General features: G+C 47.3%; 52 protein-coding genes (2 of these 52 only partly in view). 11 read left to right on the top strand and 41 right to left on the bottom strand.

All coding sequences use genetic code 11. From position 1 onward, the window contains the following. From KTO58_RS26695 to purD, 12 genes are all read right to left on the bottom strand, one after another. On the bottom strand, window positions 1-542 hold the 5' portion of the coding sequence (locus tag KTO58_RS26695; protein ID WP_095836480.1) for a hypothetical protein. The gene continues 85 nt to the left of window position 1, outside the view; the window shows 542 of its 627 coding nt (coding positions 1-542); the start codon lies at window positions 540-542; its stop codon lies beyond the left edge, outside the window. Between the two features lie 107 nt (window positions 543-649). Next, entirely contained in the window at window positions 650-1,201 is a 552-nt protein-coding gene (locus tag KTO58_RS26690; RefSeq protein ID WP_095836481.1) for an RNA polymerase sigma factor, read from the bottom strand. Between the two features lie 264 nt (window positions 1,202-1,465). Next, window positions 1,466-1,810 (bottom strand): nuclear transport factor 2 family protein, encoded by a 345-nt coding sequence (locus KTO58_RS26685; protein ID WP_095836482.1) that lies wholly within the window; start codon window positions 1,808-1,810, stop codon window positions 1,466-1,468. Between the two features lie 76 nt (window positions 1,811-1,886). Beyond that, window positions 1,887-2,720 carry an AraC family transcriptional regulator gene (locus KTO58_RS26680; RefSeq protein WP_095836483.1) on the bottom strand — a complete coding sequence of 278 codons (834 nt, stop codon included), beginning with the start codon at window positions 2,718-2,720 and terminating at the stop codon, window positions 1,887-1,889. 26 nt (window positions 2,721-2,746) lie between these two features. Next, a complete protein-coding gene (locus KTO58_RS26675; protein ID WP_225859936.1) occupies window positions 2,747-3,493 on the bottom strand; it encodes an MBL fold metallo-hydrolase in 747 nt (248 codons plus the stop codon). 23 nt (window positions 3,494-3,516) lie between these two features. Continuing rightward, window positions 3,517-5,427, bottom strand: coding sequence for a penicillin-binding protein 2 (gene mrdA / locus KTO58_RS26670; protein WP_095836484.1), 1,911 nt, complete (start codon window positions 5,425-5,427; stop codon window positions 3,517-3,519). Window positions 5,428-5,605: 178 nt separating this feature from the next. Continuing rightward, entirely contained in the window at window positions 5,606-6,892 is a 1,287-nt protein-coding gene (gene rodA / locus KTO58_RS26665) for a rod shape-determining protein RodA (protein WP_095836485.1), read from the bottom strand. Between the two features lie 40 nt (window positions 6,893-6,932). Then, window positions 6,933-8,885, bottom strand: coding sequence for a penicillin-binding protein 2 (gene mrdA, locus KTO58_RS26660; protein ID WP_095836486.1), 1,953 nt, complete (start codon window positions 8,883-8,885; stop codon window positions 6,933-6,935). 193 nt (window positions 8,886-9,078) lie between these two features. Next, on the bottom strand, window positions 9,079-9,588 hold the full coding sequence (gene mreD / locus KTO58_RS26655) for a rod shape-determining protein MreD (RefSeq protein ID WP_095836487.1): 510 nt from the start codon (window positions 9,586-9,588) through the stop codon (window positions 9,079-9,081). Next, the gene (gene mreC, locus KTO58_RS26650) at window positions 9,585-10,472 is read right to left on the bottom strand and encodes a rod shape-determining protein MreC (RefSeq protein WP_095836488.1); all 888 of its coding nucleotides are present in this window, start codon (window positions 10,470-10,472) and stop codon (window positions 9,585-9,587) included. The genes mreD and mreC overlap by 4 nt, the downstream gene beginning before the upstream one ends. A gap of 83 nt (window positions 10,473-10,555) precedes the next feature. Next, window positions 10,556-11,578 carry a rod shape-determining protein gene (locus KTO58_RS26645; RefSeq protein ID WP_095836489.1) on the bottom strand — a complete coding sequence of 341 codons (1,023 nt, stop codon included), beginning with the start codon at window positions 11,576-11,578 and terminating at the stop codon, window positions 10,556-10,558. Between the two features lie 242 nt (window positions 11,579-11,820). Further along, complete coding sequence (purD, locus tag KTO58_RS26640) at window positions 11,821-13,098, bottom strand: phosphoribosylamine--glycine ligase (RefSeq protein WP_095836490.1); 1,278 nt, start codon at window positions 13,096-13,098, stop codon at window positions 11,821-11,823. Between the two features lie 274 nt (window positions 13,099-13,372). Between purD and KTO58_RS26635 the strand changes: the two genes are divergently transcribed. Continuing rightward, window positions 13,373-15,082: a peptide MFS transporter gene (locus KTO58_RS26635; RefSeq protein WP_095836491.1), complete on the top strand. Its 1,710-nt coding sequence runs from the start codon at window positions 13,373-13,375 to the stop codon at window positions 15,080-15,082. Between the two features lie 166 nt (window positions 15,083-15,248). Here the strand turns inward: KTO58_RS26635 and KTO58_RS26630 are convergent, their stop codons facing one another. The 15 genes from KTO58_RS26630 to KTO58_RS26560 all read right to left on the bottom strand — a co-directional run bounded on the left by KTO58_RS26630 (window position 15,249) and on the right by KTO58_RS26560 (window position 22,920). Beyond that, a complete protein-coding gene (locus KTO58_RS26630) occupies window positions 15,249-15,572 on the bottom strand; it encodes a hypothetical protein (RefSeq protein WP_198315098.1) in 324 nt (107 codons plus the stop codon). A 70-nt stretch (window positions 15,573-15,642) separates the two neighbouring features. Continuing rightward, window positions 15,643-16,005, bottom strand: coding sequence for a Rossmann-fold NAD(P)-binding domain-containing protein (locus tag KTO58_RS26625; protein ID WP_198315099.1), 363 nt, complete (start codon window positions 16,003-16,005; stop codon window positions 15,643-15,645). Further along, entirely contained in the window at window positions 15,969-16,241 is a 273-nt protein-coding gene (locus KTO58_RS26620; RefSeq protein WP_095836493.1) for an NAD-dependent epimerase/dehydratase family protein, read from the bottom strand. Before KTO58_RS26620 ends, KTO58_RS26625 begins: the two co-directional genes overlap by 37 nt. A gap of 96 nt (window positions 16,242-16,337) precedes the next feature. Further along, entirely contained in the window at window positions 16,338-16,772 is a 435-nt protein-coding gene (locus KTO58_RS26615; RefSeq protein ID WP_095836494.1) for a hypothetical protein, read from the bottom strand. A gap of 119 nt (window positions 16,773-16,891) precedes the next feature. After that, window positions 16,892-17,230: a hypothetical protein gene (locus tag KTO58_RS26610; protein ID WP_095836495.1), complete on the bottom strand. Its 339-nt coding sequence runs from the start codon at window positions 17,228-17,230 to the stop codon at window positions 16,892-16,894. 250 nt (window positions 17,231-17,480) lie between these two features. After that, window positions 17,481-17,816, bottom strand: coding sequence for an immunity 53 family protein (locus KTO58_RS26605; RefSeq protein WP_198315100.1), 336 nt, complete (start codon window positions 17,814-17,816; stop codon window positions 17,481-17,483). A gap of 387 nt (window positions 17,817-18,203) precedes the next feature. After that, window positions 18,204-18,704 carry a hypothetical protein gene (locus tag KTO58_RS26600; RefSeq protein ID WP_095836497.1) on the bottom strand — a complete coding sequence of 167 codons (501 nt, stop codon included), beginning with the start codon at window positions 18,702-18,704 and terminating at the stop codon, window positions 18,204-18,206. Between the two features lie 183 nt (window positions 18,705-18,887). After that, on the bottom strand, window positions 18,888-19,253 hold the full coding sequence (locus tag KTO58_RS26595) for a hypothetical protein (protein WP_095836498.1): 366 nt from the start codon (window positions 19,251-19,253) through the stop codon (window positions 18,888-18,890). Between the two features lie 18 nt (window positions 19,254-19,271). After that, on the bottom strand, window positions 19,272-19,790 hold the full coding sequence (locus KTO58_RS26590) for a hypothetical protein (RefSeq protein ID WP_095836499.1): 519 nt from the start codon (window positions 19,788-19,790) through the stop codon (window positions 19,272-19,274). 79 nt (window positions 19,791-19,869) lie between these two features. After that, window positions 19,870-20,352 (bottom strand): hypothetical protein, encoded by a 483-nt coding sequence (locus KTO58_RS26585; protein WP_095836500.1) that lies wholly within the window; start codon window positions 20,350-20,352, stop codon window positions 19,870-19,872. 142 nt (window positions 20,353-20,494) lie between these two features. Further along, window positions 20,495-20,755 (bottom strand): hypothetical protein, encoded by a 261-nt coding sequence (locus KTO58_RS26580; RefSeq protein WP_095836501.1) that lies wholly within the window; start codon window positions 20,753-20,755, stop codon window positions 20,495-20,497. A 118-nt stretch (window positions 20,756-20,873) separates the two neighbouring features. Beyond that, on the bottom strand, window positions 20,874-21,239 hold the full coding sequence (locus tag KTO58_RS26575; RefSeq protein ID WP_095836502.1) for a hypothetical protein: 366 nt from the start codon (window positions 21,237-21,239) through the stop codon (window positions 20,874-20,876). 50 nt (window positions 21,240-21,289) lie between these two features. Further along, window positions 21,290-21,733, bottom strand: coding sequence for a hypothetical protein (locus tag KTO58_RS26570; RefSeq protein WP_157752721.1), 444 nt, complete (start codon window positions 21,731-21,733; stop codon window positions 21,290-21,292). A gap of 402 nt (window positions 21,734-22,135) precedes the next feature. Next, entirely contained in the window at window positions 22,136-22,468 is a 333-nt protein-coding gene (locus KTO58_RS26565; protein ID WP_095836505.1) for a hypothetical protein, read from the bottom strand. A 185-nt stretch (window positions 22,469-22,653) separates the two neighbouring features. Continuing rightward, entirely contained in the window at window positions 22,654-22,920 is a 267-nt protein-coding gene (locus KTO58_RS26560; protein WP_095836506.1) for a hypothetical protein, read from the bottom strand. Window positions 22,921-23,108: 188 nt separating this feature from the next. Here KTO58_RS26560 and KTO58_RS26555 point away from each other — a divergent pair, with 188 nt between their 5' ends. Continuing rightward, complete coding sequence (locus tag KTO58_RS26555; protein WP_095836507.1) at window positions 23,109-23,333, top strand: helix-turn-helix domain-containing protein; 225 nt, start codon at window positions 23,109-23,111, stop codon at window positions 23,331-23,333. A 234-nt stretch (window positions 23,334-23,567) separates the two neighbouring features. On the opposite strand, the gene KTO58_RS26550 is transcribed toward KTO58_RS26555, so the two are convergent. Both KTO58_RS26550 and KTO58_RS26545 read right to left on the bottom strand, forming a co-directional pair. Beyond that, window positions 23,568-23,837 carry a hypothetical protein gene (locus KTO58_RS26550; protein ID WP_095836508.1) on the bottom strand — a complete coding sequence of 90 codons (270 nt, stop codon included), beginning with the start codon at window positions 23,835-23,837 and terminating at the stop codon, window positions 23,568-23,570. After that, window positions 23,831-28,180 carry a DUF6443 domain-containing protein gene (locus tag KTO58_RS26545; RefSeq protein WP_095836509.1) on the bottom strand — a complete coding sequence of 1,450 codons (4,350 nt, stop codon included), beginning with the start codon at window positions 28,178-28,180 and terminating at the stop codon, window positions 23,831-23,833. Before KTO58_RS26545 ends, KTO58_RS26550 begins: the two co-directional genes overlap by 7 nt. A gap of 473 nt (window positions 28,181-28,653) precedes the next feature. Here KTO58_RS26545 and KTO58_RS26540 point away from each other — a divergent pair, with 473 nt between their 5' ends. Next, window positions 28,654-30,726 carry an OPT family oligopeptide transporter gene (locus KTO58_RS26540; RefSeq protein WP_095836510.1) on the top strand — a complete coding sequence of 691 codons (2,073 nt, stop codon included), beginning with the start codon at window positions 28,654-28,656 and terminating at the stop codon, window positions 30,724-30,726. Between the two features lie 84 nt (window positions 30,727-30,810). After that, a complete protein-coding gene (locus KTO58_RS26535) occupies window positions 30,811-31,317 on the top strand; it encodes a hypothetical protein (protein WP_095836511.1) in 507 nt (168 codons plus the stop codon). Between the two features lie 9 nt (window positions 31,318-31,326). Here the strand turns inward: KTO58_RS26535 and KTO58_RS26530 are convergent, their stop codons facing one another. After that, on the bottom strand, window positions 31,327-32,529 hold the full coding sequence (locus tag KTO58_RS26530; RefSeq protein WP_095836512.1) for a DUF1501 domain-containing protein: 1,203 nt from the start codon (window positions 32,527-32,529) through the stop codon (window positions 31,327-31,329). Between the two features lie 31 nt (window positions 32,530-32,560). Beyond that, window positions 32,561-34,012: a DUF1800 domain-containing protein gene (locus KTO58_RS26525; RefSeq protein WP_225859935.1), complete on the bottom strand. Its 1,452-nt coding sequence runs from the start codon at window positions 34,010-34,012 to the stop codon at window positions 32,561-32,563. 115 nt (window positions 34,013-34,127) lie between these two features. Here KTO58_RS26525 and KTO58_RS28820 point away from each other — a divergent pair, with 115 nt between their 5' ends. Continuing rightward, complete coding sequence (locus tag KTO58_RS28820) at window positions 34,128-34,256, top strand: hypothetical protein (RefSeq protein ID WP_255408037.1); 129 nt, start codon at window positions 34,128-34,130, stop codon at window positions 34,254-34,256. A gap of 10 nt (window positions 34,257-34,266) precedes the next feature. Here KTO58_RS28820 and KTO58_RS26520 read toward each other — a convergent pair whose 3' ends face one another. The 3 genes from KTO58_RS26520 to glsA form a co-directional block, all read right to left on the bottom strand. Then, the gene (locus KTO58_RS26520; protein WP_095836513.1) at window positions 34,267-34,953 is read right to left on the bottom strand and encodes a TIGR02117 family protein; all 687 of its coding nucleotides are present in this window, start codon (window positions 34,951-34,953) and stop codon (window positions 34,267-34,269) included. Window positions 34,954-35,086: 133 nt separating this feature from the next. Beyond that, window positions 35,087-36,046, bottom strand: a complete 960-nt coding sequence (gene glsB, locus KTO58_RS26515; protein ID WP_095836514.1) for a glycine N(alpha)-acyltransferase GlsB — start codon at window positions 36,044-36,046, stop codon at window positions 35,087-35,089. Window positions 36,047-36,050: 4 nt separating this feature from the next. Further along, window positions 36,051-36,872, bottom strand: coding sequence for a lyso-glycine lipid O-acyltransferase GlsA (gene glsA / locus KTO58_RS26510; protein ID WP_095836515.1), 822 nt, complete (start codon window positions 36,870-36,872; stop codon window positions 36,051-36,053). 274 nt (window positions 36,873-37,146) lie between these two features. Between glsA and KTO58_RS26505 the strand changes: the two genes are divergently transcribed. The 4 genes from KTO58_RS26505 (at window position 37,147) to KTO58_RS26490 (ending at window position 44,815) form a co-directional block, all read left to right on the top strand. After that, window positions 37,147-38,334 (top strand): FecR family protein, encoded by a 1,188-nt coding sequence (locus KTO58_RS26505; RefSeq protein WP_095836516.1) that lies wholly within the window; start codon window positions 37,147-37,149, stop codon window positions 38,332-38,334. Between the two features lie 329 nt (window positions 38,335-38,663). Next, a complete protein-coding gene (locus tag KTO58_RS26500; RefSeq protein WP_198315101.1) occupies window positions 38,664-41,951 on the top strand; it encodes a SusC/RagA family TonB-linked outer membrane protein in 3,288 nt (1,095 codons plus the stop codon). 20 nt (window positions 41,952-41,971) lie between these two features. Then, window positions 41,972-43,552: a RagB/SusD family nutrient uptake outer membrane protein gene (locus KTO58_RS26495; RefSeq protein ID WP_095836518.1), complete on the top strand. Its 1,581-nt coding sequence runs from the start codon at window positions 41,972-41,974 to the stop codon at window positions 43,550-43,552. A 327-nt stretch (window positions 43,553-43,879) separates the two neighbouring features. Beyond that, on the top strand, window positions 43,880-44,815 hold the full coding sequence (locus tag KTO58_RS26490) for a terpene synthase family protein (protein ID WP_095836519.1): 936 nt from the start codon (window positions 43,880-43,882) through the stop codon (window positions 44,813-44,815). 6 nt (window positions 44,816-44,821) lie between these two features. On the opposite strand, the gene KTO58_RS26485 is transcribed toward KTO58_RS26490, so the two are convergent. Further along, window positions 44,822-46,555 carry a hybrid sensor histidine kinase/response regulator gene (locus KTO58_RS26485; RefSeq protein WP_198315102.1) on the bottom strand — a complete coding sequence of 578 codons (1,734 nt, stop codon included), beginning with the start codon at window positions 46,553-46,555 and terminating at the stop codon, window positions 44,822-44,824. 365 nt (window positions 46,556-46,920) lie between these two features. Here KTO58_RS26485 and KTO58_RS26480 point away from each other — a divergent pair, with 365 nt between their 5' ends. Both KTO58_RS26480 and KTO58_RS26475 read left to right on the top strand, forming a co-directional pair. Beyond that, a complete protein-coding gene (locus tag KTO58_RS26480) occupies window positions 46,921-47,124 on the top strand; it encodes a hypothetical protein (protein ID WP_095836521.1) in 204 nt (67 codons plus the stop codon). 134 nt (window positions 47,125-47,258) lie between these two features. Continuing rightward, on the top strand, window positions 47,259-47,465 hold the full coding sequence (locus tag KTO58_RS26475) for a hypothetical protein (RefSeq protein ID WP_157752722.1): 207 nt from the start codon (window positions 47,259-47,261) through the stop codon (window positions 47,463-47,465). Window positions 47,466-47,512: 47 nt separating this feature from the next. Here KTO58_RS26475 and KTO58_RS26470 read toward each other — a convergent pair whose 3' ends face one another. From KTO58_RS26470 to KTO58_RS26445, 6 genes are all read right to left on the bottom strand, one after another. Continuing rightward, window positions 47,513-48,394 (bottom strand): putative zinc-binding metallopeptidase, encoded by an 882-nt coding sequence (locus KTO58_RS26470; protein WP_095836523.1) that lies wholly within the window; start codon window positions 48,392-48,394, stop codon window positions 47,513-47,515. 2 nt (window positions 48,395-48,396) lie between these two features. Further along, the gene (locus KTO58_RS26465; protein ID WP_095836524.1) at window positions 48,397-49,905 is read right to left on the bottom strand and encodes a RagB/SusD family nutrient uptake outer membrane protein; all 1,509 of its coding nucleotides are present in this window, start codon (window positions 49,903-49,905) and stop codon (window positions 48,397-48,399) included. A gap of 37 nt (window positions 49,906-49,942) precedes the next feature. Next, window positions 49,943-53,563, bottom strand: a complete 3,621-nt coding sequence (locus KTO58_RS26460) for a SusC/RagA family TonB-linked outer membrane protein (protein WP_095836525.1) — start codon at window positions 53,561-53,563, stop codon at window positions 49,943-49,945. Window positions 53,564-54,431: 868 nt separating this feature from the next. Then, on the bottom strand, window positions 54,432-55,466 hold the full coding sequence (locus KTO58_RS26455) for a FecR family protein (RefSeq protein ID WP_225859934.1): 1,035 nt from the start codon (window positions 55,464-55,466) through the stop codon (window positions 54,432-54,434). 101 nt (window positions 55,467-55,567) lie between these two features. Then, window positions 55,568-56,155, bottom strand: coding sequence for an RNA polymerase sigma factor (locus KTO58_RS26450; protein ID WP_095836528.1), 588 nt, complete (start codon window positions 56,153-56,155; stop codon window positions 55,568-55,570). A gap of 926 nt (window positions 56,156-57,081) precedes the next feature. Next, window positions 57,082-57,671: the 3' portion of an RNA polymerase sigma factor gene (locus KTO58_RS26445; RefSeq protein WP_095836529.1), read on the bottom strand. 7 nt of this gene lie beyond the right edge of the window; 590 of the gene's 597 nt are visible here — the last part of the coding sequence; its start codon lies beyond the right edge, outside the window; the stop codon is at window positions 57,082-57,084.

Genomic DNA, 57,671 nt, shown 5'->3' with positions numbered 1-57,671 from the left:
TCTAATGGCAGGGCTTCTACCTGAGAGACGGTATTAAAAATAGCGTCTCTGTCGAACACATCGGCATGAGATTGCAGATAGTCAACGATCTCCTGATCGCTGATATTTGCCAAGTGAGCGTCCAGGTTATTCCCGTTGCTTTCGCGCAATACGAACAGGGAGCTCACGGCGATTACAGCGCAAATACTTGCTGCTGCGGTCATCAATTTCAGATAAGGTTTTTTTCGGCGTATAGGTATTACCGTTGCTCCTTTTGCGGCTGGAGCCTGGTTAACGTTGGGTAATACCGGTTGTAATGTCTCAAAGTACCCCTCTGGCAATGAATGCGGTGTATGCCGGGGTAATGCGGCTACTGTGGGAGAGATGGTGCGGAGTTCGTCTCCAACAGAGATATTGTCATCATTATGTATCAACTCCAGCATGCGGCCGGGGAATTGATCAAAATAACCGGGAGGCACCTGATAAGCGGGCTGCCGAGCAGGCCAGTTGGCTCCGGCTGACAGTGCGTTCAATTCGTCTACAATGTCTTTCCCCTTATTCATAAGATATCAATATTGCACTTTAGACAATGATCCCGGATGATGGTTTAAATGACTATAACTGAAAAATACAGTCTATGGGTGGTACTTACCAAGTCCGGTTTAATATTTTAACCATTTTTTATATACTCTTCTATCTTTTTTACAGCGTGGTGGTAGGATGCTTTGAGTGCTCCTTCGGAGGTATCCAGCACCCGGCTCATTTCTTCATAAGGCATTTCGTCGTAATACCTGAGATTGAAAACGACACGCTGTTTTTCGGGCAGGCTGAGAATGGCTTTTTGTAATTTCCATTCCAATTTGTTTGCATCAAATTGTGTATCTGCCTTTAACTTATTACTAAGACCGCTTTCGATATCGGATAAGGAAATGGCGGCTTTCCTTTTCTGTTGTTCCAGGAAGCTGAGGCATTCGTTAGTAGCGATCTTATACAACCAGGTGTATAGCTGGGCATCTTCGCGGAATCCTTCCAGATTTTTCCAGACTTTTATAAATACATTCTGCAACACATCATTCGCATCCTCGTGATCGACCACCAGACGGCGAACGTGCCAGTACAACCGCTCCTGGTATTTCCGGATAATGTTGGTGAATCCTTGTTCCCTGGTGGCTGGTTGCCGGTAAAGTGCCAGTAATTCCTTGTCGTCCTGATTAACGGCCATAGGTTAAATGGTTAAATTCCGGACAAAGGGGAGATCTGTCGAACATCACCAATCTGTACAACGCCTGACAATACTTCCGGTCAAACCAGCGATCCGATGTTTTGCCAAATAATGACATTGTCAGCCCCAAGCGTTTATCATTGAAAGTTAAATAGAAAACAGCTTTCATATATGAGATCGTTTTGGGAGTAAAAGGTTTAAAATCCACTCCAAAAAAGAGAAAAATGGCTTAAAAGGGGGTCTAATGGGGTAATAATAGTCATTCTATAGCTGTTTATAATGTGCCCGTACCTCGATCACTTTACCGGCTGTATTCAATACCATCATTTCTGCGCTAAGGCGGTTGCCTACGCTTTTGTAATACAATACTATGCCATCTATTCCTTCCAATATGTGATACAATTCGAAATGGAGGTCCGGATATACTTCCAGTGCTTTACTAAAATATTTACGTAGCTCCTCCTTTCCGCGGATAGCGCCGCTGGGTTCATTATTCAGTTTGCGGATGAAAGGGGAGTAAAATACTACGGCTTCATCATAATGGGCCATGATAGCTTCCAGGTCATGATTATTCCAGGCGGCTACCCAATCTTGTGCAAAATGTTCCATAATATAACAATTTTGATAAAAGTAGGTGGACGGAGTGGGAGATCGTTGGCTGAAATGTTCAATCTGCTATGGATGGTCAGGCGCGCCATTGTTGCGGGGAGACGCCGTAGGCTGCCCGGAAGGCGTGGTAGAAGTGGCTGATATCCTGAAAACCGGCGCTGAAGGCGATATCGCGTATAGGCCGGGAGGTTGTTCGCAACTGGAAGCCGGTTATTTCAAGTCTTTTCTGCCACAGGTATTGCATGGGGGTGGTATGATAGACCTGGCGGAAATATCGTCTCAGGGTGGCTTTGCTGGTATGGCATTTCAGGGCGATTTCGTCGAGTAACCGTAAATGTGGCAGGTCGTCACAAAAGGTGTTGATGGCGGCTGTCACTGGCGGGCCGACGACCTGCCGCAGCATGTTGAGTATGGCGGGCCATTGCGGGCGGGCGGCCAGCAGGCGGATCGCGGCGGCTGTCGTTTCTGTGCGGGATAGCGCTGGCTCTTCCAGGAAACGGCGCCGTAGTTGTTCTCCCCAGGCGCCTGTGGGGTCGCAACCTGGCAGGTGAATGGTGGTACGTGGTAAGTGCAGCGGGCAATGTTCGGTGATAATACCTGCTAATAAGTCCTCCGTCAGGAGGATATTAATGCTTTCGAAGGCCGCTTCTTCCCATAGGATCTCTGAACATAACAAGGTACCTGCCGGGATGACGAAACAATCGCCTGCCTGTACTGCATATACGGTTGTGCCCTCATACATACGTTTGCGTCCTTTGAGTACCAGGTTGAACATGGCCTGCGGTATGTATAGTTCATGTACTTTGGGGCGGTGGTACCGGGTATAGGCAGCCCAGCACTGTCCCTCGTCATAGTGGCTGTATTGCAGGCAATCGTCTGCAAATCGCAGGTTCTTGTATGTAGTATACATATAAAGGTGACAGGCAGGATAACTATTTAGAACTTGCCGAACGGCAGTTTGGTATCGTGATAATACAGGAAGGTCCAGTCTTCATTTTTGCCTCTTTCCATAAATTCCTGTCTTAGCTCCATGCTACGTTTGCCATCGTAGTCATATTTGGCGACGAAGCGGCTTTTCATTTGTGATATCTGTGGTGCCACATCACCACCGAAGAACACTTTATCTTCTCCGTCATCTACGAGGAATACCTGGTGGTATGGGCAGTGACCGCCGGTGAGTTCGTAATGTATATAGCCATCGATAGTACCGTTGCCGTCGATGAATACGACATTATCCCGCTGGCGGAGCAGGGAGATATCTTCTGCGTGATAGGATTTACCATCCATTTCGATGGCGTAGGCCATCTCCTGTGCATTTACATAGTAGGTGGCCTGCGGAAAGGTCAGTGAGCGTTGTCCGGACACGGGGTCTACGGCAGATACGCCACCGGAGTGGTCTTTATGCAGATGGCTCATCAGCACTTTGGTGATCTCCATTGGGTTTACGCCATGGTCGATCAGGTGTTGATGCAATTGTAAAACGCCGTCCGGGTTACGGAAACCGAGGCCGGTGTCGAAGAGGATATAATCACGGTCTGTGATGACGAGGAAAGGTTGTATTTCTACCAGCAATGAACCATGGTTACGCTGGGTCATGCTATCCTTTTTTTCATCGAAGGGAATGAACTGTTTGGTCGCATCTACTGTAAAAGACCCTTCGGATAATGGAATAATTCGTGCCATAATCCTGCAAGTTAAGCATTCCGCTATATACGGCGGCCGGTACCGACGGAATCCAGTCTGGACCGGGATAACATGGCAGGGGATATGGTGGTGGATTCCATCAGCTTTTTGACCAGCGGCAGGCGTTGGGTGGCGATAGTATCGTTCAGGTATTTTTCCATCATCAGGGAGGCGATGGGGGCCGCGTATGTACCGCCAAAACCGGCGTTCTCCACTACTACCGCGATGGCTATACGCGGATTTTCTGCCGGCGCGAACGCGACGAACAGGGAGTGGTCTTTCTGCTGAAAGCGTACGCCGTTGGCGATGGCATAATTCTCTGCGGTACCGGTCTTACCACCTACATTATATCCTGGCAGGCGGTCCGCTCTTTTGGCGACTACATCGATCATCCCGTTGATCACGGCGCTGTAGGCGCTATCGGAGATGTGGGCCACTACGTGCTTCTCCCGGTATTTGGCCAGGATATCGCTGCTATCGTTGTCGATCCGCTCTACGAAGTGAGGGGTATAATAATGTCCGCGGTTGGCGATGATACACATGGCGTTAGCCAGTTGTAGGGGTGTCAGCAATACTTCCCCCTGGCCGATGCCCAGGAATACGGAGGTGCAGGAGTTATAGCTGCCTTTATATCTTTTATTATAATAAGCGCTGTCGGGAATGAGTCCTCCGGCTTCGCCGGGAATGTCTATGCCGGTGCGGTGCCCGAATCCGAATGTGTGCATATAGTTGGCCCAGGTCTGCAGGCCACCGGCTTTGATACCACCGAATTTGCCGGCATCTACGCTGAGGCGGTAGAGATGGGAGAAGTAGGCATTGCAGGAGTTGGCCAGTGCGAGTCGCAGGTTGCCGGCATGTCCGGCATTATGATGCAGGCATTTCAGCGGGCGGGAGCAGGCCAGGTAGGCGCCGCTGCAGGGGTATCCGAAGGAAGGGGTGATCACACCTTCGTCCAGTGCAACCAATGCTATCATGGGTTTGAAGGTAGACCCTGGCGGGTACATAGCCTGTATGGCACGATTGAATAGTGGTTTCGTTGTATCGGTGTACAGCCGGCTGAAGTTGGCACCCCTGGCTGATCCTGTCAGCAGGTTAGGATCATAGGTAGGGCTGCTTATCATAGCCAGTATGCCGCCGGTTTTGGGATCGATGGCGACGGCGCTGCCGATCTTGTTATGCAGCAGTCGCTCTCCCAGTTCCTGCAACGTAATATCCAGTGCGAGCCGCAGGTTTTTACCTGCTACGGCGGCAGAGTCGAATTCTCCATTTTCGTAAGGCCCTTGTGGGCGGTTCAGGTTGTCTTTGACCAGGTATTGTATGCCCCGTTGTCCCATGAGTACTTTTTCGTACGTTCTTTCCAGGCCGGTCATGCCCAGGTAATCGCCCATCTGGTAGGCGCTGAAGGCTGGTTTCTCCAGCATGGCAGGCGATACTTCGCCAATATATCCGAGGATGTTGGCGCCGGCGACATATGGATAAGAACGCACCTGCCTTAACACCAGTTCGAAACCCGGCTGGAAGAGGTACATACTCTCTTTCAGTTTTCCGAAAGTAGCTTGGGGTAGTAGCGGTGCGAAGACGGAAGGTCTTACTCTTCCATTTTTGACGATAGCGTTGACGATACGTTTTTTGAATTCTTCGTGGTCTATCTGCAGTATACGACAGAGATAGGCAGTGTCTACATTTTTAATGCTGGCGGGGGTGACGACCAGGTCGTACAAGGCATCATTACTCAGTACACTTCTTCCTTTACGGTCGAAGATGATACCCCTGCTGGGGTAAATGACTTTACGAAGTACAGCATTGGCGTCGGCTAGTTTGGCATACTTCTTCTCTACTATCTGTAAGTAGAATAAACGTGCTACTACCAATAAGCTGATGGACAGGATGATGAGCTGGATCACCTTCTTCCTGGGATGATTAAATACGGACATGGGTACAGACGTGATTTCCTGTGTTTGCGGTATGCTGAAAATAAAGTTTGGGAATACTACAAACCTACTGGAAATCTATGTGTGGTACAAGGCCGCGGCACTTAAATTCACCCGGTTACCGTGTCTTTTCCGGGAACGGTACCAAGTGCTTATAAGTGGTAAAATCAGGTGCAGCAGATTATCTTAATACCATCTGTCTGTCGGCATCTAACCGGAGCATGATGAAGATAAGCATGGTGAATGTCATCAGGGAGGAGCCGCCGTAACTGACCAGTGGGAGCGGTATCCCGATCACGGGTGCCAGACCGATGGTCATGGATATATTGATGGCCAGGTGGAAAAATATGATACTGGCTACCCCGTATGCATATACGCGGCTGAATGTCGATCGTTGTCGTTCGGCGATATAGATGATCCGTAAGAGCAGGGCTACATAGATAGCGAGGAAGATGATGCTGCCGATAAAGCCGAAGTCTTCTCCTACGGTACAGAAGATAAAGTCGGTGCTTTGTTCTGGTACGAAGTCGAAGCGGGTTTGTGTACCTCTCAGGTATCCTTTACCCAGTAAGCCACCGGAGCCGATGGCGATCATACTCTGCCGGGTGTTGTAGGTGGCTTTGGGATCGTTTTCTTTACCGAGCATTACTTCGATCCTTCTTACCTGGTAGTCTTTCAATACTTTGGTGAATACGAAAGGCACGACGAACATGACGAAGCCGGCGCAGAACACCCATATACTGAGTATCAGTGCCAGGCGGCTGCGGTTGCGTTTGATTTCGCGGCGGCTGAAGTAGATCACGAGGGCGGTGATCACGGTGAATATGATGAGCAGGATATTTTTATCTACGAGCAAGGCAGACAATACCAGTACGATACCGGAGAAGGCGATCACCAGTAATACGCCGGGTAGTCCTTCGCGGTACATGACGAGGAAGAAGGAGAAATATACCAGTGCCAGTCCTGTTTCGTCCTGCAGGATGATGATCGCTGAGGGGATGAGGGCGATGGCGGCGGCTATCAGCCGGGATCTAAGTTTGGTGAAGTCTGTCTCCTGCGATGACAGGTATTTGGCCAGTGCCAGGTTGGTACACAGTTTGGCAAACTCTGCCGGTTGAAAGCGGAATCCTCCTAATTCGAGCCAGGAGTGGGAACCTTTTACATCAGTACCTATTCCCAATACGACCAGTAGCGACAGTAAGCCGAAGGCGTACAGGAGGTTGGCAGTGGCGGTGAAGAACTTACTGTCTGTAAGCCAGATGATGGTAGCCAGTACGATAGATACGCCCAGCCACAGCAGCTGGCGGGCATAGTTTTTATTCAGGTGGGAGATGTTCTGCCAGATATTATCTCCTTCCCGGTATTCCGCCGCAAAAATAGATAGGAGGCCAATGAACACTAATGCCATATAAAGGCCTAGCACAGGCCAGTCGATCCCTTGGGTAAGTTTTGCTTGCGAGCGGTTCATTTAAACGGGTATGTTATAAGTTCCTGAGTATATTGTTCTGTTAGTTTGTTTTGATCTGCTGGCCGGTTTTGTCTATCACCGGTGCTTTCCTGTTGAGCGAGTCCAGTTTGGATTTAGCGCGCATAGCTTCCGGTATGGTATTGGCATCCAGCATACGTTTTATCAACGGCTGGCGCTTGGCGGAGATCGTATCGTTCAGGTATTTCTCCATCATGAGGGAGGCGATAGGACCGGCATAGGTAGCGCCGAAACCTGCGTTTTCCACTACTACGGCGATGGCGATCTTCGGGTTATCGGCCGGTGCGAAGGCGACGAATACGGAGTGGTCTTTCATTTTGGTACGTACGCCATTGACGATGGCATAGTTTTCTGCTGTACCTGTTTTACCACCTACACGGTATCCTTCGATCTGGGCGACACGCCCGGTACCTTTTTCTACCACATCTGTCATCCCGTTGATCACCACATTATAGGCGCTGTCGGAGATATGTGCTACGACGTGTTTTTCTTTATATTTTGTCAGCAGGTCGGTGTTGTCGTTATCGATAGTTTGTACGAAATGCGGTATATAGTAATATCCTTTGTTGGCGATGATACACATGGCGTTGGCCAGCTGTAGCGGGGTGAGTAGTACTTCCCCCTGGCCGATGCCCAGGAACACGGAGGTGCAGGAGTTGTAGCTGCCTTTGTATCTTTTATTATAATAGGCGCTGTCGGGGATAAGGCCACCATATTCTCCCGGGATGTCGATACCGGTACGGTGTCCGAATCCGAAGGAGCGCATGTAGCCGGCCCATTTCTGCATACCGCCGATTTTGATGCCACCGAATTTACTGGCGTCTACGCTGAGGCGGTATATATGGGAGAAGTAGGAGTTACAGGAGTTGGCCAGTGCGAGGCGCAGGTTGGCTGCGTGGCCGCCGCCCCTGTGGGTACATTTGATGGGGCGGTTACAGCCGAAGTAAGCGCCACCGCAGGGATATCCGAAGGCAGGGGTGATCACACCTTCATCCAGGGCCACCAGGGCGATCATAGGTTTGAAGGTAGATCCCGGCGGATACATGGCCTGTATGGCACGGTTAAAGAGCGGTTTGGTGGTATCCAGGTAGAGGCGGCTGAAGTTGGCGCTCCGGAAGGAGCCTGTGAGCAGGTTAGGATCGTAGGTAGGGCTGCTCACCATGGCCAGGATGCCACCTGACTTGGGATCGATGGCTACTACGCTGCCTATCTTATTACGCATGAGCCGTTCTCCCAGTCCCTGCAGGTCTATATCTAATGACAGGCGGAGGTTTTTACCCGCTACTGCTGCTGTGTCGAATTCTCCTTTTTCGTAGGGGCCCTGGGGGCGGTTGAGGTTATCTTTTACCAGGTACTGGATACCCCGTTGACCCATCAGGACGCTTTCGTAGGTCTTTTCCAGACCGGTCATGCCCACATAGTCTCCCTGCTGGTAGGCGCTATAGGCGGGTTTTTCCAGCATCTGTGGTGACACCTCGCCGATATATCCCAGGATATTTGCGGCGGTGGCGAAGGGGTAGGCACGTATTTGGCGTTGTACCAGTTCAAATCCTGGCTGGAAGAGGTACATACTTTCCTGGAGTCGGCCGAACACTTCGGGAGGCAGCAATGGCGCGAACACGGACTGGCGTACCCGTCCGTTTTTGATGATCGCTGTTACGATCCGCTTACGGAATTCTGCAGTGTCGATACGTAGTATGTCGCAGAGGTAATTAGTATCGATGTTTTTGACGCTGGAGGGTGTAACGACCAGGTCATAAAGGGCATCATTGCTTAGAATGCTTTTGCCTTTACGGTCGAAGATGATACCGCGGCTGGGATAGACAACCTTCCGTAATACGGCGTTGGCATCTGCCAGTTTGGTATATTTTTTCTCTACGATCTGCAGGAAGAACAAGCGGGTGATGATCAGTATCACCATCCCCAGCATGATCGCCTGAATAACTCTTTTCCTGGGCTGATTATAAACAGACATTTACAGAAATTCCGGATAACAGTTTCCAAATTCACGAATCCTACCTGCACCGATATGGCCATCGGTCACACCGATACTACTACAAACCTACACGAAGTTTGTCAGCCTGCCAAAGACCATTGCACGGCAACGTGCAGGCTTGGTTTGTCGGCGGTCAACAGCATGCGGATACAGCTTTTTGAGCGGGGTGTTCCTATTTTTTGGAAAAGAACAACAGCTCATACAGGAGTATGAGGAATAGACTGGCTGCGGTAGAGCACAGTATTTTGAGCAACAGGTACAGGGGGTTGGCAAAGCCGAACACTTCCAGCAGGAAGAAGACGGTATGATGCACAAACACCAGTACGGATGCATAGATGAGAAAAGGAGTGATGCCCATGCTGGTCATGGAAGGCGATTTGAGGGTCGTTTCAAATCCGCCCTGCGGTGACAGGATGTTCATGATGAATGGGCGCAGATAGGCGACCAATACACAAGCGGCGGCGTGCATGCCCATGGTGTTCATGAACATGTCGAGGCTGAGGCCCAGTACAAGACCGAGTATCAGGATAGCCGGACGCGGCATATTGAATGGTAATGCGATGATGAACAGTACGTACAGGTACGGACTTACCAGCTGGTGTACCAGTATTTTGTTGAGCACAAATACCTGTAGCAGCAATAAAAGTGCGAAACGGATAATATTTCTTAACAGTATACTCATTTGGTCAGCCGGTATGTTGAGTCTTCCAATCGTTGCTGTTCTTCTTTCAGCAAGTTATCTATCACGTAAACGTATTGCAGGTTGTAAAAGTTGGTCGCCAGCTTGATACGGATGGTGTATGCTGTGCTGGATTTGTCGGCCAGGCTGAAGCTCTCTACGTATCCGATATGAATATTTTCGGGGAAGAGGGCGGAGTAGCCACTGGTGGTGACGGTGTCTCCCTTGGTCAGTTTTACGCTTTTGGGCACATCTTTCATGACGGCATATCCGGGATTTTCGCCATCCCAGTGTACGGTCCCCATTTCGCGGGAGCGGCTCAGGCGGGCGCTGAATCCAAAGGTAGAAGAGCGGGACAGCAGCGACAGGATCACAGCATAGTGATCGCTTACGCTCCGTACGACGCCTACTACACCGCTGGGGCCTATTACGCCCATATTAGGGCGGATACCATCCAGGCTACCGCGGTGGATGGTGATATAGTTCATGGGCTTATTAACAGAGTTGTTGATGACCTTTGCTTCGCGGTAGAGGTAACGGCGTAGTTCTGTGCCGACTACTTTGTGTAAGGTATCGTCGCTGAATTTTCTGATAGTATCGGTCTTGGCGATGTTGTTATTGACGGCACTATCGAAGCTGGTACGCAGTAGGTTGTGCAGGCGGGTATTTTCGGATACCAGGCTGTCGTTGGTGGCTTTGAGGTGGAAGTAGTATTGTACGTCGTTGTAGCGGTCATACATTTTTCCACTGATAGCGTTGGCAGAATTGAGGTAGGCGGTATGCTGGAAGTTGTTATTACTGAATACCAGTACGAGGCAGATCACTTCCAGTATGAGGAACAGAAAGAAGTTAAAATACCGCCGTAAGAAGATGATGAGATTACGCACCTGTTAGATCTTAATTTGGAGATTCCATGTCCCGGTATACCTGCGCTGGCGCCTGTATACCGGGGGGGGTGGATTTTCAAATATTATTGCATCAGGAAAGGATACTTCCCTACGTGTCTCAACGCGATGCCGGTGCCTCTCACCACTGCGCGCAGCGGATCGTCTGCAACATGCACGGGCAGTTTGATCTTTTGGGCCAGGCGTTTGTCCAGGCCACGGAGCAGGGCACCACCACCGGTCAGGTAGAGGCCTCTGCGGTAGATATCTGCAGCCAGCTCGGGCGGCGTTGTTTCCAGCGCTTTCAGGATGGCTTCTTCTATCTTAAAGATGGACTTATCCAGTGCCTCGGCGATCTCCTGGTAAGATACCATGATCTGTTTGGGGATACCGGTTACCAGGTCACGACCATTTACGGGTACGTCATCTGGTGGGTTATCCAGTTCTTTGAGGGCAGAGCCGATCTGGATCTTGATCTGTTCGGCGGTACGCTCACCGATCAGTAAGCTATGGTATCGGCGGAGGGCTTCCATGATATCGGCGGTGAATTCATCACCGGCGATACGGATGCTCTGGTCGCAGACGATACCTGCCAGGGCGATTACGGAGATACCGGTAGTACCGCCACCGATGTCGATGATCATGTTACCTACAGGCTCTTCTACATCGATGCCTATACCGAGGGCCGCAGCCATGGGTTCATGTATGAGGTATACCTCTTTGGCGCCGGCCTGCTCTGCTGAGTCACGCACGGCTCTTTTTTCTACTTCTGTGATGCTGGAAGGGATACATATCACCATCCGCCAGCTGGGTGCGAAAAGAGGCTTTTTAGGATACACCATTTTAATCAGCTCTCTCAGCATCCCTTCAGCCGCATTGAAGTCTGCGATCACGCCATCTTTCAATGGGCGGATGGTGCGCAGGTATTCATGCGTCTTTTCATGCATCATCATGGCCTTCTTACCGACGGCCACTATTTTACCGCTTGCACGCTCTATGGCCACAATGGAAGGCTCATCCACCACCACCTGGTCATTGTGTATGATCAGCGTATTTGCTGTCCCTAAGTCTATCGCTATCTCCTGCGTTAAAAAATTAAAAAATCCCATTGTTGATACGGTCAAATATTATGATGCAAAAATGAATATTTCCAACGAATATACGATGCAAAAACCGGATGACCCCGCAATTACATACTTAAATATTAAAAAATCTTGTTTATTGTTTCGGATGGGTATTTACCCTGTACAGATCACTCTGTCTGGCAAAACGCTGAACACCTGATTTAATTGTCTACCTTCACAAATTTGCCTGATAAGTGTCTTGCTCACATGCGGTGTAACCCGGTGTATCATTGAAACTCATAGCCGATATCGCGACGGTACTGTTTACCATCGAATGTGATCGTTTCGGCGGTTTGGCGGCTATGTGACAGCGCTACCTGCAAACTCTCTGCCAGAGATGTGATAGCCAGCACCCTGCCTCCATTGGTCAGGATAGCTGCTCCGTTGGCTTTTGTGCCGGCGTGGAACACGATCTGGTCGCGAGTGGGCGCCGGTATATTGCTGATCTCTTTTCCTTTCTCGTAGGCTTCCGGATATCCCTGGGATACCAGCATGATGGTTACGGCTGCACGGGGATCTTCTACTATCTGCACTTCTGCCAGCTTTCCTTGTTCTACTGCCTGGAAGAGTTCCACCAGGTCGTTTTGCAGTCTTGGCATCACCACTTCTGTCTCGGGATCGCCCATACGGCAGTTGTATTCGATGACAAACGGTGCGCCGTCTACATTGATCAGGCCGAAGAAGATAAATCCTTTATAGGCGATCTTTTCTGCTGCCAGGCCATCTACGGTAGGTTTGATCACCTGCTGCTCTACCAGCGACATGAACTGCTGGTCGGCAAAGGGTACGGGGGATACGGCACCCATACCGCCGGTGTTTAGGCCGGTATCGCCTTCTCCTATCCTTTTATAGTCTTTTGCGGTGGGTAATATCTGGTAGTTTTTGCCGTCGGTGATCACAAATACGGATAGTTCGATACCTGTCAGGAACTGCTCTATCACCACTTTACGGCTGGCATCGCCGAATTTGGCTTCTTTGATCATCTGGGTGAACTCCGCTACAGCAGCTTCATGGTCGCTTAGGATCACCACCCCTTTACCGGCAGCCAGGCCATCGGCTTTGAGTACGATAGGCAGGCTATGCTGGCGCAGGTAGGCTACTCCATCTTCGTAGGTCGTCTCGTCAAACTCACGATAGGCAGCGGTAGGGATGTTATGGCGCTCCATGAACTGTTTGGCAAAGGCTTTACTACCTTCCAGGCGGGCACCGTATTCAGAGGGCCCCATTACCGGGATGTGCGCCAATGCCGCGTCCGATTGGAAGAAATCGTAGATGCCGTTTACGAGGGATTCTTCCGATCCGGGTACTACGAGGTCTATCTGTTCGGACAAACAGCAATCCTTGATCTGGCTGAAAGCAGATACGCCGAAGTCTAAATTTTGGCCATACTGTGCCGTGCCGGCATTACCGGGGGCTATAAACAAATGTGTACAAAGAGGGCTTTGCGACATTTTCCAGGCTAATGCATGTTCGCGTCCACCGCTGCCTAAGAGTAATATTTTCATTGCTAGTGCTAAATTCCTAATCCCTATAAATAACAATCCGAATTTACAAGTTTCGCCTTTTGCCGATCTGCTTGTATTGCCTGCCCCGTGAAACTTAAAACATGTGGATGGTGAACTGTCGGCGAAGGCCTGAGGGCCCCGGACAAATTTTTTGCAAAGAAAGGTCAAAATCCGGGCATATAGTGCATTTTTTTAGTGGTAAACCTGAATTTATTTAACTTGCCACATTTAAACACTGGACTAAACCTTAAAACAAACAACAAAATCACCCGCTATGAATACGACTGCTGTGCCATCAGCAGCTCCGGCTGTCTCGGAAAAAGGACATCCTAAGGGCCTTGCTGTATTATTTACCACGGAAATGTGGGAGCGATTCAACTTTTATGGTATGAGGGCTTTACTGACCCTCTTCCTGGTAAATGCACTGGCTTTTTCAGAGGCCGACTCATCCATCATCTACGGCGGCTTCCTGGGCCTTAGCTATCTCACCCCCATGTTTGGGGGCTATATCTCCGACCGTTACTTAGGCAACCGCAACTGTATCATCCTGGGAGGTCTGATCATGGCGATCGGGCAGCTCATGATGTTTGCCAGCGCCACCGTATATGAAGGCAGCATAGATACCGGTAAACTGGTCATGTGGGCAGCCTTGTTCGTGATCATCATCGGCAACGGCTTCTTCAAACCCAACATCTCCTCTATGGTAGGGCAGCTGTATCCCAAAGGCGACAACCGCCTGGATTCGGCTTTCACCATCTTCTACATGGGTATCAACGTAGGCGCCACCCTGGGTATGACCATCTGCCCCCTGCTGGGCGACGTGAAAGTAAATGACGTTCGTATCGTATCTGCCTTCAAATGGGGCTTCCTGGCCGCCGGTCTTGCCATGCTGATCGGTACCGTTATGTTCCACTTCCTGAAGAATAAATATGTGGTAGCCCCGGATGGTAAACCCATCGGCGGCAAACCAGCCTTTTCCAATACTACTGTCAGCACCGACGGTGAGGCCGACAAAGCCCACTTTACCACTACCTCCATCATCAGCGTAGCTGTACTGATGGTCGTACTGTTCCTCGGTATACACTTCCTCAGCGCTGACGCCAACCCGATCAAATCCTGGGTATATCCGTTCATCTACGCCTCCGGTATCTCTCTGGCAGTGCTGATCATGACCGATAAATCCATCACCACCGTTGAACGCCACCGCATCCTCGTCATGTACGCAGTCGCCTTCTTCGTGATATTCTTCTGGGCCTGCTTCGAACAGGCAGGGTCTTCCCTCACCTTCATCGCCGACTACCAGACAGATCGCCGCCTTCTCGGCTGGGATATGCCTCCCAGCTTCATACAAAATGCCAACTCCATCTTCATCATCGTGCTGGCATTACCTTTCAGCTTCCTGTGGATGCAGCTGCAGAAACGTAACCTGGAGCCTATCTCCCCGATGAAACAATCCATCGGCCTCGGATTACTGGCATTCGGTTACTTTATCATCGCCTTACAGGTGAAAGGCCTGGGTAACAACGATAAAATGGGTGTTATCTGGCTCATCATCATGTACCTGTTCCATACCATGGGTGAACTTTGCCTGTCACCCATCGGCTTGTCCCTGGTATCCAAACTGGCCCCCCGCCGTTTTGCCTCCCTGCTGATGGGCGTATGGTTCCTCGCCAACGCTGCCGGCTACGCACTGGCAGGTACCCTCGGCGCCCTGCTGCCGCCTACCGGCGATAAATACGCTGCCGCCTCCAAAGCCGGCATCGACCTGCAAGGTATCCTTGATGGTACCATCTCCGCTACCGCTGCTCAGCTGGAACAACTGAAAACACTGAAACTGCCTACTCACTACCCTACCTTCGTAGGCTTCACCATCCATAACCTGTACGAATTCTTCATGGTATTCGTCATCCTGCCAGGTGCAGCAGCTGTATTGCTGTTCCTGCTGACCGGCCTGCTGAAAAGAGGCATGCATGGTGTGAGATAAGCGATTTATTTTCATATTATTATAACAATGGCGGCTATTTTCTAGCCGCCATTGCTTTTTTGGGGGAGTCTGAAATATCGTAACGTAACTAAAATTGTAAGTCAGCGAGGGAGTAATGCAGAATATGTTCAGGTGTGTAATTGAACAAAGAGAGGGAGGGAATAAACTATGTCCATAATTTTATAGCATTCCAAAGAGAGTTTATTGCTATATATAGTTTATCCTGGTTACACCAATATTCAGCAATTGTACCATACTTTTTGTACGTGGATATGTTGAAGCCTTCTTCGATATCATTATACCATATTACTCTATTCCCGATTAAAGCCACCACCCAAAAACCGTTACCTTCTGCCCCGTATTCTTCTTCTTCCCATTTAGCCGGATCTATTTTTATGGTAAGCCAAAAATTATATAACTCTCCTGTTTGTGTTTCCTCGAACTCCAATATCTGACTATATAATTCATCGTATGTAATAGGTGTCCACATATACTGTATATTTTTCTTACGCAATTTGCAGCTCATCGTATATTCAACTCCTTTCGATGTAGCAGTTTTATTAATATACTCTCAATATTTGCCCTGTGATCTTTTCCTCAACAGTTTTTTCATACGCATCTGTCAGGTCTTTCATCGACACAGGCGTTAAATTCGGGAACAAGTATCCGAAATCCTTTGCCGAATCTTCTGCCATACCTGGACTTACTACGTTAATTCGTAGTCCCCTTGGCAATTCTATGGATGCAGATAAGACAAAACTATGTAAAGCGCCACTTATGACAGCTCCGCCCGTAATACCCTTATGCGGAATATCTGCAAAAATTCCTGATGTAAGCGTAAAACAACCATTGTCTTTGAGATAATGCTGACCAATTAACACCAGGTTCATTTGCCCAAAGAGCTTTCCTTTGAAATCTTCCAAAAGCTATTTTCAGTAAGTGTTGAGAAATTATCCATTGGCCCAGAAGCACCAATACAAATGCAGGCATCAATGTGTTTTAGACTATTGAACATGCTTTTTATTGAATCCTCAGATGACACATCTACTCTTACATCGCCGCTATTTCTAGCTGCCGTAATTACGTCGTGACGATCTTTTAAAATCGGTGTAAGTCTTTTACCAATCGTTCCATTGGCCCCTATTATTAGAATTTTCATGATTTTTATATGGATTGGGTTTGCTGATATCTCAAAGTTAGCATCAATAAGAAAACTGGTACGAAGACCAAAGCTCTTCTACCGAAAGCCTAATTTTCATTGCACTAATACTGGTAATTCAGCTTTCATTTTTCTAAAAGCTATATCACTTTTGGTGTGTACTTCCCAGTATGAAGAATCTACTAACTCCAAAACGAAGTGGCAGCTCTCGTACATTTCCTCATCTGAAGTATATCTATGTAACTTAGAGCTGTCTAAAGCTCCAATAATAAGTATTTCAATAATTTGATGAAATCGAAATGATAATTCAAATAGTTCCTTCCAATCATGAATACAACCATTTGCAGATTTATTTATTTTCTCCTCAAATTCAAGTACTAATAGATCATCAGGACTACCAATCGCAGTTATCCATAACAACGACCACACATATTGATCTCCATCAGTAATGCAATTTAATATCTCTGATAACTTAACAGTCAGAACATCAGATCCTATACTTTCTATTACTAACGCTTTTGTCTCATCCATGGTAAATACTTATATAATACCTTATCCGTTTCCCACCTTTATGATCTTTAGATCTTTCGTGAAATAACATGTCTCCATTTTTGTTCGGAAACAAACAAACTAAACTTTCTATAGCTTAGTTATTCATATTCATTATTCAATTCGGTAATAATTTGCACTGGAGTATCCAAGGCATATTTAAATTCTATTGAATCTCTTACATTGAGGTTACGTGGATTTTTGTCCCATCCACCACTATAAGTATATTCCTTCCCACTTATCTGATATCTGACTTCAATACTATGTCCTTTATAAAATTTTTTATCTACAATGATTCCTTTCCCATAGCCATAGCCCTTATTTAACTGTTCGATTTTTATCTTTTTCTCCCTACCTGCATTTGCAGCAATCCAATATAATCCACCACCAATGACTCCAACAATAACAATAAAGGTTATTAATAATTTCATCTTATCCATTGCTTCATTATAATCATTCCTTTGATAGGAATCGGTTCTATATTATGAAACTCATTTAACATCTATATATGGCTTTTCTCACAGAGGTGTGGTATATCATCAGTATTAAGCTTATTCCACCAACCTATCTTTGCTTCCTGCAAGTTGATTGCTCTAATTTGACTAATATGTTCCCCCTTTAAATTCCATCAGGAAAGTATATGTATCCATTTTATGTATTTACAGTTTGACTCAGTTGAATCGGATACAATTAATCTACCTTTTGATTTGATTCAACCAATTCTTTAAACTTCTCCAATAAAAGTTCTAATTTAGTTAAATCGCCCGCCGCAACGTATTGTTTGTCTCTAACCTTATAAACATACCAATCGGCATCATCAGTCTCCACCATATCTGTTTCAAAATCCAAGTGATCCAACTCTGTAAAAGCCAAGTCTATTATAACTGACCAACCAGGATTATCTAAAGTCTCAATCTTCATTCCATATTCATGCTCCCAGTCTCCATTACAGTGAGACGATAACCAATTTGATATCCAGCTGATAATATGTCCCATGCCTAGAATAATGTTTTTTGTTATCTCCAAATAACTCGTTCTTTTCTAATCTATTCTGTAGGTTCCAATCTTTAAGCCACTTCTGTATAATATGCTGCGCTAACCAACATGTCATAAATGATCTATTCAAAACTTGCAACCCATATGTTCCCTTCCAGAGAGAACTCCACAATCCCAACTGCCTTCAATTCGTCGTCGTCATATAGCAACAATTTCAACCCCTGTTTAAGTTTAAGATTTAAGCGATCTAGATCATCAGAAGTTCCCCCTCGTATTTAAACGCACTCTACCCATCGTATCACAGTTATTGAAATCAAAAAAAATCTTCTGCATACTTAATTGATTAATAACGTTCGAGGGCTGAATAATGAAATCAGATTATAAACAGTTATTAAATTAATGTCAGCACTTGATCAGTTATATCCCTGTTGTCATTTCTCCTGTATCGATATTAACTCTATAGCGAGCGCTCACCGCATAAAAATTATCCGACAACATAAGGACAAAATTTGTCTCCCATCCTTTACCTAAAAGCCGATTGATTTTACCGGGCTTTTTGTTATTGATTAGCTGGAGGATCACATTTTTTCTGCCTTTACTATCGATAAAGCCAACGTATTGTCTAACCCAACAACAGAAAGAAATTTTATCATCAATATTTGCATGTTGTAACTGCTTATACTTGTTAATAAAAACTTCTTCTGCCTTTTCAATATCCTCGATGGAGGGCGTATATCTTTCTCTGTTGTCTTTTATATCGATTCCTATACGATAATGTTCCTTAAAGAGGATACCATTTGCCTTATAATAATTTGGTAGCTCTACTATCTCAAATTGCTTCGTCGCAACTATATTTTGCGCATCGCTTGAAAAAAATAAGCCAACCAAAAACACTATAAATATTATCTGTTTTTCCATGTTTAGGAAATTGGATTTACAAGATTTAATAACGAACGTAATCAGATAGGTAAAATTGAATGAGGGGAAAGCGATGTCAGATTTTCAACGATAATGATATTAATTCTTGCACCTGAAGTGGAGAAAAATAAACTATCGTCTGATGTATAATGTTTTGAAATAAACATTAACAGTATTTCTAAACTAAATAAGGAAACCCTCGATATTTTGAGACCTGATTATATTTTGATCACTTGGAGATATTAAATCAGAATCATCTAATGGATCGATACAAAAATAGAAATCTTCTTTAGTAGCAATCAGTTTATATCGGTCAATATAATAGGAATATTTAGGCCCATCATAACCAAAATCAAAAGTGCTGATATTTGTAAAGAGTAGTAAAATTCGCTTATTACTTTTCGCATATAGTCTGTCAATATATATCCCTACTGAGTCTCCAGATTCTTCATTAAACTCAATTTCAATTTTGTTAATCTTAGCACTTATAAGAGAGTTATCTCCAGTAAGATACTCTAACAATTCTCCGTTCTTCCCGATTGATATCATAATTTTACATCCGTTATTTCATATAGGTTCACGCATTACAACACTTAATGTCACCTTAATTTCATCTAGTTTCAATCCTTTCAAAAGCAAATTGTTAATTGAATGAAATTCGGCACTACGTCCCGCAATTTTCAGTATAGTATCTTTTTCAGGTTTATTTTCAAAATAGGCATTTGCTACTTGCGAGATAATTCGAAATGAGGGAACTTCATCATATCGCTTTGTTACGTACTCATTCTGCTGTCCAGTAATTGGTTCGTAAAATGAATCAGGCCAATCAAATTGCGGAAGTAAAAGCCGTACAAACACAATAGGTAAGAACAGTAAAATCTCTCCAGCTTCTCTACGCTTTATTCCGTTATCAATAAATAACGTCAAAACTTCCTCGTTACTATTACTCCCATCTCCATTACTTAATAGACATATGGCTTTTTCTACATCTCGCGCAAATGTTGAAGAAAGTGGCATTTCTATTGTGGGTGCTTGTTTTTTACTAGGTGATAACTTTCGAAAAAAAGATGATTTTAAGAAATGCATGTTCAAAAAATAGATTTTATCCTATATGAATTGACACCTATAAATACTAGCCTTTATACTTTTGGTCCAGCTAATATTGTTATTTGATTTGATCAACGGTGAACGCCTTCAAATCCGACAGATTACTATTTATAATCGCTTCAGGTAAAAACAAGTGCCCATCAGTATCTCGATTGATAATTAAAGGTTTTATCGGACTTGCTTTCAAATAATATCGTAAATCATAGTAGTTATTTAGTACTTCTTTATCGAAATAGTAGAACCCCCTAGAGACCATATAATGCACGTCTCTTAAATATGCCTTTTTTTGTTCTTCTGAATGACCAGATATCTCTTGAACCACCCGTTCTTCTATCAAAATCTCATTAGATAATACAGGAAGAGATCGAAAATATTTAATCATCCCCTTCAATTTCTCCATATTATTTACAACTACGTCAGGTAACATCCCACCTGCAGAAGCGACAATGGCAATTTTCCCTGAAGCATCTGTAAAATACCAGTCAATATCTAAACCCGACTCCGACATTGATTTTTCTTTCATTTCTTCTTCAGTATTCATCCTATTTATATTAAATCTTGCTTTTTGCAATTGGGTACTATGTGTTTTGCCTATATATGTCCAATTACACTTTTAATTATGCATATACAGGCACCAGTTCGTCAAACATTCTATACTAGCCCCAATAGAAGGTGATAGAAGTCTATAAACAGTTCATATCTTTATAAGTCAGATAGTGCATTGGATTTTCATCCTTATCATATATAACACATTCAATATTTTTATTCCCATTTATTATTTCACTGGCAGCTATCAATGCCTCATCGATATTTTCAAATACAGTATAAACTTTTTGGTCACTATTGATCGCTAGTCGCTGATCTTCATCAAGTACATGCCCGGTATCAAATGCGGCTCTAAGTAACGCAACCTGATTCCCAGCCAAAATTGGATATTCTTCCATAGCTATATATTTTGCAAGAAGCCAAAACTTATGGCTGCATACGCTCACAGCACTGTATGAGATGAAACGTATCTAGGTAAGGTTATTAAAGATGTATCATCTCTACTACATTCTCCTTCTATATTAGAACCTCCTCTACTGTTTGAGCTAATATCTTTATTTCACTTCCCGTTGCAGATGTCTTTATTATATAGCAATATAACTTAACGTTGTCAAATCCTCCTTTCCATCTTTGATAAAAAGATAATAGATCTGGATCATCAACAGGAGCTATATAAGCAATATCAATTGCTTCATTTACAACAATGCCAGCATTCATTGTCGCCTTAAATAGGCAAACCCCCTTAAATATAATTTTTGACTTTGACTCCCCTTCATACCAATCAATGATCATCTCAATAATATCATTATTGCCAGGATCTCTCCTATCAATAAAAATACTCTCTAAAATAGAATCATGCCAATAGTAACTATCAAAATCCATAATATCAATTATTTATCTTAATGCTTCGAACGGTTCTGTCACAAGCAAAATCATTTGTATTTAATAGTTCTAAAAACACCCAAAGCTTCATCATTTGATTTATAATCCAGATCCATTGCATAGATACTGAGAGCATGTTTATCCTTCAGTTCGTATATGTAAATACCCGTCATTCCTTTTCCTATAACTTTTGGTTGAATTATTTTTGCTACAATCCCATTAATTGTATCATACCTATAGTAGTTTTGATCAAATACATTCTGCTCCATATCTTCCTTGGGAGTTTTCGAAAACAAAGCTTCATCAGGCGCTGGTATCCTGCCCAAAATTCTTTTTGGCAGTTCAATATTTTTCATGTCGTATACCACAGGTGGTGGGTTGAATAGATTATCAATTATGTTAGGCGCTCCATACTCAACATAAAAAGTATCATTATGCCTATTGATCCAGTATGACACGCGGCTATCAGTTCCGTTTCCTTCAACAATTTTCATATTGGCAGGTATATGGAGCGCTACTACACCTATTGTATATTTTTCGGGAAGAGCAGGTTGGCAACCTATTAGAAATAAAAAATAGATCGTCAAAAAAAATATCTTTTTCATCAATTATTGTGTGCTACTTGATTTTTGATTTCTCAATAATTATGTTACTTCAGGTCTTGTATCTTCATTTTTATCCCTCTCTTCTAATACCTATTCCGATTAACACATTCTTAAGCCCATTTCAAAAAAGTCCTTTTACTTGAATTGATATTTGTCCTTCAATAACCCAATAGCTTTATTCTCAAAATGATCTATTGTAGTTAGAACTTTCATGTATTGTAACATACGCTATTTCATATAGGTTCGCTTATTATAACAGTAGCAATGAGCTGAATTTATAAGTATAGTTCGTCAGAAATAAAAGAATACTCCAGTCGCCCTCTCTAAAGCTTCTTCAAAGAGAATTCTAATTTGCTTAATCTTATCGATATATTCAATTTTAAAAATATCGCTTTTAAGCACTCTTTCTAACTCTTCTCTATCTTTTATACTATCATCTTCATAAATATCAATATTAACAGTAGCAATTGTATTAATAGACTGAAAAAAGTCTTTATCAGATAATATCTGAAATTCCTGATCTGTTAAAACTATTTCGATTAATTGCTCGGGGGTTGCATTATCATAATTTAAAGCATCCATTGCTTCTTGATTCTTAGGAACAACTATATATTTATGGCTCATATAGTAATATATTGGCACTATTTCACCCTGTTATTATTTTCCACTAAGTTAAATTGCTCGTCGAACAATACAAAGTCCAGGCAGGCTTTGGGCTTCCCCTTATAAATACAACACTATTCTCTCTTTACAATTATCACAACCAATTCGTAACCCCTTCGGGGTTACGTTAAAGTACAATGCTCTTATCACTTTCTGTACTTATCAAAGTAATTCCATGTATCTCTATACACTTCATCAAAAACTTTCATTATCATATCTACTTCAGCATTACTCAGGGCAGAAATTAGCTTTTTACCGCTAACTCTATCCATACTTTTCATTTTCCTGTAAAAAGTGGGGACGCTCCATGAGCATTGCTCACATACTTTCTCTCTAAATGTAATCGGGGTATCAAATAACATGCTGTGGATATCAAAAAGCATGTTTCCATTTTGGGGATTGGTTCTCTTCATGTGGTATTTGATTTTAGAATATGACTAGTAATTGGCTATGCTTCAATAATGCTATTCAGTACATGATCAATCTTCGTAGCAGGCTACATAACATTCTCTATTATAGTGTCACGAAGGTAAAACAAAAAAACAATATTGGAGTACTATAATACTCCAATATTGTCATTTTTTTCCTTTGACTTTGTTTGATGGAGAATGAGATTACAAATCGGTTAATAAAGTTCGGACAGAACCTGAAATCTCTCAGAGAAGCAAAAAGTTTAAGCCAGCGTGCACTTGCTGCGCTAGCCGATATGGAACATATTCAAGTAGGTAAAATTGAACGAGGGGAAAGCGATGTCAGATTATCAACGGTAATTAAATTAATGCTGGCACTTGAAGTCGATGCCAATGAATTATTGTCTGAAACTTAGTCTAACTCAAGAGGGCTTCTAAAACAACAAAATAACAGCCTGTATTTACAATAGAGTATTTAGCTGCAACCGAGACAGTTCTCTAAATATCTCAATATGCTGAAATATAGTATTTCTTAATTGCTAAATCAAAGCAAAATTTATATATACCATCTTAGTTTGATAAAAACGTCAGTATATCTAAAATCTTTGATTTTCTAAATAAGAATGAGATGTTCTCTTATTTTCTCCATATTAGAATCCCCATATTATTTCTTCTTCATTATTGATAACAACAATTAATCTAAAACTATAATTGATATCAATATTAATTACATTTTGATTAGAATATCTCACGTCAACAATGTTGCTAACATCTTCACTAATATCTCTATAGCCTACTATTTTTAATTTCAGATTTTGCCCCGGCTCTACTGTATAATCTGTACAAGGAGGATCTATAACGATCATTAACGGTGCTTCGGTTGTATTTTCAAATTTTAATATCAAGTCACTATTTACCATAATTTTAGTACTTTATTAATTGTTTCCAATCTTGCTTCTTGCACTGAGTAATCTTTTTCCCTAGCCTTAAACTGTTCTATTGCCTTATTTAATTGCCCTTGATACTGCTTTAAGCCATCTTTAGTAACAATACCTTCTGCTTTGAGATTTTTAATAAATTTCTTATCAATCCCTTCCGCAAATGTCCTCGTCACTTCAGCAGCTTTGGCAAAATCACCACCTTTTGTTTTAGCCAAACCAAGAGCATCATTGTATGGACTCAAGTTTAAATTGGCTGCTTGCTTCACAGCTCGTCCTGTTGTTTGAATCGCAGCCCCCTCAACTACACCTGATAGTTTTCCTATCATTTGAAAAGCTTTACCAACCGGAATAGCAGATAAAATACTAACTGCTGCATCGCCAGTATTCATCGGTTTCCCAGTTTGAAAGTCCTTACCCGTAACTAAAGCCTGAGCACCATTTCCTGCAAAGTAAACTGGATTTAGATTCTGATTTATTCCTGCTACTAATTCATTTAATACTCCCACAGTGTATTGTCCTACCCGTTTAAGAGAAGAACCGAAATCAGTGGCTGATGTCAATGCATATTCCCTCCCTGTAATCAATCCATACCGCTTGTCTTCATCGCCAGGCCCATCCGGCTCATCACCTAAAAAGTCATTAAAACGAACAGGATTATCATAATTAGATACATACGGACTCCACATCTCCATATTCTCCGTCTTCGGATCTATCTGGTTCCATCTACCGATCTGAGGGTCCAGGTTTCTATAAAAGGCATCATACGTATCCCAATCCAACTCATTCGTAAACTCTATCCCGTTATACTTCTTCCTGTTCTCCGGGTAATTCGCACCTTTCAACGCACTATTACTTATCCCTGCCATCGTCAATCCAAAAGGATAATAATGCGTCTCCTCCAGGATAGGCCCTGCTGCTCTACCTACCATTACATTATCAAAGAACACATCCTGCTGACTTTCGTTAGAGGTGTAGACATACAGGTAACCACTCTTACTCATCACCGTCTTATCGACCGCCAGCTGCTGCAACTGATCCGGCTCGGCTTTCACCTGCTTCACGCCACTGTTATCTTCTACTAAGTTAAACTGCTCGTCGAACAATACAAAGTTCAGGTAGGCTTTGGGTTTATCGGGCTGATTCGGGTCCTGGTCGCGTTCTTTCAGACGTTGGTAATCATTGCTGTAGAAGTTGCTGGTAAACGGACTGTTGCCGGACTGCTGCGCATTGCCGTGTATCGAGGACTCCTGCGTGCTGGTACTGAAGGCAGCAGCCAGGTCGGCGACCATATCTTCTACCGGGGTGGCGACTTTGTTATTGGAAGGTCCTTGTGATTTATAGAACGCCTGCGCACTCAGCTGGATGGTGTCACCGGCCATTACTTTCAGTACCAGGGAAGGACCGATCTTTTTGCCGCCGCTTTTGGCGTTCAGTTTGGCGGTGAATTCGTTTTGATCCTGCCCGGATGGGTAACCCACCGGTTTAGGACTACGCGTCTCTTCGATATTGCTGAATAGTGCATTCTCTTTCGCTGCGTTGGATGATTCCATCGTAGCGGCATACATGGAGAAGTCCGTCTGTTCGGTCAGCACCATGCGGGTGTTGCCCAGGTGATCTTTTAAGAAATAGTCGAATACCGGACCACCGGCTACCCAGCGTACCCGGCCTTCTTCGTGGCCGAAGAACTGTAAGGTGTCATTCTGGTAGACAAACCCACCGATGTAATCGGTGATGGTCGTTTTAGCAGTACCACCGGTATTGTCTACTACGGTCTTACGCAGTTTGGCACCAGCGGCATCATACAAATAAGAGATAGTTCCTTTGCCAGCTACGGTGATCTGCGCCGGCAGGTTCAGGTGATTATAGACGATCCCATTAGCAGCGATCCCTTTGTTGCCATCCTGGGTCAGGTTACCGTTGCTGTCGTAGGCGTAGTCGTTCGTACCGGTGCCGTTGATCTCTTTAAAATCTCCCAGTGTAGAGGTAGGATCATTCACCGCATCGGTCACACCTTTCAGTTTATTACTATTCGCTAAATATTCGTAAGTCAGCTGGTCGATCGGGGCACTGCTGGTGCCCTTCAAACCTTGCTGGGTCATGGCTTTGATATTACCATTCGCATCGTAGGCGGAAGTAGGATTGATCCCATCTCCCATCTGTATGCTGAAGTTTTTTGCGCCGGTGGCCCAGGTGCTGCCATTCCCTTCGGTGAAGTCCGCTTTCAGCAGGCGGTTAGCAGCATCATAGCCGTAACCATAAGAGCGGCGCTGTCCATCTCCGGCACTCCGCCAGGTAGCACCGGCGATATTACCGTTGTACTGACCAGCGGTATAACCGTAGTCATAGTGCAACTCAGTCCCGAAGAAATGTGTTTCGTTGGCGGTGATATAATTTTTGTTGATCCCTTTCAGCCAGCCACGGATATTGTAGGCATAGTTCAGTGTCTCGAGGTTGTTACCCAGGGTTTTGGTTTGCAGCTGACCCATGGCGTCATACTCGTTGGTGGCAATCACCTTCAAAGGCTGATCATTGATCTGTTTACGCACCGTAAGTAATCTGCCGGCATCGTCGTAGTCCAGCACCGTCAGTATGCGCGTACTGGTAGTAGGGACACTCTTCGCATTGTTATGATACTGGTAAGTACTGAGTACCTGACCGTTAAATCCATACAATGTGCTCACCACATCCTGGTTGCCATTCACATTATCGGCGATCGCCTGGATCACGCGGCCTTTGTCGTCATAGTGGGAAGTGGTGGTCAACCATTGGTTGGTACCCAGTACGCGCACTTTAGTACCGGTTACCAGCCCACGGATCATGCTGCTGGCAGCGGTAGCTACTTCACGGGCAGGGTCCGTACTCTGTGGTTTATTCAGGTCGGCAGCGCGCAAGGCATGTGCGCCGGTGTACTCATAATTATCGTAAAAAGTATAGGTCAGTGGATCGACCTTGCTGGCATCCAGCGTAGGCAATGGATTGGTAACAGTCAGTATGGTAGTACCTACTTTACCGCCCGGAACAATCTCTCCATCCGTATCGGTACTGTTGGTATCAAATCCATCCATAAAGTCTATATTCTGAGAAGCCTGGTATTTCGGGCGATTATCATGCTGACTCACCGTCAGTACAGCAGGCACCGGGAAATCATAGGTCACCGTAGTCGTATTGGATACGGCGGCGTTCATGCCTGTCTGCAAAGTCTCCCGGCCATCCGTACTGGCGTAAAACGCTGTCATGGTAGGACGGTTCAGCCCATCGTAAAAGGTCACCAGCCACTTACCGGCAGCAGCCAGATTACCATCTCTACTGAAAACTAAACGGTCGCGCACATCGTACGTCAGCTCTGTAGGAGCCGTCACACCGGGCACCCGCTTTTCGATCATCCGGCGACGGCCATCGTATTTATACTGAAAACATAATTCCTCCGCTACCCCGGCGGCAAACGTCCAGTTGTTGCTGAGCAGGGATTCTACCGCTTTAGGTGGCAATACGAAACGCAGGTTATTGAGATCATCATACACGTAGTAAGTGCATAGCCAGCCCGCATGTCCATCCACGGCATTATCCAGCAACTGTACTTTCTTCAGGATCACCCGGTCCTGCTTGTCTTTAAACTCTACTACACTCTTGCCATGTTCGTCCTTCACGACGTTCTTGTACAACTCTCCCGCAGGATATGCACCTACCCGGGAAGGTAAAGTACCGTTCAACGGCATGTCCCAGATCGTTACCGCATCGGCAGCGGTATTCACCAGGTACTCACTCCCGGCAGGACGATTGCCGCCCGTACGTGCCCAGCTGTTGCCCGGCGCATAGGATTTCATCACCCGGTTCAGCGGAGAGGCTTCGAATTCCGTCTCTCCATAGTAAACGGATTCTCCAGGATAATACCCGCTCATAAACTGAGACTGCTCCGCAAAAGGATTCGCTTTGAACTTACCATCACCAGCCGGGGATACATAAGGCAGGTATTTAAACTGCTCCCGCCCGAAAGCATCGTACACCACCGGGGCAACGATGTCCTTACCGCCGGTGCCCATCGCTTTACTCACCGTCTGTAATGGGCGTCCCAGCCCGTCGAAATACTGGGTGTTCTGTTTTACCTGCCGCACGTTATTATTGCCAGCTACGGCCGCAGGATCGGTCATCGGCACCGATGGCTCCCAGGTACGGACGTAGTTGATACTGGTATTGCTATAAGCGGCGGGTACAGCTTGCGCACTTGCTGCCGGTTGGGTACTTCCATTCGGCTGCTGGGCATAAGTATCCGCAATACCTACGGTAAGGAAACTAACAGCAAAAAGTTGGATAAATCGCCTCATAAGGTCCGGGATGATGTTATTGAATAGTACAGCACAATTGCCACTACAGTACGGTTAACAACAAAATAAACACATCGGCGCCACATATTAAAAAAATCATTTCCACAGGTCCCGTTCCTATATCATTCCTATAGCGCTCCTGTATCATTCGTATAACATTCGTATAGTCATTGTATAAGCTAACCCTATCCAAACTTATACGATGGCTATAGAATCGGTATACCTTGCCTATACAATGACTATAGCCAGCTTATACAATGCTTATACAACGGTTATAGAACGCTTATACAACATGTATACAATTACCTAATAACCAATCCTCTACGTGCACACTTCCCTATATACCCCTCCCTATCCGGCAATAGGGCCGCTTATCCCTTCCCTGACTGCGGGTATATAGCGTTCAGGAGCAGGAAGCACATTTTTCGCTATTTTTAGCGCCTAAACCTATTTTTACTAATACGACTAACCTTATGGCTGATAACAATTTTAAGCCCTTTGTACCTGCGGAGGTGAACATGAAAGAATTCACACTCAAATCCATTGTGCTGGGCTGCATTTTCGGTGTCATCTTTGGCGCCGCAACTGTTTACCTGGCACTGAAAGCAGGTCTGACTGTCTCCGCTTCTATCCCTATCGCCGTGATAGCCATCACCCTTGGGCGGAAATTCTTTAAGACAACTATCCTGGAGAACAACATCATCCAGACCACCGGCTCCGCTGGTGAATCCATTGCCGCAGGCGTGGTGTTCACCCTACCCGGCTTCCTGTTCCTCACCGATGGCGGTGGCGACCAATTCTTCAACTACATCACCATTCTGATACTGGCCATCTTCGGGGGCGTATTGGGTACCCTTATGATGATACCGCTGCGCCGGTCCCTGATCGTGAAAGAGCATGATACCCTTCCTTATCCGGAAGGTACTGCCTGTGGCGATGTACTGAAAGCGGGTGAAAAAGGGGGCGATTTCGCCAAAATGGCCTTCCTCGGCCTGGGCTTCGCCTTCGTGTATGCGGTACTGCAGAAAATACTGCATATCATCGCAGAAGCGCCGGCCTTCATGACCAAACAAAGCAACCGCTTCTTCCCCTCTGCCCGCGTCAGCGGCGAGATCACCCCTGAATACATGGGCGTAGGCTATATCATTGGCCCCCGCATCGCGGGTGTGTTGGTAGCCGGCGGCGTACTGTCCTGGTTAGGATTGATCCCCCTGCTGGCATCCCTGGTACCAGCCGATATCATCGCCGGCCAGTTGGTGAAGCTGGGTTATCTCGCTAACCTCAACACCCCCGGCGGTCAAGGTGGCTGGGACCCTGCCACCCATACTTTTGCCAACTACTCTTCCGCTATCTACTACGCCTATGTAAGGCAGATCGGTGCCGGAGCAGTAGCAGCAGGTGGTTTCATCACCCTGATCAAAACCATCCCTACTATCATCAACTCCTTCAAAGGCAGCATCGGCTCTATCAAAGAGCGCAACGAAGCATCCGCCGACGGCACCGTACCTCGTACGGAACGCGACCTCAATATCAAAGTGGTACTGTTCGGCAGCCTGGCACTCGTATTACTGATGGCCTTCCTGCCCCAGCTGCCGGGCGACTCTATCGGTAAAAAATTGCTGGTAGGTTTGCTGGTAGTGATCTTCGGCGCCTTCTTCGTAACGGTATCCAGCCGTATCGTAGGCCTGATAGGTAGCTCTAACAACCCCATCTCCGGTATGACCATCGCGACCCTCATGGGTACCTGTCTGGTGTTCATTGCCGTAGGCTGGACCGGTAAAGTATACGAACCCATGGCACTGGTAGTAGGTGGCATGATCTGTATCGCCGCTGCCAACGCAGGTGCTACCTCCCAGGATCTCAAGTCCGGCTACATCGTTGGAGCCACCCCGCGCAACCAGCAGCTGGCCCTCTTCATCGGTGCGATCGTATCCTCCATAGTGATAGGGCTGACCGTGAAGTTCCTGGACAAACCCACCGCCGATATGATCAGCAAAGGTGTAACAGACCACGCGATCGGTAGCGCTTACTACCCCGCTCCGCAAGGTACCTTGATGGCCACCCTCGCGAAAGGTATCCTCTCTTTCAACCTCGACTGGCAATTTGTACTGGTAGGGGTATTCCTGGCTATTACCATGGAACTCTGTGGCGTGAAGTCCCTGTCATTCGCGGTAGGTGCCTACCTGCCATTGTCCACCACCTTGCCCATCTTCGTAGGTGGCGCTATCCGTGGCGCGGTAGAACACCAACAAAAGAAAAAGAACATTAAACTGTCTGCCGAAGAAGAAGAACTGGGCAAAGGCAACTTGTTTGCTACCGGCCTGGTAGCAGGTGGTGCGGTAGCTGGCGTGATCATCGCCATCCTGTCCGGCATCGATACCTTCCATATCTTCGGTCTCAAAATAGACCTGCCGGGGGCACTCGCGGCGGTCAACTGTGAACACTGGCTCAGCGATCTGCTCAGCACCGGTGGCTACTTTGTATTCGGTACCGCCTTCTTCGTATTGATGGGTCTGACACTTTATCTGGTCGGCCGCAAGGTTTGATCATACAACATTCAATAAATAGCAATAACTTAGTACGGAGTGCCCGACAGCACTTCGTACTTGTTTTATAAATCTTCGTTGACTATGCGCAACTTACTGATCGCTTTATCCTGTACCGTAACCCTCTTAGCCGGTTGTAAAAAAGAAGAGGATGGACCTCCGCGTAAATTCATCTCTTTCAGACTGGATGAAAAGATCGTCCTCTCTGAAAAACCCCGGGCCTTATTGGTACCCGCCAATCTTACAGATAATGATCCTACCAACGATCATACGTCGCTGGTATTAAGTGGTTATAGCTATAAAGGGGAATTGATCACGTTCACTTTACATACGGATGCACCGATGTTCGTGCCAGGCGTTTACTCCAGCACTACCGCGGGCAACACCATGTCCGTGGAGCTGAACGATACCGGGCTGACCACGCTGGTCAGCGACGATGAGAAAGGTTCACTGACGGTACGGATATTAGAGCTAAAAGACAGCACCATTCAAGCCAGCTTTGACGCCGTACTCGAAGACCTCTACGAAGAAACACCACCCCGCTCCGTATACAACGGCTTCTTCCGGGCTACCATGACAACGAAACAATAACAATGACTGCTACACGAAATCCAGGTAACCATACGGGTGCTGCAGGATGGCTTTGTCATCGGCAGACAACCACTTGTTCAGTAAGGTAGCGTACACACTCTTGAAGTCCACTTTGTACTGCAAGTCGCCATCTACCAGGTTCACCAGGTCAGGGCCTTCATTGATCAGCCCTTGCTTTTTCAGTCCGCCACTTATCATAAACATATTATTGGCGGTGCCATGGTCGGTACCGCCACTGGCATTCTGTCCTACCCGCCGTCCAAACTCCGAAAAGGTCATCACCACCACATCCTGGAAACGGTTATTCTTCTTCAGGTCCTGTACAAATACATTCACTGCCTCATCCAACTGATTGAATAAACGTTCCTGCTGCCCCTGCTGCCCCACATGGGTGTCAAAGCTACCGTGAGACACATAATACACCTTCGTATTGATATCCGACATGATCAGCTCCGCAATGGTCTTCATCTGTTTGCCCAGATCCGAGTTAGGGTATTGCTCCTTGGACTTGTAGGTTTTGAACTGCTGCTGTATATAGGAGGCCGAAGAGATGGTCTCTCCCATCGTCTTGTATAAATAGTCTACGTTCTGATGATCGTCTTGTGTAGGATGCGCCTTCAGCAGGTCGTTGAAGTACGCACCATTGCTGGCATTATAGAGCCGGTTGGGATCGGAGAGCGCCAGCCCTTTGGCAGCATTCCCCTTCAAAGCCAGGCTTAGCGTATCGTCTATTTCCAATGCCTGCGTGGGCTTGTCACATCCCTTACATTGTGCATCCAGGTAACGGCCTATCCAGCCGGTAGTCCAGTAGTCCTTCGACTCACTGGCAGTATGCCAGATATCCATAGATCGGAAGTGAGAACGGTCCGGATTAGGATACCCTACATTGTTCAATACCGACAACGATCCCTCATCGTACAGCGCCTTAAAACTCTTCAGCGCAGGATGTATGCCGATATCATCGCTGAGCGATAATGCCTGCTCCCTTTTGATTCCCAATGCCGGCCGCATGCGGTAGTAAATATCGTTACGGTAGGGAATAACCGTATTGAGGCCGTCGTTGCCACCGGACAGTTGTACGATCACCAGCACTTTATTACCCGGCGGTACCAGCGCCCCTTTCTCCAGTGCTTTTAAAAACTTAGGCAGGAGTGCCGCTGCGGATGCCAATGATCCTACCTGTAAAAACCGTCTTCTGTTAATGATCAGCATAAGTGTCGTTTTTAAAAAGTGGAGTAAAGCATCAGCACAGCTGGTATTCCGGCGTGCTCATTACATCTATGGTAACTGTTTTGATATAGTTCTCGCGGGAGGAAGCATCCGCATATTTTTCCAGCAAGGCATTGCTGACAGCGCCGGAATTTTTTTGCAGCAAAGTAGCTGCAATAGTGGTAGCCAGCCGTTCCCTGGGCACCTGCCCGTAGCTCTGCACATAAGGGTCCCAGTTGACCCGGGCGTTGACCTTGCGGGCGTATTGTCTTTTCAGGAAATCGTTGATCTGTAATGTCTGCCGGTAGTTTTTTCCTTCTCCCATCTCGGGTGTCAGCTCTTTGGGTTGCACATTGAATGCCTGCGAATACAGGATGATCTGCGGCACACGCAGCCGGAACATGAGGCTGGAGCTGTCTATCCAGCTACGTCCTCCCGGCCAGCCAGCTACATTGGGAGGATAGAACAACAGCTGTCCCAGTACCCGCTGGAATACCAGCATCACCTCCTCCTGTTCAAAGTCCATCGGCACCGTACGGCGGATACCTACCAGCAACTCTACCGGCGACTTGATACGGTTGCCAATATAACGGTCATCATAAAACCAGTCGGACATAAAGATCTCTTTCATCAGTGCTTTGATGTCATAACCGGATTGATAGAATTTATCTGCCAGCTGATCGATCCGTTGCGGATCGGGCGTATCATTTACAAAGTAGGAAAAGAGCTTACCGGCAATAAAGCGGGCGGTTTGTTTTTGTTCCAGCAATATTTTCAGTACGTCGTCGCCATTGAAGTTGCCCGTTTTGCCCAGCACTGTCTTTTCTCCATCGTCATGTACTTTGTTACGGAATACAAATTGGCCCATCTCATCAAATCCCCATCCGGTGAAGGCTCTGGCGGCTTCTTTGATATCTTTTTCGGCGTAGTTGCCCCGCCCCATGGTGAATAGCTCCATCACTTCGCGGGCAAAGTTTTCGTTGGGGCGTTGCTTACGGTTCTGCTGATTGTTGAGGAACTCGAGCATAGCCGGGCTTTTGGATACGCCGGCGAGCAGGTCGCCGAAGTTGCCCAATGCATTTTCACGGATCACCTGTAGTAGCTGCTGGCTGAACAATACGTTCTGTGTGCGGCAGGCAAAGTGACCATGCCAGAAGAGGGCCATTTTCTCCCGCAGCGGATGATCTGTTTCCGACATGACCAGCATCCAGGATACATTCAGGTCTTTGATACCCTGGTTGTTCATCTGCTGTACCATCTTCTTTTCTTCCTGACTCATGTCCTTCTGTTTGCGATAGTCGGGCAGGTCTTTCTCTGCGATCACCGCCAGCGGCTGCAAGGCACTTTTATCCGGGCCGATCAGGACTTTGTTCACGATCGCTTTGCGCCGTTTGTCGGTCCACTCGTTGATCACGGATAGTGGCTGACCGAAGCCGGCCCTCCAGGCCAGGTGTTGCATTTGTAACTTTTCCGAAGTTGCCATCATATGCGACTGGGTTTATGCCATAAGGAAATCATTCACAATGCCAGGACCCTTCAGGAGATCCATTGCACAAAAACAAGTCCAATTAAGACCATGGAAAACGGAGAAAGTTTAAGCCATGCGGGCGCAGCTATTGTTAAGAGCAAGCGGAGGTGATGGTGGTGGTGCAAGAGGGCAGGATATGGCGGTGATGGCGGGTAGGAAGAAGGTTATGTTGGTGGTGGTAGAAAGAGGAGGAGCAGGATGAGAGGGAGGTTTTATTTATAATGGCGGAAGATACCAGTGTCGAAAGGTGTCCACCAGGCTGCGGTCTGGCCACATGCTTTAAGACCATTGTTAGCCCAGGTATTACAGGTATAGAACAGGTTATAGCTGCCTTTTGCTTCATAGAAAGCATCGGTACGGCCATATACTGCGTCTGTAGGTATCAGGATGGTATGACCACTGCTGTCGAGCGTGAAAGCCGATTTGATATAGGTGACCAGGCGGGCGTATTGTTCGTTGCTGATGAATAGGCGTTTGCAGGTACTATCTTCCAGCAGGGGGTGGTAGTACGTAACGTGCATGGCGGCGGAGCTGAGATTGAAGGCTGCTTTGAAGGCGGTAGCGAAGGTGAGATCGGCCCAGGTGGGGGTATGGAGATAAAATCCTTTATCGCCCCATCCGAATGCAACGTAGGAAGCGGAGCTGTCGCGCGCCAGCGTGTTTTCAAAAGGGGTGAACTGACTCCAGTCGCAGGCCGCATGCCACACAGGCACTACCAGGTCGGTGTGTACGCCGTTAGTAAGTAGGTAGATGGGGACTTCTTCAGCAGTGTTGCCTTCTTTTGCTACGGTGATGGCAGACAATCCAAAGGCTGCTAGCAGGTAAAGTATTACTGCCAGGAGGAGGGCCAGCAGGGTGAAGCCGGTGTATTTGAGCGATTTTTTCAGGCGGATGTGCATGGATGATCGTACAGGTGATAGGTAATAATAATGCTAAAGATGGGATAAAAACGAACAGGTTGACCAATTATTGTTAAACTGATCAACCTGTATAAGTAAAGTATACTACTTTATTATGGTACTGTGGTGTGGTTTACTGTTTTGCCGGGGGATTATTGAAATCCTTATGGGCTTCATAAGTGCGGATATACCGTTCCTTTTTGGCCTCGTAGATGTCGTCGATAGTCACGAGGATACCGGTTTCTTCTACTTTTCCGAATTCATAGTTGGCAGCGGTCCCGAAAGTTTTCATGGAAGCGCTGAGGTTCATATATGAATTGATGAGTGGCGGGATGTTTTCGCCTCTTTCCCGGATATTTTTATTGAGGAGGGTATGTCCTTCTTTGTAGCTGAGGCCTTCCCACATATGATCGTAGGGCGCCAGTTCTTCCTTGGTAATGAGCGGCTCGATGGGAGTGCCGAGGCCGATATTGTCCGGGAAGTAGCTATGCATGAAAGAGAGGAGCATATTGCGGGCCTCGCGGTTATAGTCGGGGTACATGGTCACTTTGCCGAACAGGTATCTGATGTCCGGATTTTTAGCGACGATGGCGCCCAACCCATCCCAGAGGTTATCGAGTGAGTATATCCCTTTGGTGGAGGTGCCTCTGCTTTGGTATTTAGGTTGTACAAAGGAGCGGCCCAGTTCGAGGGTATACGGCAGGTATTCTTTATGAAAGATATCTGACAGGTTAAAAAGGTGCGCAGTGGCGGTGAGTATTTCGCCGTGGGCGTCTTTAGCGGCATCGGTGCATTTCATCAGCCGGTAGCCGGCGATGATCTCGCAGGCATCGGGATTCCAAACGATGAGCTGTTGATAAGGGAATTCAGAGGTATCGTATTCGTCAATGTCGATTTCTTTACCGGTGCCACCGCCTGCTGCTCTGAAAGATAGTTCGCGCAGGCGTCCTATTTCGCGCATTACATTAGGCGAATCGTGATGGGTGATCAGGTAGAGCAGATTCCCGTCTTTGCTGGTGTGCCTCAAAAACTTGTCTTCGGTCAGCTCTTCCAGGATCAGCTTGTGGTCTATGGCTGGTATTATTTCTTGCATATTACTATTTGCTCGCCAGGGAATAAACTTTCTGTCTAACATATGCAGCCCATTCCTGCTGCGATTTATGATTGTCAAAAGTACTGTACGGGATGGGTTCTCCAAAGGTAATGGTAATGGTTTTACCTCTTTGACTGAACATTTCATCAGCCAGGTAGAACATCTCCACGTTTGACTTTATCCCTAGTTTCCTTCTTAGTTTTGAAAGATTATAAAAAAAATTGGAATTTCTACCATCAATGTGGACTGGTATGACATCTTTTTTATATTTCACTGCTTTTGAAATGAAACTTTTATGCCATTCCAGGTCAGCAATACCATCAGGTAGCTTCCGGGATACCAGCCCTGCCGGGAATATCATGGTTGCAGCATCTGATGCGTAGGCTTCATCGATGAGCTTTAACGATTCCCTGGGGTTACTGCCGTGTTTGTTGACCGGCAGGAACAGTGGCTGGAAGTTTTTGATATTCAATAATACGTCATTTACCAGGAACTTCATATCACTTCTTACCGTACCCACCGCCTGCAGGAAAGCGATGCCGTCCAATCCGCCGAGGGGATGATTGGCAGCCATTATAACGCCCCCCGTAACAGGAATGTTCTCCTTTCCTTTCACACTGACTTTGGTATTAAGGTGATTCAGGGCTGCATTCACAAACTCCAGCCCATGCAAATGGCCTACAGCAGCCATGGTCTCGTTAATGTCATCCTCATGCGCTATCCTCTTGATATAGCGCATGATAAATCCCGGCATCCACTTCGCAAGCGTTTTGTTCTTGCTTTTTATCACCTCCTCAACGTCAATGTATTTTTTCGTCTCCGTCAATGTTAGTTCCGTTCAGTGATTTAGTCTTGCTTTCCTATGGTATAAGGAAACTAATCTATAAATATTTTCCGATATCCGGAAAGTGCAAATTTAATATATAGAAACCAGACTAATACGTGTTATCCTATCTACTAGGAAGAAAAGTTTACCCACAGCGCCGTATTCCCCTAACAGTAGCCGATGGAAAAAGCGGGTAAGAAGGCTGTGTTACCATTTTTTTAAAAAAAATCGGAGGCTGGGTGTCCAATTTGTCTGGTTGGCCGTCTTTATACTAATGAAAGCGAATGACCAGGAGCAAATTATCCGCATGCTGGAGCAGTATGCGAACGGGACATTATCCGGAGAGGATGCGGTGCGGTTCCAGTCCTGGCTGGCGGAGGTGAGTCCGGCGGAGTTTCATGCGGCGCTGGACCAATGCCAGGATCTGCCGGCTCCGCTAGGTGCATATCCAGCTATGAGCGATGCTTTCAGGGAGGCGCTGGAGCGTAAGCTGGATGCGGCTACGCTGGCGGCATTACCGGCACCTACCGGAGGGCGCAAGCGGCATTTGCTGGTGCGTGTAGCAGCCGCCGCGGCGGTATTGATAGGGATCGGCACCGGCATTTATTATTTATGGCGGCCGGCAGGATCTCCCGGTAAACAGCTGGTGACGGCGGCTGCGGTCGCAGACCAGGCTCCCGGAGGCAACCGGGCCTTGCTGACACTGGCCGATGGCAGCACCATCGTACTGGACAGTGCCCGGGATGGGCTATTGGCACAGCAAGGTGCAACACAGGTGATAAAACTGAAAAACGGCCAGTTGTCCTACAAAGGGGCGGCCAGTAATACGTTGACTTACAACACAATCTCTACCCCCAGGGGCGGCCAATACCAGATAGCACTGGCCGATGGTACGGTGGTGTGGCTGAATGCCGCTTCATCGCTGCGGTTCCCCTCTCATTTCGGCGGTAGCAGCCGGGAGGTGGAATTGACAGGAGAAGGTTATTTTGAGGTAGCGCCCATGGCGAACCAGCCTTTTCGGGTAAAAGCCGGCAATACGACGGTGGATGTGCTGGGTACCCATTTCAATATCAATGCCTATACTGATGAGCAGACCCAGACCACTACGCTGGTGGAGGGGGCCGTAAGATGCCGGCAAGGCAACAGTGATGTGGTGTTAAAACCCGGTCAGCAGGCGCAAGTGAACAATGAAGCCCTGCGATTGGTTAAAATGGCCGACCTGGAGCAGGTGCTGGCCTGGAAGAACGGTTATTTTCAATTTGACGGCACACCGCTTCCGCAGCTGATCCGCCAGATCGCACGCTGGTACGACCTGGAGGTGCAATATGAAGGTCAGCCGCCGGCGCGGGAATTTAGTGGTAAGATCAGCAGGACGGCTTATTTATCCGGTGTGATGAAAGCATTACAACTCAGTGATGTGCATTGCCGGCTGGAGGGCAAGCGGCTGATCATCCTGCCATAAGACCAAAACTAAATAGGATAACATCGATGTCTGAGCAAATCTTTTTATGTGGCGATCCGCGTACGCCACTACTACTTGTGAACGTATGAATATTCCTAACCAATAAAGAAAGAGGGACAATCAAGGCCTGAAAAAGCCGGGGTGTTGGCGCACTCCCGGCTGGACTGTCCAGGTTTTACTAAAAGCACGTTGCTAACTGCTAATTATTTACACCTAAACCATTCAAAGGTATGCATCTATTTATGCAATGCAAAGCCGCGCCCGGACGCAGCGCTTTGCGCAGTGACACCATTCTCCACTACCCGTTCCGGATCAAAATGTTACGGATCATGAAACTAACCACGTTATTGCTACTTTGCGGCCTGCTACAGGTGGGTGCCCGCGGCTTTTCGCAGCAGATCACCATTTCCCGCAAGAACATTTCCCTTAGCCGTGTATTCGCCATCATTCAACAGCAGAGCGGCTACTCTATGCTTTATGACAATAAACTCATCAAAGAAGCTGGCCATATCGACATTGCTGTCACCAACGCCTCCGTGGAGACCGTGCTGAATAAATGCCTGGAAGGGCTGCCGCTGACCTACACCATTACCGACCGTATTATCGTGATCCGGAAGCAACCGGCACTACTTAGTATACCGGTGTTGCGGCAACAAATCAGCGGGCAGGTGACGGATGAAGGCGGTCATCCTATACCGGGGGTAACAGTGTATGTGAAAGAGCTGAAGAAAGGTACGCAGACCAACGCAGACGGTAATTTCATGCTCACCGACATCGCGAGCGGCAGCTATACCCTGACCTTTTCCTTTATTGGCTATGACGCCCAGGAGCGGCCGGTAACAGTAGGCGCTGCACCGGTGACACTGACCGTGGTGATGAAACAAGGTGTCAACAAACTACAGGAGATGGTAGTAACGGCGCTGGGTATCAAAAAGGCTTCCAAAGCGGTGACCTACAATGTGCAGACGGTATCGGGCGGAGAGCTGAACAACGTAAAAGATCCGAGCCTGGTGAATACGCTGAGTGGTAAGGTAGCCGGCCTGGTGATCAACAACAGTTCGTCCGGACCGGGTGGTGCTACCAAAGCGGTGATGCGTGGTAACAAGTCCATCTTCGGCAACAACAATGCCCTGTATGTGATTGACGGTATCCCGCTGCCTAACCTGAGTACGCAAAACAACCCGGACGGCTTTGCGGTATCCGGCGGTAGCGATGGTATCTCCAATATCAACCCGGACGATATCGAGAGCGTAACGGCGCTTACCGGCGCCTCTGCAGCGGCCCTGTATGGTAGCCAAGCGGCCAACGGGGTGATCCTGCTGACCACCAAAAAAGGACGTGCGGGCAAGACCAGTGTGAACTACTCGATGAACATGAACTTCAGCACCCCCCTGCTGCTACCGGAGTTCCAGACCACTTACGGCACTACGCCGACGCCCAGCGGGCAGGCGCCTTCGTTCCAGAGCTGGGGGCCTAAACAGTCCAGCAATTTTTCAGCGAAGGATTTCTTCCAGACGGGCGCCAGCTATACACATGCGATCAATGTGTCTACCGGTACGGAGAAGAACCAGACCTACTTTTCTGCCGCAGCTGTCAATGCGAAGGGTATCATTCCTAAAAACACTTTCGACCGGTATAACCTGAATGTGCGCAACAGCAGCTCTTTGTTTGACGACAAGCTGACGCTGGATGTGAGTGCACAGTATATCAGTCAGACACAGGATAATATCCCCGGGCAGGGGCAGTATTTCAATCCGTTGGTAGGGTTATACCTGTTTCCCCGTTCGGATGATTTCAACCAGTACAAGACCTTTGAAAAGTACGATCCCAACCGTAACCTCAACTTACAGAACTGGCCTTACGGCGACCTGGGGATGATGTTGCAGAACCCTTACTGGATCGTGAACCGCAATACTTACTCGCTGAAGCGTAACCGTTTTATCGGATCAGTGGCGGCGCAATACAATATTACCGACTGGCTGAAGGTGACGGGCCGTATACGCCAGGATCGTACCAATGAGATAGAGGATGGCCGTAACTATGCGAGTAATGTGGCCACTTTCCTGAGTGGCACCAATGGCCGTTACAACTATACGCAGCGTGCTATCAAGCAGACCTATGGCGACCTGTTGTTCGGCCTGGATAAGAAGTGGTCTGACTTCAGCCTGCAAGCTAACCTGGGCGCCAGCATACAGGATGTGCTGGTAGAAGGGAATGGCTGGACGAATGGTTACCTGCTGAACTATGCGAACATGTTCACGATGTCGAACATTGATTTCACACGTTGGTCGCCGGTGCAACAATACGATCGCAGTCAGACGCAGGCGATCTTTGCTACGGCGCAGCTGGGCTTTAAAGAGCTGTTGTACTTGGAAGGTACGGCCCGCCAGGAATGGGCTTCCCCGCTGGCTTTCACCAGCAATAAACGCTTCTTTTATCCATCTGTGGGTCTGACCGGTATTATCAGTGAGATGGTACAATTGCCGAAGGCTATTTCGTTTGCCAAGGTGCGTGCCTCTTACAGTGAAGTGGGTAATGCGATCCCTCCCTATATCTCCAATCCTACCATTCCCATCCCTAATGGCGGGGCGATACAGCCTATACATGCCAAGCCCTTTACCGATATGAAACCGGAGCGTACCAGCTCTGTGGAAGCGGGATTGGACCTTCGTTTCTTAGACAATAAGCTGAGCCTCAGCGGTACGTTCTACAACACGCATACCAAGAACCAGTTCTTCAAAGTAGATGTATCTCCATCTGTAGGTTACAGCTCTTATTATATCAATGCCGGTAATGTACAGAACAAGGGTATAGAAGCCAGTGCCGGTTATCATGCCACCTTTGGCAAGGTAAGCTGGAACCCGACGCTGACGTTTGCGCTGAACCGCAGTAAGATAGTGGAGATGATGACCTATACCGACCCGGCTACGGGTACGCTGCGTACACAGGATGAGTTCAAGATATCCGACTTCGGTGGTTATCAGCTGTGGGTGAAGAAAGGCGGTGCTTTCGGCGACATCTATGCGAAGGATATCAAGCGGGATGCCAGTGGTAAGATCGCGCTCAATGATAAGGGGCTGCCTGAAGTAGGTGATTACATCAAGGTGGGTAATGCCAATCCACGGTACCAGCTGGGCTGGAATAACGGTATTACCTTCAAAAACTTCCAGCTGAACTTCCTGATCGATGCCCGTATAGGCGGCGAGGTAGTATCTACTACGGAGGCGATCATGGATAACTTCGGCGTATCCAAACGCAGTGCGGAAGCCCGTGACAATGGCGGCGTGGTGGTAAACGGAACAAAGGTGGATGCGAAGAGTTATTACCAGAACCTGACTGGTGCTACGTCTTCTGCGCTGGCATTATATACTTACAGTGCTACTAACGTACGGCTGCGGGAGATATCGCTCGGTTATACTTTACCAGGTTCGTTATTCAACAATAAGATACAGCAGATCCAGCTTTCTGTAGTAGGTCGTAATGTATGGATGATCTACAAGAAGGCCCCTTATGATCCGGAGATCACTGCCTTTACCACCAATGCCTTCCAGGGATATGACTACTTCGGTATGCCCAGCCAGCGCAATATTGGTGTGAACCTGCGGGTTTCTTTCTAAACCATTGAAAAAAGAAAAGTATGAAGCTATCATTCAAAACGCCGATCGCTATAAAATCAATTGCAGCAGCCCTATTGCCGGTATTGCTGCTACAGGTATCCTGTACTAAAAAATTCGAGCAATTCAATACCAATCCTAATGAGCTGACGGATTCCTTATTAAAGTACGACTATAAATATGTGGGCGCCTTCCTGCCAGGTATGCAGACCAGTATTTACTCTACGGTGGACTGGCAGTACCAGCTGCAACAAAACCTGAATGCGGACCTGTATTCCGGTTATATGGGCATTCCTACGCCGTTCAACAGCGGAAAGAACAACTCTAACTACTTTATGATGGACTGGAACAACTGGTCATTCAAGGTAGCTTATGATAATGTAATGAGTGGGTGGAAGGAAGTGAAGCAACGCGGGGAGCAGCTGCGGCCCGACCTGTTTGCGGTAGCTACCATCATCAAGGTATTGGCGATGCACCGGGTAACGGACGTGTATGGACCGATCCCTTATTCCAAGTTTGGTACCGGTGGGTTTTCCACCTCTTACGATAGCCAGGAGAGTATTTACAATACTTTCTTCCAGGAGCTGGATGCAGCTATTGCCAAGCTGGTAGAGTTTGATCAGACCAATCCGGGCGGGAAGGAGCAGTTGCGGCCATTTGACCTGGTGTATAACGGTGACTATGCGAAGTGGGTACGGTTGGCGAATTCGCTGAAGCTACGGCTGGCGATGCGTATGGTATATGCGAACCGTGCGCTGGCGAAGACGAAAGCGGAGGAAGCGGTGAAACATGCTTATGGCGTGATAACGGACAACAGCGGCAATGCGTTCGTAAAAAGCGGTAATGGTATTACGGTGAGTAATTCCCTGTATGTGATCAGCCAGGAGTATAATGATGTCAGGATGGGTGCTGCGATGGAATCTATCCTGGGTGGTTATAAAGATCCGCGTATGGCCGCCTATTTCCGACCGACGAAAGCCGGTACTTACAAGGGTATCCGTAATGGTATTGATATCCGGAGTAAGGAGGACTATGTTGGATTTTCGGGACTGAACATAGAACGTGCGACACCTATTAAGCTGATGACTGCTGCGGAAGTATATTTTCTGCGTGCGGAAGGAGCGTTGTGGGGATGGGATATGAAAGGGAGTGAGAAGGCTTTGTATGAGCAAGGTATCAGTACTTCTTTTGATCAGTATCAGCTTAGCAATGCGGCTACATATATTGCTGATAAGACCAGTGTTCCTGCGGCATATGCGGATGCGGTGAATACGGTGAACAATACGGCTGCCGGCACTAACATTACGATTGCGTGGGATGATGCCGCTTCTTTTGAGGTAAAGCAGGAGCGGATCCTTACGCAGAAGTGGATCAGTGTGTATCCTGACGGGCAGGAAGCGTGGTCGGAGTTTCGCCGGACGGGTTATCCCAAGTTATGGATGAATGTGGTGAATTACAGTGGGGGTAGTATTACCGGGTTTATCAAGCGTTTGCCATTTCCGCCGGATGAGTATAAGAACAACCGGGATGAGGTGACGAAGGCGACCGGGCTGTTGGGAGGGGCGGATAATGGAGGTACCCGATTGTGGTGGGATAAGAAATAATTATAGCGCTGTTGTTTGTTGCCCAGCTGTGGAAACGCTCTCCGGTGGATACCGGGGAGCGTTCTTTTTTTAAGCTCATTTGATTTTTAACCTGTTGTAAATAAATGTGTTCGCTGCCATTTTCCGGCACTGTAGCTATACCGGCGGGTTATTTGCGGACGCTGTACCGGACTGCATTACACGAATTGGTGATATGCGTACTGTCATAATATCTCATCTTGATACCCTAATTTCTGGTAGGTTACCCTGCTGTCACTATTTCTGAAGAATGCAAACTAACAGGACCATCATTGTATTGAGATATTGCTAAAACTTCAATCCTTTATTATGAGAAAGACCGAGTACTGCCTGGAATTTCCAGCGCCGTCTGCTATCAGTCCATATGCTGAAGCAGCTCAAGAACACACTATTAACTGGGCGATCGACTTCGGCCTGGTGCCTGATCCCAAACATGTGAATGGTTTGCGGAAGGCTAAATTTGGTATTTATGCGGCCCGGGAGTTTCCCGGGGCGAGTTGTGCGGAGATCTGTCTGACGGCGGATCTGATCACATGGTTATTTTTTGTGGATGACCGGTGTGACCGGGCATCTTCTGACCGGGCGGCGGCGGCGACTGTGCGGGTGCAGCTGCGTGATTTCCTGGACATCCTTGATGGGCGACCGGTGGATGCGGACACGCCGATGAACAGGGGGTTGCAGCATGTGATGCAGCGTTTTGCGGCGATCAGTTCACTGTATTTGTATGAGCAGTTATGTCATTACATCCGGGTGTATCTGAATGAATGTTTTTGGGAGATAGACAACCAGGTGAAGGACTATGTGCCGACGATTGCGGAGTACTGGGCGATGCGAGCTAAGACGGGCTTCAGCATTATGTTTCCGCTGGTAGGAATTTTCAGTAAGCTGGAGTTGCCGGACGAGGTGTACAAGCACGAGGTGTTGCAACGTATGGAATTGGCATTGAACCTGGCGGGCGGGTTGGCCAACGACATTCATTCGTTGCACCGGGAGCAGCAGCTGGATACGGCGGGTTTCAACCTGATCTTCATTTTCCAGCAGGAGTTGCAGGTATCGCAGGAAGAGGCGGTACAGTTGCTGATGGATCATCACAATGACCAGTTGTCATTGTTGGAGCAATGCCGTCGTCAGCTGCCTTATTGGGGCAAACGTATCAACGAGCAGTTGAACACTTATGTAGACGGGCTTTTTGTGGTATTGAAGGCCTATTATGATTGGGCGCTTGACAGTAATCGTTATGCTTAGGTTGTATTAAAAGACTTCGAAATGACGGATCAGTTTGCTCAATGAGATATACAGGTCATTGTAAAGCAATGGTTTTGTAAGGAATCCATTGGCACCTGCCCGCAGGATGGCTTCGCGCGCTTCTTTGAATGCGTCGCCGGAGATGATCAGTACGGGAACATCCTTAATGGATGCCGTGTTACGGATATGCATCAGGAGGTCTTCACCTCCTGAGTTTTCCATATGCAGGTCGGAGATAACGAGGTCTGGTTTTTCTTCGATGATGAGGGCCAGTCCATTTTCTACGCTTTCTGTCATGATGGGTTCTATGCCCATTTTTGTCAGGAATTTTCGAAGAAGGATACGGGTCATTTTATCATCTTCGACGACGACTACGCGTGCGCCGGAGAAGCGTCCGGATTTGAAGTCGAAGGGTTCTGTTTCGGATATACTTTCTGTGACCAGTTCGAGTGGTGTACTGAATGATACGGTGGTGCTGTTATCTTTTTCATCGGCGGTGACGATGATACGGCCTTCCAGTAGTTCGACGAGGTGTTTGGTAATATAGAGACCGAGGCCGGTGCCTTCTATGAAGTTATTTCTTTCGCTTTCGAAGGGGAGGAATACGCGATCTATTTTTTCCCGGCTGATGGTGCCTTTGTTTTTGACCTGGAAGAAGATATGTTCGTCGTTGCCATGTACTTTGATCATGACCTGGCTATCGGGTTGTGAGAATTTCACGGCATTGGAGAGGAGGTTATTAATGATCTTGGTCAGTACTATTTTATCGCTATTGACCAGTACGGGTAGTCGTTTATCGAAGTCGACCATGATGGTGATACCTCTGGTGTTGGCGACGTAGCTGTTCATGGTAGCGCAGTGCTGGACGTAGCTGCGGAGGTTGAGTGCTTCTTTTTTGATGGTATAGAAGCGGCCGGATTCTATGATAGAGAGGTCGAGTACACTATTGACGATATTGCGTGCGGTGTAGCTGGCGGCGTAGAGGTCGTCTATTTCGGCAATTTCGTCGGAGTTCATATATTTTTCTTTCCGGAGTTGGAATAGTTGGGAGATCATGAATACGCCGTTGAGGGGGGTACGTAGTTCATGACAGGTTTCGCGGAGGAATGCGCTTTTGGCGGACAGTACGTTATTGGAGTGTTTAAGGGCGGAGAGGAGTATTTCTATTCTCCGGATGTAGGAGAACATGATAAGGAAGATGAGGAACAGGAAACCGCCGGTGGTGAACCAGCGCATGATGTTGGCATCTTGTGGATCAAGCTGGAGGGGTTTGATGATTTTGTAGTGATAGTTGAGTTGTACGCCGACGGTAACGAAGATACCTGCGATGAGGCAGGCGATGAGTAGTTTTCTTTGTTTGTAGAGGAGGAATGATCCCCAGATGTGGAATACGATCATGAACAGGAAGGCCATGATGACTTCTACGGGTACGGCTGTTCCCAGGGCGGTGGCCCAGTATATGGTGGCTACGCTGTGGATGGCGAACATGGTAGCGTTGGCGTAGAAGTATTGTTTTCGTCTATTGAGCAGGAATACGGCGCAAAAGCTGACGGCTTCCAGGATAACGGGGATGAGTATAAACAGGGAGCTCTTCAGGTAATAAAAGAATAGACCTATGCCTAATACCATTGCCACCATTATGAGTGTCAAGGTATTGATAATAACCACTGATCTTCGTTCCGTTGCGTCTTCTAAGCCTTGGGTACCTGTTTTGAGCAGGCGCATTAGGGTATCTTTCATCATAAATGGATTTTGAGGCTGGTGAATGGCAATACTATCTACTGCACATGTCCGGGATATGGTTATTTCGATGCGGAAATAACAAATTAGCCAATGCAAGTTAGCAGTTAAGTTAACCAATTGTTAACCATAATCAGATAATCGTATGTACTTTTTTTTGAGTAGGTGGATTTGGTAGGATGAGGATATGATGTATTATATTATCATTTCGTCATTTCCTTTTTGTTGAGATCATATTATTTCTTACATTCAATTACACTTTAGGGAACCATGTAATTCCGTCTTACAGCTGTTATTACGTTGATTTTAAGGAAACCAGATCGCTTTTATTCACTATTCTTTTATAACCCAAATTTCCACTTGCTATGAAGCACGTATCGATGAAAAACTTTGAAGTACTGTCACGTACTGTACTCAGTCATGTTAACGGCGGAGGCGCCAGTTTAAGCCAGGCCAACTGTAACACCGGTGCGATCTGTACGATCGACGAGCCTGCGTGTGGCGGTAGTACGTTTACCTGTTATTGTCAGTTCCGTGATGGGATTGTAGGTAAGTGTACGGGCAGATAAGCCGTTTTATAGCCCGGTGTGTGGTTGACATTCGCACCGGGTTGTTTTCTTTTTCCGTCTTTTTTATGCTGTTATCATTCCGTTCCGGCGGTGATGGTGGTAATTCCTTTTGTTTCATTTTCCTCCCTTTTGTTATGAAAAAAACGATTGTTCTTTCATCTTTTGAAGCGTTAGGCCGGCGGGCACTGGGCGGCATCCAAGGTGGTGGCGGCCGGTTGGCGGCGGCTGTTTGTAATACCGGTAAAGCATGCAGTGTATGGGCGCCATCCTGTGGTGATGGTGGTTTTGTCTGTTATTGTGATTATAAGTTTGGTATTATCGGTACTTGTAAAGGTATTTAATAGCTGTCCCTTTTTAGTTTACTCCGGTGGCGTGGCTGCCGGAGTATTTAGTTTTGTTTGTTGCCGATATTCTGGAGGTCGACGTTCCAGTTGTCTTTGATATACTTTCTCAGTAGCTGATGTTTTTTGCGGATCAGTCCTTTTTTATCGAATTTTTCCGAGAAGTAATTTTTTTCCAGTTCTTCCTCTGAGTATCGACACATGATGTACAAGTAGTTTTTCAGGTCATTTTTTGGCGAGGGGATCTTGGTGGGATCGGAGGGATCTGGTGCGAGATATCCGTTGTCGTACAGGTTGTTTACTGAGGCTTTAAGTTGTTGGTATTTGCTGACCTGGAAGAATGCTTCGGGGAGGGGTAGTTTTGCCTTTATCTCTTCGGTGGTGCCGTAGAAGAGGGTAGAGAAGAACAGTGAGTTGAGGCTGGCTTTCCAGATTCTTCGTTCTTTCTCTAATTGTTTGGGGAAGTTGGCATCCAGTCCTGGTAGCATGATGAAGTTGAATCCTGCTATGGGATTTGCCAGGGTATCGGGTTTGGTATTATTTCCTGCGTCGTATTGCAGGATACCGCCCAGGAGTATTTTTCTAGGCAGGTATTTTTTGAGGAAGTCCTCGGGATAGAAATCGAACCAGTATTGCTGGATAAAGTTCATGACGGCGGGCAATGCGGTTTTATCGGCTGGGTGTTCCATATTGAGTCCGTAGTAGCCGATAATAGCATATTCGTATTCTGACTTAGGGTATTGATATAGTACGTAGGTACCGTATTTGTTGTACCAATCCACTACTTGCTGGTCGTACGGGGCATTTCCCTGTGGTATTTTATAGTAGGTATTTTCTTTTTCGGAGACCTGTACTTTTTCTTTTGCACAGGCGAGTGCTGTTATTATGAGCAGATAGCTGCAAACTGTCCTGACGTTTTTATGCCACATATTTATGGATTTTGGGTCAATGATGGATTGTTGGCCAATGCTTCGTCCGGTATTGGCAGCAGGTAAGCGTTGGCGCCTTGTTGCAGCCGGAAAGTGCGGACGGCATTTTGGACTTTATATGTGTGTGTGAAGGCTGGCCGTTGCCATCTGCGGAGGTCGAACCAGCGATGTTCTTCGAAGCAGAGTTCTCTGCGACGTTCTTCTTTGCAAAGTTGCAGGAGTTTTTTCATATCTCCATTAAAGTCTGCGGCAGCCAGTGGTTGATAGAATGCGGGATTGAACCGGGTGCTACGTAGCTGGTTGAGTGCATCTATGGCTTTTGCGGGATTGAATCCTTGTGAGATGGCGAGGTTAGCGGCGGCTTCTGCCCTGTTGAGATATGCTTCGGCGAGGCGCCAGCATTTGCCGATGCCGGTGTTTGCTATTTTATTCACTTTATATCCATCTGTTTCGAATGCGAAGAAGTTATCTGGCCGGAGGTCTGTTGATTCGTATAATGCTTCCAGTTCGTCGGATACATAGTATCCGGATTCGGAGCGGGAGTTACTGTTGGCAGTGAGGAGGAGGGTAAGTTCCGTTTCGCTGCCGGTGTAAAACAATATTTCTTCGTTGCTTAACTCGAGGAATGAGGGTTTGGTAGATGCAGCCGGTGGTGTAGGCGAGGGAACGGCAGCGAGCCCTAATGTGGTGAATCGTGGAGGTACTTTTAGTGTTGTGAGTGGCAGTGCTTCTTTGAGGAGCAGGTCGGTGTAATAAATTACGTCTTCCCATTTTTCCATGTAGAGGAATATTCTGCCGGCGATGAGCCAGGCGGCGCGTTTATCGATGCGGGCGTGGGTGGGTTCGGCGGGCAGTTGTTCGAGCAGGGAGCAACCGGCTCTTACGTCGTTGACGATCTGTTGGTAGACGGTCCCGACGGTGTTGCGTGGCGGGAGGGCATCTTTGATGGTAGCGGAGAGGATGAGAGGTACTCCTGGGGCGAGGCCATTGTTGCTATCGTTGTAGGGAGCGGCGTAGAGGTTGACCAGCATGAAGTAGTAGTAAGCGCGGAGGATGCGGGCTTCTCCTTCCACTTTCATTTTCAGTTTCTCATCGCCGGCAACTTTATTGATGACATCGAGGATGGCATTGGCACCTTTGATGCGGTTATAGTATTGTGTGTAGGCATCGGGGAATCCGGCGCCGGCGCGTTTCATTTCTTTATACAGGTTGCGATCCCAGGAGTAGGCTGGCAGGCCGGCTGTGCTGGCATCGTATGGTGTGTTGTTCTTGAGTGGGATGTATTTGACATCATCATCCAGCATGGAGAGGAAGAAGTGGACAGGTTGTGAGGGGAGCGGGTATGTTTCGGACAGCAGGAGTTGTTCCAGCTGTTTGATATTGGCAGGTACCTGTTCGTCTTGCGGGCGTTCTTCCAGGAATTTTTTGCAGCTGGCACAGAGGCAGCAGATGAGTGCTGCCAGGAGGAGCAGTGGTGGTATCAGGTGTTGCTGGTTCTTTATCGCTTTCATTGGTCGAATACTAAAAGTGTGAATGATGATCAGATTTTCAGAATCCTAACATAACGCTGAAGTAATAGCTTCGGTAGCGTGGCAGGATGGCTGTATTTTCTGTGGCGGACATGTATCCCAGTTCTGGGTCTTGTCCTTTAAGTTGTTTGTTAGCCCATAAGAAGGCATTGTTAACACCGGTGGTGACGGTGATCTGCGTGACGTGGCGTGTCCATTGCCGGACGATATCGTCGAGGTTACAACGCAGGGAGATGTTATTACAGCGGAGGTTAGCGGCGCTGACGGTACGCAGGTCGCTATAGTTGTATAAAGTGTACCGATAGAGGTTACCCTCTTTATCAAGCATGGATACATCGCCGAAGTAGGGGGCGATTGAATAGGAGGGGGGTAGTATGCGGAAGCTGGTGACGGCGGGTACATTGGTATGTTTTTCGTCGCCCGGTTGTTTCCAGCGGGTGTTAAGTTCTTTGCTGACGTTGCGGTCGGGGGTAGGTAATCGCCAGTATCCGCCATCGCCGCCTTGTGCCAGTGGGTTGAGGCGTACGTAGCCACCACCCTGGTAGCTGAAGCTGGCAGCGAGGGACCAGCGTTTGTAGCGGAGGTTGGTGGTGAGGCCACCGGTGAAGGTCGGCTCTGAGGCGCCCTGGTAGAGGAGGTAGTGCTGTGGGCGACCTTCTCTGAGTAGTTCGGTTTTGGGATCTACATCGAGGCTGTAGAAGTTAGGCTGTCCATCCTGGGCGGAGAGGCCGGCATATCGGAATGACCAGATGCCCCCTACGGGTTTGCCGTTGACGATGCCGCTGCCGGACAGGAGTGCTTTGAGGGAGGCATTTTCCCTGACATGGTATACTTCGTTGCGGTTGTAATTGAAGACCCATTGGATGTTCCAGGTCCAGTCTGTAGTGGATACCGGTTTGGCGAAGATGGAATATTCGTATCCTTTGTTCCTTATTTCGGCACCATTGATATATGCTTCTGCGACGCCGAATTCGACGGGCACGGGTTGTTTGAGTAAGGCATCTTTGGTGCGTTTGTTATAGTAGTCGAAGGAGCATCCTATGCGGCCATCCAACAGTTCTATTTCGATGCCTACGTTGAGGGCGCGGGTACGTTCCCAGCGGAGGTCCTGATAGGGGAGGCCGCCGATGCGGATGGTACCTGGTGTATAAGGGTCGGTGGTGTTAGTGAGCCAGAGTACGGGTGCGATGGCTGGTACGGTATTGCCCTGGTATCCCCAGGAGGCGCGTATGGCGAGTTGATCGATGGTTTTGCTTTTGTTCAGCCAGTTTTCTTCTTTGATGTTCCATCTTACGCCAGCGGACCATACCGGGTTGAACCGGTCGGGTGAGGAGGCGGAGATGCGATTGGAGGCATCGGTGCGGGCGTTGAAGGAGACGATATATTTCTGCCGGTAGGCGTAGGAGGCGTTACCGAATACGGAGAGGAAGTTATACTGTTTAAAAGTACGTGCAGACAGGAGTTCTTCCGGTTCGGGATCGACGAAGAGGCGTGTGCCGGTGAACGGTTCCTGTGGTTGGCCGCCGAGGATACCTCTATAGGCGGTGCTGCGTATTTCGGCGCCTGCCAGGGCGGAGAAGGAATGTTGCAAGGTGGGGCCGACAGGACGTGAGAACTGTAGCGTGCTGCGTACGGTATAACTTCTCATCTGCAGGGTATCGGTATTGACGATGTCTTTCATGCCGGCATTGGCCGGGTCGAAGTCGGCGCCTCTTTGTAAGGCGGCGGCGTAGGAGTGTTCGTCTGCCCAGCGGCGGTTGTAGGTATTGACGAATCGGGGTGCGAATAAACTTTCCCAGAGTAGGTGTTTACCCAATCTTATTTTGAGCCATGCGGAGAGGTTGATATCATCGTTTTTGCTGGTATTGCCGGTATGTTGCAATTCATTGAGGAAATTGAAATGCAGCAGTGGTGTGTTGGCGGAGAAATCTGCCGGGCGGTATTGCGGGCCGAGAGAAGCTTCGTAGTACTCTTCCGGTTTGATGGCGCGGTTTGTATTGTAGGCGTATTCGTATGGATTGAGCCCATCATAGAAACCTTTGACCCTGCGGAAGGAGGTGTTCAGCTGTACGCCTAATTCGATGGCGTTGGTGATCCTGAACGTCGATTTCAGCAAGGAGCTGATGCGTTTCATATCATTCCCTTTGGCGTTGCCGGCTTCGTCCATATAACCTATGGAGGCGTAATAGGTGGCGCGGTGGCCACCGCCGCTGATATTGAGGTATGTATTTTTGGATATGCTGTTACGGAAGAGGATATTGAACCAGTCGGTGTTATTCTTTTCCAGTATTTCCATTTCACGGTTATATTCTGCCTGGTCGATCTCTTTATTGGCCCAACGTTGCCATAGTCCGTCGTAGGCTACCTGTGGTACTCTGCGATCGGGGTATATGGTACCATCTTTCAGTACTTCTTTGGAGAGGGCGACCCTTTCGGCGGAGTTCATGCGATCCATGGTGCGATAGGAGGGTTTATCGGCGATGGATATTTCTGTGCGCAAGGTAATGGAAGGGGGGCCGACCTTGCCTTTTTTGGTGGTGACGACGATGACGCCGTTGGCAGCTCTTGCACCGTATATGGAGGTGGCGGCGGCATCTTTGAGGATGGTGACGGAAGCGATATCATCAGGGTTGAGTCCGAGGATACTGTTTCCGATAACGCTTTGCCGTGCCTTGAGGGCGATCATTTCGCTGGTTTGCAGGGCGCCTTTATCGAAGCCCTGTTCATAGAATTCCCAATCTTCGCGTACGACACCATCTACTACCCATACAGGTTCGCGGCTACCGACGAGGGTAGTGGCGCCCCTGATACGGGCGATAGGATTAGCGCCGACGGCGCCGGAGGTGATGCTGACGGCGAGGCCGGGTACTTGTCCCTGCAAGGATTGATCGAGGCGGTAGTAGCCATCTGAGGCGGCGGTACATCTGAGTTTACTGAGGGCGCCTGTTATCTCCCAGCTTTGTTGCTGCTGGTATCCATTGACGACGACCTCTTTCATCTGTTCTGACAGTTTGCGGAGGCGGACATCGTTTAATTGTTTATCATCTGCTGACAGGGTTAGCTGGTAAAATCCTATGCAGGTGAATTTTAGCCGGCTGACAGGATTGGTATTGATGCTAAAGAAGCCATTCCTGTCGGTATGTGTGCGTTGGCCGTCGCTGCACCAGATGCTGGTGAAGGGGATGGGTTGGTTATTTTCGTCGTGGACGTACCCGGTGATCTGTTTAGTAGTTGTATCTGTGGATGTTGGCTCTGGGAGGAGTGGTTCACGGATGATGATCACTTTTCCGCGGAGGATATATTCGAGACGGGTACCTGTCAGTGCTTTATCCAATATGGTGGTAAGCGGGACGTTGTCCATATTGATGGTGATCCTGCCTTTGGAGGGATGTTCTTTCTGGTAGGTATATATGAATTCGAAATCTACCTGGTGTTGCAGGTGCGCGATGAGTTGATTGAGGGTGGTTTTTTTCACGTGTACGGATACCAAGGGGACAGTTGCCTGTCTGGCAATAGCCAGCAGTGGCAGTAATGTGCCCAGGCAGCAGATCCATCCGTATAACCTAAAGTGCCGGCAGGCGCGCGATATCTTTTTGTCATGTGACTGCCGTTGTACTTTTTTTGCAAATAAAGCGTCCAATTGTATTACTATACTGTTTTAGTGCTACAGTTGATTTTGATTGTTCACTCCTGCCCTTTCAGTAGCTAAAATGTTTTAGCAATCCACCTTATTAAGCGACCAGCTTTTCAGGTATGAGGGTTAGGGATGTGTAACCTATTTAATAAAAAGGGGAGTCTAATCCATCCAAAGAAATACGCTCACTCTGTTGTGTCGACAATTATTCTGATCAGCGATTCAGCTCTTAGTAAAAATACTTCTTTTAGAGATGATTCGAATAAATAAAAAAAAACACGGGTGTGTAGGATTTACACAATTGTGGCAGGGAGGGTGCGGGAGGAAGAGGAGGGGTTGGGAAGGAGCGGGGGCAAGGAGGGGGCCATTAGATTGTAGGAAGAGGAGGGGTTGGGAAGGAGCGGGGGCAAGGAGGGGGCCATTAGATTGTAGGAAGAGGAGGGGTTGGGAAGGAGCGGGGGCAAGGAGGGGGCCATTAGATTGTAGGGAGAGGAGGGGAAAGGAGGAGGAGTTGGGAGGGAGCGGAGGGACTAAGGAAGGGTAAAAGGAAGTAAGGAGGCGTAGTCAGGGCAGGGAGTAATTGTGGGGAAGTAAGGGATGTTTAAGGGCTGTTCCTGTGAGAGGGACCTGTGAGAGAGGGTAAAGAGGAGAGGAATAAGACATGGGGGGTATTGTAATTATCAAGTAAGCGATAGTTAACGTATGGATATAGGTAGCTTATAGGAGAACTATACGAATGATACAGGATAGGTGGACGCGAGCTATAAGCAATTCACCATCAGGCTATTACAAGACTATTTGTCTCTTTATAGCAAATAGAGCAGCAATATTTGCAAACCCGCCACCAATCAACATTTAACTATTTAATCCTCTGCTACTTAGCTGGTTGCCGGGTACCGAATATAAGGGTATCTCCTTTTTGTTTGATGGAGATCTGGAGGGCTTCGGAGAGGGTGGCGGTAAGGGTAGCCAGGTCTGTAGCGGTAAGTTTTGCGTTGACGAGGATGGCGGATATTTTTTGTTGCTGAAAGACTATTTTATAGCCATAGAATTCGCCGATGATGGTAGCGGCGCTGGCGAGTGTTACGTCTTTAAACAGGAATATGCGTTGTTGCCAGGCACCGAATACGGCTGAATCGACGGCATGCTGGAGGGAGGTGTTTCCGTTTTCGAGGGAGAGGAGGTCTCCGGGGACGAGTTGCTGGGGGGCTTGTGCGTGGTTTTTAAAATTGACCGTTACGCCACCGTGGGAGAGGAATACCCGGGTGCGGTCTCCACGTTGGTAAACGTTAAAGGCGGTACCGGTCACGTTTACATCAAGGTGTGAGGTATGTACGACGAAGGGTTGTTTTTGTCCATTGTCTGTACGGGAGGTTACTTTGAAGTAGCCTTCTCCTTCGATCCACAGTTCTCTGTTGTGTTGCAGGAAGGAGGTATTGTATCTGAGGGAGGAGTTGGCGTTGAGGTGCACGACAGAGTTATCGGGCAAGGTGATATCTTTTGTTTCCTGGCTGGCGGTGGCGATGCTGATCTCTTTATGGGAGGGGCGTGTGAGCCACCATGCGGAGGCGAGGAGGAGGAGGGTGATGGAGGCAGCGGCCATCCATCGATTGCGGGTGAGACGACGAATCTTACCTGATGTGGAGGTAGGGGTAGCGAGGTCTATGGCGGCCCACATTTCTGCGCGTTGTTGTTCGTTGGGTTTGAATGTTTTGAAGTGCAGCTGATTGAGCAGTGCGGCGGCTTCTTTTATATTTTGTTCTTGGTGTGGACAGGAGGTCAGGAAATCCTGCCAGAAGGCTATTACATCCGGACGACGGTGTAGTATCCATTCCTGGAAGTACTCGTCTGCCAGGAGGTCGTCGGTAGTGAAGGTAGCATATTCCTGTTTAGTATGTTTTCGTATCATAACTAGTCTGGTTAACGACTTGGTGTATTACCCCTGATACACGTTTGTCAATTTCTTTTTTTATTCTTGGTGTATGTATTTCCGGCGAGCCGGTGGTTTTTTTATGCTTTCAGTAACAGCAGGCTAATCAGCATTACTGTCATTATTTCTTTTAGTTTGCCCAGTGCGCGGAAGACAGCTTTATAGGTTGCTTTGACGCTGGTGCCCATGATGAGGGCGATATCTTCATAAGACGTATTCTCATAAAAGCGCAGGAATACGGCTTCCCGCTGTCGGGGCGGTAGCTGCGCGATGGCCTTTTGGAGGCGTTGCTGCAGGATGGCTTGTTTTTCGTCATTGATCCTGAGATCTTCAGCAGACAATTCTACTTCGAACAGGTATTGTTCATCCAGCTGGCCATGTTGATCTTTGGCGGCTTTGGAGAGCTTTCTGGTGAGAGCGTTCCTAAAGCTTCTCAGCAGGTAGAACTTTACGGATGTGGGTACGGCGATGCGTTCGCGGGTGGTCCACAGGCGGATATAGACATCCTGGATGGCATCTTTAATGAGTTCCTGATCTTGTGCAAACCGGTATCCATAGTTGTACAGGTCGTCCGCATATTTATTAAAAAAATATTCCAATGCGTGCTTATCGCCGGACTGGAATGATCTCCAGCGTTCCTGTTCATCCGTATTAAGTATCTCAGCCATTAATTTGCAGGTTCTTTTTAATGCAGCCCAGTTGTTACTGACGAGGCGGCGGTCGCCCTCCTGATGCGCTTCTCTTGTTCTACCATCAAATATACTATACTTACCAGTACAACTAATTTGGTGTATTATACTGCTTTAAAAAAAACGCTCCCGTTAAATTATTCTACCGATCAGAGGGTAAATTTTGGGTCCTCTGGTATCTTACTTATAGATTCATTCAGATGTAGTAGAACACTGGTTGATAGTTCAGTAGAAACTGAACGCAAATACTAAAGTTGGTGAATGATGGCCCCTGTATTCTTGCAGGGGCATTTTTTATTTTGAGAAAGAACGTGTAAAGCATTGCCTTTTCCTTTCTGCACATTATCTTCTATGTGATGTTTTTCTGTTAGCTCATGCATTGGTCACATTTACACAGGCAATGCTTTATTGGGTGCTCGATAGAATGGTTAAGTGTAACAGTTTTGTGAAGGGGATTTGCCGGGGCACACGCCTTCATACCAGTATAGATACCTGGATTTTGTTGTTTTACCCATATAGGGGTTATTTTTTTCAGAAAATTATTAAATGCTGGTCTGGTGGGGGAATTAGGGTATAAAAAAATACAACCGGCAGATGCCGGTTGTCCACATTTTCCTTATTGTTGATGAAAAACCCTGTTTTTTCACTCTCGTTCTGTACCTGAAACCTATTAGGACGTAGAATTAGTCGTATTTATCGTGGCACCTGGCTTGTTATAGCTGTAACCAGCATCTTGCCTGCCCTTGCACACCGGGCAGGCAAGATGACTTCCTATCTCCGCAAACAGGAAGGCTGGATACATTCACTGTGCTTATGTACTAGAATAGATACATTTAAAATGAATTTTTACCCAATTGAGCAGAAATATTTTAGAAATGGTGAAGCGGGAGCGGGGTTGGGGGAGGTTATTTTGTAGTGAGGAGGGCGAGGATCAGGGTGGTCCATCCCGCGTATCTGCGCAGGTGTTCTTTGATAAAAGTGATGGAGGCGTAAAGTTGTTTTTTGACGGCGGAGCGGGAGATATTTAGGGAGGATGCGATTTCATCAAGGGACATATTTTCCTGTGTGCGCATGCGGAGTATCTTTTTCTTTTTATCGGATAGTTGTCCGATGGCGTTGATGGCGATCTGGTAGTATTCTTTATAGATAGTATCGTGTTCTGTGGCGTTAACGGATGTGGGTTGGCGGCTGGTGGCGATGTTTAGGGCTTTACGTTTGGTTTGTTTGTTTTTGGCGATATCAAACCATTTGTTTTTGGCCATTCTGAAGAGATAGTCTTCGAAGGAGAGGATGTTAGGGAGTTGGGTTCTTTTTTCCCATACTTTTAGGAATACGTCTTGTATGATCTCTTCGGTGTCTTCGGGGGATTGGTTAATAAAGAACAGGAACCGATAGAGGCTGCTGTAGTAGTGGGTATAGATGGAGGCATAGGCTTGTCTGTCGCCCTGTGCGGTGAGCGACAGGAGTTTTTTTTCATCCGACAGCGGAGGTGTAA

It is taken from the genome of Chitinophaga pendula (genome assembly GCF_020386615.1).
In the GTDB taxonomy this organism is placed as follows: Bacteria; Bacteroidota; Bacteroidia; order Chitinophagales; family Chitinophagaceae; genus Chitinophaga; species Chitinophaga pendula.
This window is presented reverse-complemented; position numbering and strand designations above follow the sequence as displayed.

Coding starts and splice junctions, on each gene's coding strand:
- KTO58_RS26575 (WP_095836502.1), bottom strand. CDS start 21,239: ATGGATTTTGATAGTTACTATTGGCATGATTCTATTTTAGAGAGTATT.
- KTO58_RS26590 (WP_095836499.1), bottom strand. CDS start 19,790: ATGCATTTCTTAAAATCATCTTTTTTTCGAAAGTTATCACCTAGTAAA.
- KTO58_RS26620 (WP_095836493.1), bottom strand. CDS start 16,241: ATGAAAATTCTAATAATAGGGGCCAATGGAACGATTGGTAAAAGACTT.
- KTO58_RS26675 (WP_225859936.1), bottom strand. CDS start 3,493: ATGGCACGAATTATTCCATTATCCGAAGGGTCTTTTACAGTAGATGCG.
- KTO58_RS26580 (WP_095836501.1), bottom strand. CDS start 20,755: ATGGAAGAATATCCAATTTTGGCTGGGAATCAGGTTGCGTTACTTAGA.
- KTO58_RS26570 (WP_157752721.1), bottom strand. CDS start 21,733: ATGAAAATTGTTGAAGGAAACGGAACTGATAGCCGCGTGTCATACTGG.
- KTO58_RS26490 (WP_095836519.1), top strand. CDS start 43,880: ATGAGAAAGACCGAGTACTGCCTGGAATTTCCAGCGCCGTCTGCTATC.
- KTO58_RS26540 (WP_095836510.1), top strand. CDS start 28,654: ATGGCTGATAACAATTTTAAGCCCTTTGTACCTGCGGAGGTGAACATG.
- glsB (WP_095836514.1), bottom strand. CDS start 36,046: ATGCAAGAAATAATACCAGCCATAGACCACAAGCTGATCCTGGAAGAG.
- KTO58_RS26495 (WP_095836518.1), top strand. CDS start 41,972: ATGAAGCTATCATTCAAAACGCCGATCGCTATAAAATCAATTGCAGCA.
- KTO58_RS26690 (WP_095836481.1), bottom strand. CDS start 1,201: ATGGCCGTTAATCAGGACGACAAGGAATTACTGGCACTTTACCGGCAA.
- mrdA (WP_095836486.1), bottom strand. CDS start 8,885: ATGTCTGTTTATAATCAGCCCAGGAAAAGAGTTATTCAGGCGATCATG.
- KTO58_RS26615 (WP_095836494.1), bottom strand. CDS start 16,772: ATGGATGAGACAAAAGCGTTAGTAATAGAAAGTATAGGATCTGATGTT.
- mreD (WP_095836487.1), bottom strand. CDS start 9,588: ATGAGTATACTGTTAAGAAATATTATCCGTTTCGCACTTTTATTGCTG.
- KTO58_RS26530 (WP_095836512.1), bottom strand. CDS start 32,529: ATGCTGATCATTAACAGAAGACGGTTTTTACAGGTAGGATCATTGGCA.
- KTO58_RS26525 (WP_225859935.1), bottom strand. CDS start 34,012: ATGATGGCAACTTCGGAAAAGTTACAAATGCAACACCTGGCCTGGAGG.
- KTO58_RS26470 (WP_095836523.1), bottom strand. CDS start 48,394: ATGTGGCATAAAAACGTCAGGACAGTTTGCAGCTATCTGCTCATAATA.
- KTO58_RS28820 (WP_255408037.1), top strand. CDS start 34,128: ATGCGGGCGCAGCTATTGTTAAGAGCAAGCGGAGGTGATGGTGGTGGT.
- KTO58_RS26545 (WP_095836509.1), bottom strand. CDS start 28,180: ATGAGGCGATTTATCCAACTTTTTGCTGTTAGTTTCCTTACCGTAGGT.
- KTO58_RS26555 (WP_095836507.1), top strand. CDS start 23,109: ATGGAGAATGAGATTACAAATCGGTTAATAAAGTTCGGACAGAACCTG.
- KTO58_RS26560 (WP_095836506.1), bottom strand. CDS start 22,920: ATGAAGAGAACCAATCCCCAAAATGGAAACATGCTTTTTGATATCCAC.
- KTO58_RS26505 (WP_095836516.1), top strand. CDS start 37,147: ATGAAAGCGAATGACCAGGAGCAAATTATCCGCATGCTGGAGCAGTAT.
- KTO58_RS26550 (WP_095836508.1), bottom strand. CDS start 23,837: ATGGTAAATAGTGACTTGATATTAAAATTTGAAAATACAACCGAAGCA.
- mrdA (WP_095836484.1), bottom strand. CDS start 5,427: ATGTCCGTATTTAATCATCCCAGGAAGAAGGTGATCCAGCTCATCATC.
- KTO58_RS26630 (WP_198315098.1), bottom strand. CDS start 15,572: ATGTGGACACCTATTACATACGATGAATTATATAGTCAGATATTGGAG.
- KTO58_RS26475 (WP_157752722.1), top strand. CDS start 47,259: ATGAAAAAAACGATTGTTCTTTCATCTTTTGAAGCGTTAGGCCGGCGG.
- purD (WP_095836490.1), bottom strand. CDS start 13,098: ATGAAAATATTACTCTTAGGCAGCGGTGGACGCGAACATGCATTAGCC.
- KTO58_RS26535 (WP_095836511.1), top strand. CDS start 30,811: ATGCGCAACTTACTGATCGCTTTATCCTGTACCGTAACCCTCTTAGCC.
- KTO58_RS26635 (WP_095836491.1), top strand. CDS start 13,373: ATGAATACGACTGCTGTGCCATCAGCAGCTCCGGCTGTCTCGGAAAAA.
- KTO58_RS26610 (WP_095836495.1), bottom strand. CDS start 17,230: ATGGATAAGATGAAATTATTAATAACCTTTATTGTTATTGTTGGAGTC.
- KTO58_RS26500 (WP_198315101.1), top strand. CDS start 38,664: ATGAAACTAACCACGTTATTGCTACTTTGCGGCCTGCTACAGGTGGGT.
- KTO58_RS26465 (WP_095836524.1), bottom strand. CDS start 49,905: ATGAAAGCGATAAAGAACCAGCAACACCTGATACCACCACTGCTCCTC.
- KTO58_RS26450 (WP_095836528.1), bottom strand. CDS start 56,155: ATGGCTGAGATACTTAATACGGATGAACAGGAACGCTGGAGATCATTC.
- KTO58_RS26595 (WP_095836498.1), bottom strand. CDS start 19,253: ATGATATCAATCGGGAAGAACGGAGAATTGTTAGAGTATCTTACTGGA.
- KTO58_RS26685 (WP_095836482.1), bottom strand. CDS start 1,810: ATGGAACATTTTGCACAAGATTGGGTAGCCGCCTGGAATAATCATGAC.
- KTO58_RS26565 (WP_095836505.1), bottom strand. CDS start 22,468: ATGAGCCATAAATATATAGTTGTTCCTAAGAATCAAGAAGCAATGGAT.
- KTO58_RS26480 (WP_095836521.1), top strand. CDS start 46,921: ATGAAGCACGTATCGATGAAAAACTTTGAAGTACTGTCACGTACTGTA.
- KTO58_RS26600 (WP_095836497.1), bottom strand. CDS start 18,704: ATGGAAAAACAGATAATATTTATAGTGTTTTTGGTTGGCTTATTTTTT.
- KTO58_RS26485 (WP_198315102.1), bottom strand. CDS start 46,555: ATGAAAGATACCCTAATGCGCCTGCTCAAAACAGGTACCCAAGGCTTA.
- KTO58_RS26645 (WP_095836489.1), bottom strand. CDS start 11,578: ATGGGATTTTTTAATTTTTTAACGCAGGAGATAGCGATAGACTTAGGG.
- KTO58_RS26520 (WP_095836513.1), bottom strand. CDS start 34,953: ATGCACATCCGCCTGAAAAAATCGCTCAAATACACCGGCTTCACCCTG.
- KTO58_RS26455 (WP_225859934.1), bottom strand. CDS start 55,466: ATGATACGAAAACATACTAAACAGGAATATGCTACCTTCACTACCGAC.
- KTO58_RS26680 (WP_095836483.1), bottom strand. CDS start 2,720: ATGTATACTACATACAAGAACCTGCGATTTGCAGACGATTGCCTGCAA.
- rodA (WP_095836485.1), bottom strand. CDS start 6,892: ATGAACCGCTCGCAAGCAAAACTTACCCAAGGGATCGACTGGCCTGTG.
- KTO58_RS26585 (WP_095836500.1), bottom strand. CDS start 20,352: ATGAATACTGAAGAAGAAATGAAAGAAAAATCAATGTCGGAGTCGGGT.